We start from the raw sequence: 50255 nt of genomic DNA on the forward strand, positions 1-50255 counted from the left end.
CTCCACAAGCACCCACACGAATTGCTTGATTCAGTTGTTAAAGAGCGGTTGGTTAAGATCTTTCGCCTCAACCGAGGCGCGCATTCTACAGCAGCCTCATTTGCTGTCAAGTGATTATTTTCAGAAGTTTTCGAAGATTTCTTCAACAACTTCAACCACTTGCGCTTCCGATCACTCGTTAGCGGGAGGCGAATTCTACAGCGTTACACGCTGCTGTCAACACCTCTTTTTCAACTTCCTGCGAGCTTCGATGAACTGAAGCAACTGACTGCCGAAACCTACATAACTCATTGTTTACCAAGGAGTTTTCCGTTTCGACTGCGCCGGAAGTGGGGCGAATTATAGACAGATATAATTCGCCGTCAACACCTAATTTCAGACTTATTCGGATTTGAGCGTAATACGCGCAAATGCCTTCTTCCCTGCCTGACAAACATGGGTGGCGCCCAGCTTGTATATAAAGGTGCGATCGACAACCTCACCATCAATACGCACACCTCCCGACCCCAGCAGGTCACGAGCAACCGCCGAGTTCTTAACCAGGCCCGCCTTATTAAGAACGGCGGCAATCGGCATAGCCTCTGAAGCAGCCAGCTCAATTTCCGGCAAGTCATCCGGCAGCTCGCCGTCTTTCATACGATTGCCCGCCGCACGGTGAGCGTTGGCTGCAGCCTCCTCACCATGGAAGCGCGCCACAATCTCTTCCGCCAGCTTGATCTTCACGTCACGCGGATTCGCACCCGCCTCAACGTCGGCACGCAGCGCATTGATCTCATCCATCGAACGGAAACTCAACAGCTCGAAGTAGCGCCACATCAATGCATCAGGAATAGAAACCAGCTTGCCGTACATCACGCCAGGCGCTTCTTGGATCCCTACGTAGTTACCCAAGGACTTGGACATCTTCTTGACGCCATCCAGCCCTTCCAGCAAAGGCATGGTCAGAATGCACTGGGCCTCTTGCCCGTACGCACGCTGCAACTCACGCCCCATCAGCAGGTTGAACTTCTGGTCCGTGCCACCCAACTCAACATCCGCACGCAGCGCTACCGAGTCATACCCCTGAACCAGCGGATAGAGGAACTCGTGAATTGCGATTGGCTGATTGGTGGAGTAGCGCTTGTCGAAGTCATCGCGCTCGAGCATACGGGCCACGGTGTACTGGGAGGTCAGACGAATGAAATCCGCTGGCCCCATCTGATCCATCCAAGTGGAGTTGAACGCCACTTCGGTCTTCGCCGGATCGAGAATCTTGAACACCTGAGTCTTATAGGTCTCGGCATTATCCAGAACCTGCTCACGAGTCAACGGCGGGCGCGTTGCACTCTTGCCGCTCGGATCACCGATCATCCCGGTGAAGTCACCTATAAGGAAGATGACCTGATGCCCCAGCTCCTGGAACTGGCGCAGCTTATTAATAAGCACGGTGTGACCCAGATGCAGATCCGGCGCCGTCGGGTCAAAGCCGGCTTTAATACGCAGGGGTTGGCCACGCTTGAGCTTTTCGATCAGCTCAGCCTCGACCAACAGTTCTTCCGCACCACGTTTTATCAGCGCTAGCTGCTCTTCAACCGACTTCATAACAGACCCGCAAGGCTCAGATTCAAAAGGGAACCAACCATACAAGATCAGGGACTAATTACAAGTTTTGCCCTGCGCACGGACACCGTTCAGCAAGCCCGGCGTTCGCGAGCTTGCGCCACAGATGATTTGGTTATATTTTATACAGTTATTTCATCTTCATCATGTCATTCATCTTTTCCATTTCATCTTCAAAGTCAAAATTACTTATGACCACAGAACCGTCTAAAGCGCCGCCGCTTTACCCGAAGACCCACTTGCTCGCCGCAAGTGGTATCGCCGCTCTTCTCAGCCTGGCACTCCTGGTATTCCCTTCCAGTGACGTAGAAGCCAAACGAACATCCCTAAGCCTTGACCTGGAAAGCCCGGTTGAGCAACTGACACAAGATCAAGACGCTTCCGACGCACAACAAGCCACAAATGCTCCAACCGAATCACCGTTCGCCCAAATAGACAACAGCCCCGAAGACACTCAACAAGCCACACAAGATCAAGCTGCGCCTGCTGCCGACACGGCCAAGAACCCCTTGCACCGCGAAGTGATCGTGGCGAAAGGCGATACGCTCTCGACACTGTTTGAAAAGGTCGGCCTGCCCGCCGCCACGGTGAATGAAGTACTGGCGAGCGATAAACAAGCCAAGCAGTTCACCCAGCTCAAACATGGCCAAAAGCTTCAGTTCGAATTCAGCCCCGACGGCTCGCTGAATAATCTGCACAGCAACGTCAGCGATCTCGAAAGCATCACCCTGACCAAGGGCGCCAAAGGCTTTGCTTTCAACCGCATCACCACCAAACCGGTTATGCGCTCCGCCTACGTACACGGCGTTATCAACAGTTCCTTGTCGCAGTCCGCCGCCCGCGCAGGCTTGTCCCACAGCATGACGATGGACATGGCCAGCGTGTTCGGCTACGACATCGACTTCGCTCAGGACATCCGCCAAGGCGACGAATTCGATGTGATCTACGAACAGAAAGTCGCCAACGGCAAAGTAGTCGGCACGGGCAATATCCTTTCCGCGCGCTTCACCAACCGCGGCAAGACCTACACCGCCGTGCGCTACACCAACAAACAAGGCAACAGCAGCTACTACACCGCCGACGGCAACAGCATGCGCAAAGCCTTTATCCGTACGCCGGTAGACTTCGCTCGTATTAGCTCGCGCTTCTCTATGGGTCGCAAGCATCCAATTCTGAACAAAATCCGCGCCCACAAAGGCGTCGACTACGCAGCTCCGCGTGGCACACCTATCAAAGCAGCCGGGGATGGCAAAGTACTGTTGGCCGGGCGTCGCGGTGGTTATGGCAACACCGTGATCATCCAACACGGCAACACCTACCGTACGCTGTATGGCCACATGCAAGGTTTCGCAAAAGGCGTGCAAACCGGCGGCACAGTGAAACAAGGCCAAGTGATTGGTTATATCGGCACTACCGGCCTGTCCACTGGCCCGCACTTGCACTATGAGTTCCAGGTCAACGGCGTCCATGTCGATCCGTTGGGCCAGAAGCTGCCGATGGCCGATCCAATTGCCAAGGCCGAACGCGCTCGCTTCATGCAGCAGAGCCAGCCGCTGATGGCACGCATGGATCAGGAACGCTCTACCTTGCTCGCGTCGGCGAAGCGCTAACAGATGCCGCGCTATATTGGTGTGATGTCCGGGACCAGCCTCGACGGCCTGGACATTGCCCTGATCGAGCAAGACTCGGCGATCACGCTGATCGCCACTCACTACATTCCCATGCCAGACTCACTGCGTGCGGAGCTGCTCAGCTTGTGCGCCAGTGGCCCGGATGAGATCGCCCGATCGGCCATTGCCCAGCAGTACTGGGTGACTCTCGCCGCGCAAGGCATTCACGCCCTGCTCGACCAGCAAAACCTCAAGCCCCAGGATATTCGCGCGATTGGCAGTCATGGCCAAACCATTCGCCATGAACCTGCCCGCGGCTTTACCGTCCAGATTGGCAACCCGGCACTTCTCACTGAGCTCACAGGCATTACAGTGGTCAGCGACTTCCGTAGCCGCGATGTAGCGGCCGGTGGCCAAGGCGCGCCCTTGGTCCCGGCCTTTCATGAAGCGCTGTTCGGCGAAAGCACTGGGAATCGTGCGGTATTGAATGTGGGCGGTTTCAGCAACCTCAGCCTGATCGAAACCGGAAAACCTGTTTCCGGCTTCGACTGCGGCCCGGGCAACGTTCTACTCGACGCGTGGATTCACCACCAAAAGGGCGAACATTTTGATCGCGATGGGCAGTGGGCAGCCAGTGGCACGCCTGAACCGCAACTGCTCAACGCGCTGCTCAGCGACCCGTTCTTTGTCACAACCGGCCCTAAAAGCACCGGCCGCGAAGTGTTCAACCTGGGCTGGTTACAGCAACACCTTGACCGCTTACCCACATTCGAACGCCAGAACGTTCAGGCCACCTTGCTTGAACTGACCGCGCTGACCATCGTTGAGTCCCTGCACAACGCGCAACCTCACACCGAAACCCTGCTGGTCTGCGGCGGCGGCGCCCACAACAGCGCGTTGATGAATCGCCTGGCCGCGTTGCTGCCAGCCACCCAGGTTGGCAGTACCGCCACTTACGGCGTAGACCCCGACTGGGTCGAAGCCATGGCCTTCGCCTGGCTAGCCCATTGCTGCCTCGAAGGCATCGCCGCCAATCGCCCTAGCGTCACTGGCGCACGTGGGCTTCGCGTACTGGGCGCGATCTATCCCGCTTGAACCCCAGATAGCAAAACGCCGCTTGAGCCATGAAAGCCCAGCGGCGTTTTTTATTCGCTGCGATCTTGTTATCGATCAGATCGAGAACGAAGACCCACAACCACAGGTGGTCGTAGCATTAGGGTTCTTGATCACGAAGCGCGAACCTTCCAAACCTTCCTGGTAATCCACCTCGGCACCCGCCAGGTATTGGAAGCTCATCGGGTCCACGACCAGGCTCACGCCCTCGCGCTCGACGATGGTGTCATCGTCGGCCACGTCTTCATCGAAGGTAAAACCGTACTGAAACCCTGAACAACCGCCGCCCGTAACGAATACGCGCAGCTTCAAGCGATCATTACCCTCTTCATCGACCAGGCTCTTCACCTTGTGCGCAGCACCGTGGGTGAATTGCAAAGCCGTGGGGGTGAAGGATTCAACGCTCATGCTGATAATCTCCCGGCGTACCGCCGCCATATGCGTAATGGCGGGCATTATCCGCTTCTCCTAGAAAAGCGGTCAACTATTGTTACGGTATATCAATCTGCGCTGCTGCCATTAAAAACACAAAAGGCCCGATCAACGGGCCTTTTGCTGAGCGACCAAGCCGCGTTAAGGCAGCATGCCTGCGTGGGACAAGCCCAGCTTCTCATCCAGTCCAAACAAGATGTTCATGTTCTGTACAGCCTGGCCCGACGCGCCCTTGACCAGGTTATCGATTACCGACAACACCACCACCAAATCGCCATCCTGCGGACGGTGCACAGCAATACGGCACACGTTGGCACCACGGACACTGCGGGTTTCCGGGTGGCTGCCAGCAGGCATCACATCGACGAACGGTTCGTTGGCGTAGCGCTTCTCGAACAGCGCCTGCAGGTCGACCGAGCGGTCCACCACGGTTGCGTACAAGGTGGAGTGAATGCCACGGATCATCGGCGTCAAGTGCGGTACGAAGGTCAGGCCCACATCTTTACCGGCAGCGCGACGCAGGCCTTGGCGGATTTCCGGCAAGTGACGATGCCCCTTTACCGCATAGGCCTTCATGCTTTCCGACGTCTCGGAGTACAGCGAACCTACCGCCGCGCCACGACCAGCGCCGCTGACTCCCGACTTGCAGTCCGCGATCAAACGCGATGCATCCGCCAGCCCCGCCTCGAGCAGTGGCAGGAAACCCAGCTGCGTTGCGGTTGGGTAGCAGCCCGGCACAGCAATCAGGCGCGCTTGTTTGATTTGTTCACGATTGACTTCGGGCAGGCCGTACACCGCCTCTTCCAACAATTGCGGCGCACCATGAGGCTGGCCATACCACTTGGCCCACTCATCGGCGTCTTGCAGACGGAAGTCCGCCGACAGGTCGATGACCTTGGTACCAGCAGCCAGCAGTTCACCGGCGAGCGCATGTGCCACACCGTGCGGCGTGGCAAAGAACACCACGTCACAGGCGCCCAGGGTCTTGATATCCGGAACGCTGAACGCCAGGCCATCGTAGTGGCCGCGCAGGTTCGGGTACATATCGGCCACGGCTAGCCCGGCCTCGGATCGGGAAGTGATGACCACCACTTCTGCTTGCGGATGCTGTGCCAACAGACGCAGCAATTCGACACCGGTGTAACCCGTGCCGCCGACGATACCGACCTTGACCATAAACCTGCCCTCAACGAACCCACTGGAAAGCCGTCGATAATAGGGGCCGTATCGTCCTGCGACAACCGTCAACGTGACGTACGGGCGCATGAGCCACTACTATCTTCGCTACCGTGAACCTGGGAATAACTAAAAATGCTTTATCTATGGGTCAAAGCCTTCCACATCATCAGCATCGTCTGCTGGTTTGCCGGGCTGTTCTACCTTCCGCGCCTGTTCGTCTACCACGCTCAAAGCGAAGACACCGTCAGCAAGGAACGCTTCAGCATCATGGAACGCAAGCTGTACCGCGGCATCATGGGGCCGGCGATGATTGCCGCACTGATTTTCGGCGGCTGGCTGATCTACTTGAACCCGAGCATCTTTCAATCCGGCGGCTGGATCCACGCCAAACTCACCCTCGTTGTCCTGCTGATCGGCTACCACCACATGTGCGGCGCACAGGTAAAACGTTTTGCCCGTGGCGAAAACACCCGCAGCCATGTCTTTTATCGCTGGTTCAATGAAGTACCGGTTCTGTTATTGCTGGCTATCGTAATTTTGGTCGTGGTCAAACCGTTCTAACTTCAATCACACGGGGTACCTCCAATGTCGCTGCCCGTTTTGCTTGAACAACGTCTGCGCCTGCCTGTAGTGGCTGCGCCGATGTTCCTGATTTCCAACCCGCAACTGGTCCTGGCGTGCTGTCGCAATGGGGTGGTCGGGAGTTTCCCGGCGCTCAACCAGCGCGAAAGCAGTGGCTTCAAGGCCTGGCTGGAAGAAATCGAGGCGGGCCTGGCGCAACTGGACAACCCCGCGCCTTACGCCGTCAACCTGATCGTGCATAACAGCAACCCAAGGCTGGAGGCCGATCTGGCGATTTGCGTCGAGCACAAAGTGCCCATCGTCATCACCAGCCTGGGCGCGGTGAAAGAACTGGTCGATGCGGTGCACAGTTACGGCGGCCTGGTGTTTCATGACGTCACCACTCGGCGCCATGCCGAAAAAGCGGCCGAAGCCGGTGTAGATGGTTTGATCGCCGTGGCCGCTGGCGCAGGGGGCCACGCGGGTACCTGGAGCCCCTTCGCACTGATTGCAGAAATTCGCCAGTTCTTCGACAAAACCTTGCTGCTGGCCGGCTGCCTCAATCACGGGCACGAGATTCTCGCTGCCCAATTGCTGGGAGCAGACCTGGCCTACTTCGGCACGCGCTTCATCGGCACGACCGAAAGCCACGCCCCGGATGCCTATAAAGAGATGCTACTCACATCGCGCGCTGCCGATATCGTGCACACTTCGGCTGTCTCCGGTGTGCCCGCCAGCTTTATGCGCCAGAGCCTGGAAAATGCCGGCTTCGACCTCGCAGCTCTGCAAGGCAAAGGCGAAGTCAACTTCGGCTCCAAACTCAAACCACTAAGCGACGAAGCCAAGGCCTGGAAGACCGTATGGTCCGCCGGCCAAGGCGTTGGTGAGATCAATGATTTACTCAGCGTCGATGAACTCGTTGCCCGCCTGGATGCCGAATACCGCAAGGCACGCGAACAGGCGGTACAATTGCGCTGGCCACGCTGACCCTAACGCAAGGCCTGCCGATTGAGCAGGCCTGCCCCCTCCCTGATTCAGTGACAAGGATGCCCGCATGAGCGACAGCCGTTTCAAGATTGTGTTTGATGGAGCCTTGCTTCCGGGGGTCGAAAGCACCACTGCCAAGCTGAACCTCGCCGAGCTGTTCAAGAGTGACGTCGAAGCAATCGAGAAGCTCTTTACCGGCCGTCCAGTCGCCCTCAAACGCGACCTTTCACGCCCGGATGCCGAAACCTACTTGTCTGCGCTGAAAAACGCCGGGGTCGATGCACGCATCGAGGCGGAGCAACCCGTGGCGTTCAGCCTTGCCGAAACCCACGAGACAAGCTCCAGCGCCAGTGATTTTTCGCACGCGAGCGCCTCGCCCTATGCGCCGCCACGTGCTGCCGTAGGTGATGATCTGCCGGAATACTCGTCGCTCAACGTCTTCACTATCCACGGACGCATTGGGCGCCTGCGCTACCTGGCATGGATGCTCGTGCTGAGTGTCGCAATGCTCGTCGCCTCGGGCATCATCGCCACCGCCAGCTTCGCCGTGGCGACTGCTTCGCCGACCTTGGGGATCATTCTTGGTTCGCTGCTGGGCTTTGCACTGTTTATTGTGCTCACCGTGGTCAGCGTACAAATTGGCGTGCAACGTTTGCATGACCTGGGCTGGTCCGGCTGGCTGTATTTGCTGAACCTGGTCCCGCTCGTAAACAGCATTTTCCCGCTGCTGCTGCTGGTGTTGCCGGGTAACCCCGGAGCTAACCAATACGGTGCGCCACCACCGCGTAACTCCACTGCGGTAAAAGTTCTGGCCTCCCTGTGGCTGGCGTTCATTCCGTTGATGCTCATCCTTGTGCTCAGCCTGGGCATGAACGGCTACCTCGACCAACTCGAAGCCAATGTGGGCAGCAGCTACGAAAGCAGCTCCATCACCTCCGACGACGCTATCGACCAAGACGTGACCGTTGATGAAGACGACGCGCAAAGTGCTGACGAGGCGGCTGAACCTGTAGACTCTCCAGAACAGTGAAGAAACGCCCGCCGCCTGTGATGCCACTGTCACAGGCCCGGCGGCGTTGCGATGGAGAAAGGCATGACCCGTTACGCTCTGATCACCGGTGCCTCCAGCGGCATCGGCCTGGCTTTGGCCGAGGCCTTGGCCCGTCGCGGCCGCAGCTTGATTCTGGTGGCCCGCCAGCGTGATCAGTTGGAAAGCATTGCAATCGAATTGACTCAACGTTTCGGCGTCGAGGTGCTTTTTCGTGCCTGCGACCTGGGCGAGCCGCTGCGCTTGTCCGGGTTCCTGCTGGAGCTTGAAGAAGGCGAGCGGCAGATCGACCTGCTGGTCAACTGCGCCGGCATTGGCACCAGCGGGCCTTTCCTGGCTCAGGACTGGATGACCGAGCAAGACCTGATTGAAGTCAACGTCCTGGCCCTGACCCGCATGTGCCACGCCCTTGGCAATGCCATGGCGCTCTACGGCGGCGGACAAATCCTGAATGTCGCCTCGGTTGCCGCCTTCCAGCCCGGCCCATGGATGAGCAGCTACTACGCCAGCAAGGCTTACGTATTGCACTTCTCCGAAGGGTTGCGCGAAGAATTGAAGAGCTGTGGCATCAAAGTCTCGGTCCTCTGCCCCGGCCCGACACGCACCGCGTTCTTCGGCACGGCGCAAATGGACACCGCCAAACTGGATCGCAGTGACAAACTGATGAGCCCGGAAGAAGTGGCGCTCTACACCGTACGTGCCCTGGAAAAGAACAAAGCCATTATCATCCCCGGCCGGCGCAACCGCTGGATTGCTTTCAGCCCACGCTTCAGCCCACGCTGGCTGACCCGCAAGATCGCTGGCGCAATCAACAAGGCCTATTGCCCGCGCTGATCGGCTGGGTACACTCACCCTGCACTTTCACAATGGAGAAACAGCTGTGGATACTCTGTTCACCAAGATCATCAACAGAGAAATACCCGCGGATATCATCTACGAAGACGACCAGATCCTGGCCTTCAAGGATATCTACCCAGCGGCCCCTGTGCATTTCCTGGTCATCCCGAAGAAACATATCCCGACCCTCAATGACCTGACCGAAGAAGATAAAGCCTTGGCCGGTCATATCCTGTTCACTGCCCAGCGCCTGGCACTGGAGCAGGGTTGCGAAGAGGGTTTTCGCCTAGTGATGAACTGCAACCCGAAAGGCGGGCAGACCGTTTACCACATCCACATGCACGTGCTGGGTCAGCGCCAGATGAACTGGCCGCCGGGCTGAGGCTTATCCGGGGGAGCTTGTGACGACCTCGAACGGGATCAAGCTCCCTCGCCACAAGGGCAAATTGACTCAGCGCAAACGCATTACCTTCTCTTGCGGTAAACTGGCCGCCGAGATTCTTTCCGGAGGTCAGCATGACTACCCAACGTCACTACTCGCCGATTGACCGTCTGTTACTGCAAGCCGATATGGCCATGCGCACGTTGCTACCGTTCAGCGGCCAGCCGTATCGCCCCTCGCCCGCCATCGTGCAACCCGACGCACAGATGAGCGAGACCGATACCCGCCACGTGGCCGGGCTAATGCGCATCAACCATACCGGTGAAGTCTGTGCCCAGGCGCTGTACCAAGGCCAGGCGCTGACCGCCAAGCTGCCGCAGGTTCGTGCGGCCATGGAGCATGCGGCCGAGGAAGAGATCGACCACCTAGCCTGGTGCGAACAACGCATCCGCCAGCTGGGTAGCCACCCCAGCGTGCTGAACCCACTGTTTTATGGCCTGTCGTTTGGCATCGGCGCTGCGGCCGGCCTGATCAGCGACAAGGTCAGCCTCGGTTTCGTCGCTGCGACCGAACATCAAGTGTGCAAGCACTTGGATGAGCACCTGGAGCAATTGCCGGCCGAAGACGAAAAGTCCCGGGCAATTCTTGAACAAATGCGCATAGACGAAGAACACCACGCCGAAAGCGCGTTGGATGCTGGCGGCTTCCGCTTCCCCGCACCGGTAAGGTTTGGCATGAGCCTCTTGGCCAAGGTCATGACCAAAAGCACGTACCGCATCTGAACCAAAAAAAGGGCGCTTTCTAAGCGCCCTTTTTTTGGCCGGCAATTTACCGATCAGCCCAACTCGATAATTTCGTAATCATGGGTGATGGCCACACCGGCCGCACCCAGCATGATCGACGCCGAGCAGTACTTCTCAGCCGACAGTTCGATGGCACGCTTGACCTGGGCTTCTTTCAGCGCTCGGCCCTTCACCACGAAATGCATGTGGATCTTGGTGAACACCTTGGGATCTTCAGTGGCGCGCTCCGCCTCCAGGAACGCTTCGCAGCTTTCCACGGCCTGGCGGGATTTTTTCAGGATGCTGACCACGTCGAAATTACTGCAACCGCCTACACCAAGCAGCAGCATTTCCATCGGACGTACGCCCAGGTTGCGGCCACCGGCTTCCGGCGGGCCGTCCATGACCACAACATGGCCACTGCCCGACTCACCGAGGAACATGGCTTCGCCCGCCCATTGGATGCGTGCCTTCATCGCCCAGACTCCACTGCTAAAAAAGGGTCGCCAGCTTAGCACAGGGCCAGATAACGACAGTGCTTCGTACTAAAGCAGATCAACGACCGGTTTAACCGACAAATTGGCTAATCGAGTCAGAATGTGTCTGGTAAGCTGGCGCCAAATCGATGGCGTATTGCTAGCATTTATACATCGTGTATCAATGCCGATACCGACACATATAACAACTCCGCTCCCTTGCGCTGCCTTTTCGGGATACAACCATGGTTGCTCTTACTCCCATACCCAAGATCAAGAATCTCGACAAGCTGCTGATGCACTGCCAGCGCCGGCGCTACCCGGCCAAGCACAACATCATCTGCGCCGGCGAGCGTTCTGAAACGCTGTTCTTCATTATCAAAGGTTCGGTCACCATCTTGATCGAGGATGAAGACGGCCGCGAAATGATCATCGCCTACCTGAACACCGGAGATTTCTTTGGGGAACTGGGGCTGTTTGAACAACCGGGCAAGGAGCAGGAACGTAGCGCCTGGGTACGTGCCAAGGTCGAATGCGAAGTCGCCGAGATCAGCTACACCAAATTTCGCGAACTGGCCCAGCACGACCCGGACATCCTCTACGCCCTCAGCGGTCAGATCGCCCAACGCCTGCGGGACACCACACGCAAAGTCGGCGACCTTGCCTTTTTTGATGTGACCGGCCGTGTTGCGCGTTGCCTGCTGGAGTTGTGCAAGCAACCCGACGCCATGACCCACCCCGACGGCATGCAGATCAAAGTCACACGCCAGGAAATCGGACGCATTGTTGGCTGCTCGCGAGAAATGGTCGGCCGTGTGCTCAAGGACCTGGAAGAACGCAACCTGGTCCATGTCAAAGGCAAGACGATGGTGGTGTTCGGCACCCGTTAAGCGGGCAGGAAAGTTGCCAGCATCTGACGGTAGAGAGTATCCAGCCGATTGATGGCGTCGGGCGCGGGAAAGGCTTCATGCAGGGCGATATGGCTGTCGACACGCACCCGCTGATCGAGGCCGCAGGCCTGGTTGAAGCGGTTGACGGATGCGATCAGCTCTTCACGGTCGCCGTCCAGCAACAGTGCACCATGCACCAAACCCACCGGGCGCCCACCGCTCTGGCGCCAGCGCTGGGCAGTGCCAACCATCTTGCGGCCGTTGAGGTTGACGTTGTAGCGCCCATCGCAGAATGCGCCGTCGATTTCGCCCACAGACGCATCGCCGCCCAACTCGGTCAGCAAATCGCATATCGGCTGGCACAGGCGCAAGTAACCGGTTTCGATACGACTTTGATCGCCCTCGCTGCGCGGGGGCGCGTAGACCAGCGCGATGTTTACCGTGGCACTTGATTGCGGCACCGGTTCGCCACCGGTTTCGCGCAGCAACACCGGCCAACCGGCATCGGCTGAGATTTGACTGGCGGCTTCAAAAGCGGGTAGGCGACTTAACCGGCGCGGCATGACCAAGGCTTGATCGTTGGGTTGCCAGAACAGCAGGCCGTAATCCTGTTCGCCGGCGCAGACAGCGGCCAACAGGTCTTGCTCGGCAGCAAGCCCAGCTTCAACAGTCATCGCTACCGGCTTAACCATCAAACACCTACCTTTCTGAACAAACACAAAACCCAATGTGGGAGCTGGCTTGCCTGCGATAACGGTAGACCAGTTGCATATCTGCCAACTGATACACCGCTATCGCAGGCAAGCCAGCTCCCACACCGACCGCGTTCCAACTCAGTCTAATGTCGAACCACTGACCGCCACGCCACGCTCCGGGAAGAACAGGCGTTGCAACTCGGCCCCAGGGTTCTCCGCACGCATAAATGTCTCGCCCACCAGGAACGAATACACCCCGCTGATTTCCATCAACTCCACATCGGCACGGTTGACGATGCCACTCTCGGTAATCACCAAGCGGTCGCGCGGAATACGCGGCAGCAGGTCGAGGGTGTTTTCCAGGCTGACTTCGAAGGTGTGCAGGTTGCGGTTGTTGACCCCCACCAGCGGTGTGTCGAGGGTTTTCAGCGCACGTTCCAGCTCATCGCCGTCGTGGACCTCCACCAACACGTCCAGGCCGACACTTTTGGCCACGGCGGCCAGCTCGGCCATCTTCACGTCATCCAGTGCGGAGACGATCAGCAGCACGCAGTCCGCGCCCAAGGCGCGGGCTTCGACGATCTGGTACGGGTCGACCATGAAGTCCTTGCGGATTACCGGCAGCTTGCATGCGGCGCGCGCTTGCTGCAGGAACAGGTCGGAGCCCTGGAAGTAGTCGATGTCAGTCAGTACGGATAGGCACGTCGCCCCGCCCTTCTCATAACTGACGGCAATTTCCGACGGTACAAAGTTTTCGCGGATCACGCCTTTGCTCGGCGAAGCTTTCTTCACCTCGGCAATCACGGCCGGCTGCTTGAGCTTGGCCTGGGCGATCAAGGCATTGGCGAAGCCACGCGGCGCATCAGCGATTTTCGCCTGGCTTTCCAGCTCGGCCAGGCTGACGCGGGCGCGACGCTCAGCGACTTCTTCAGCTTTGCGAGCCAGGATCTTTTCCAGAACGGTCGGCACACTCATCCTTCATTCTCCATCTTGAATACGGCGGTGAATGCTCCCAGCTCTTCGAGCTTTTCGCGAGCCAGACCGGTGTGCAGCGCATCGTGGGCCAAAGCGACACCTTCCTTAAGACTATAGGCGTGATCAGCTGCGTAAAGTGCCGCGCCAGCATTCAGAACAATCATCTCGGCAGCTTTTTGACCGTTCTCGGTCTTGCGACGCCCCAGGGCATCACGGATCAATTCCAGCGAAGCTGCCGGGCTTTCTACGGCCAGGCCGTGCAGGCTCTGGCTCTTCATGCCCAGGTCTTCCGGCTCGACCCAATACTCAGTGACCTGGTCATTCTTCAGCTCCGCCACGAAGGTCGGCGCTGCCAGGCTGAATTCGTCCAGGCCGTCTTTGGAATGCACCACCAGCACATGCTTGCTGCCCAGACGCTGCAGCACTTCGGCCAATGGTCGGCACAGTGCCTGGCTGAACACGCCCACTACCTGATGTTTCACACCGGCCGGATTCGTAAGCGGGCCGAGCATGTTGAACAAGGTACGCAGGCCCAGGTCTTTACGCGGGCCGGCGGCGTGCTTCATCGCACCGTGGTGAGACTGGGCAAACATAAAGCCGATGCCGACGCTGTCGATGCAACGCGCCACCTGCACCGGCGTAAGGTTCAGGTAGATGCCGGCCGCTTCCAGCAAGTCGGCACTGCCGCTCTTGCCGGACACAGCACGGTTACCATGCTTGGCCACGGTGCAACCCGCCGCCGCAACCACAAAAGAAGACGCCGTCGACACGTTGAAGATGTTCGCACCGTCACCGCCGGTGCCCACCACATCGACCACGCCGTCGAGGGTCTTGAGCTCGACCTTGTCCGCCAGCTCACGCATCACGGAGACGGCGCCGACGATCTCGTCGATGCTCTCGCTCTTCATGCGCATCGCCATCATGAACGCGCCGATCTGCGCGTCGGTGCATTGGCCGGTCATGATCTCGCGCATCACATCGCTCATTTCAGCGGTGCTCAGGTCCAGGTGGCCGACGATACGGCTCAGGGCAGTCTTGATATCCATGGAAAGTCCTTAGCGCGTGCCGCCGCTCTGCTTGAGAAAGTTAGCGAACAGCTCGTAGCCCTGCTCGGTCAGGATCGATTCAGGGTGAAATTGCACCCCTTCGATATTCAGTGTCTTGTGTCGCAGGCCCATGATCTCGTCGACCGAGCCGTCTTCCAGCTGGGTCCAGGCGGTCAGTTCCAGGCACTCCGGCAAGGTTTCACGCTTGACCACCAGCGAGTGGTAGCGGGTCACCGTCACCGGGTTGTTCAGGGCCTGGAAAACGCCCAGGTCTTTATGGAACACCGGGCTGGTCTTGCCGTGCATCACCTGGCGCGCGCGCACTACGTCACCGCCAAAGGCCTGACCGATGGACTGGTGGCCCAGGCAGACGCCGAGAATAGGCAGCTTGCCAGCAAAAAACTTGATCGCTTCCAGCGAGATACCCGCCTCGGTCGGCGTGCACGGCCCTGGCGAAACCACGATGCGCTCCGGGTTCAGGGCAGCGATTTCGGCCACGGTCATTTCGTCGTTGCGCACCACCTTGACCTCGGCGCCCAGCTCGCCCAGGTACTGCACAACGTTGTAGGTAAAGGAATCGTAGTTATCAATCATCAGCAACATGGGGAAACCTCAGGAATTGGGGGTCTGTTCAGCCAGCGCAACGGCGCGGAACATCGCGCGGCGCTTGTTCAGGGTTTCTTCCCATTCGAGGGCCGGTACCGAGTCGGCGACGATCCCGCCACCGGCCTGCACGTGCAGCTCCCCGTCCTTGATCACGGCGGTGCGGATTGCAATTGCGGTGTCCATGTTGCCGTTCCAGGCGAAATATCCCACGGCGCCGCCGTAGACACCCCGCTTGACCGGCTCCAGTTCGTCGATGATTTCCATCGCACGGATCTTCGGCGCGCCCGACAAAGTGCCGGCGGGCAAGATCGCGCGCAGTGCGTCCATCGCAGTCAAGCCGGCCTTCAGCTCGCCGGTGACGTTGGACACAATGTGCATCACGTTGGAATAACGCTCGATGACCATCTTTTCGGTGAGCTTCACCGAACCGATTTCCGAGACACGCCCGGTGTCATTACGACCCAGGTCGATCAGCATCAAGTGCTCGGCAATTTCCTTGTCGTCACTCAGCAGGTCTTCTTCCAGCGCCAGATCCGCTTCCTCGGTCGCGCCACGTGGGCGAGTGCCGGCAATCGGGCGCACGGTGATCAGGTTGTCCTCAACGCGCACCAGCACTTCCGGCGAACTGCCCACCACGTGGAAGTCGCCAAAATTGAAGAAGTACATGTACGGCGTCGGGTTGAAGCAACGCAGGGCGCGGTACAGGTCGATCGGCGCGGCCTTGAAGTCGATGGACATGCGCTGCGATGGCACTACCTGCATGCAGTCACCGGCGAGGATGTATTCCTTGATGGTGTCGACGGCGCGCTCGTAGTCATCCTGGGTAAAGCTGGAGCGGAACACCGGGTCGGCCGCTGGTGGACGGCTGAGGTCCAAACCGCGACGCGGGGTGATCGGCTGGCGCAGTTTTTCCAGCAGCGCTTCAAGGCTGGCGAGGCCGCTCTCGAAAGCATCGGCCTGAGACGGGTCGGCGAGGACAATCGCGTGCATCTTGCCGGCGAGGTTGTCGAAGACGACAACCGCATCGGAGACCATCAGCAGAATGTCCGGCACGCCCAGCGGATCAGGGTTCGGGCATTTGCCCAGGCGTTTTTCCACGTAACGCACGCAGTCATAGCCGAAATAACCCACCAGGCCACCGTTGAAGCGCGGCAGGCCGGGAATGGTCGGTACGTTGTAACGCGCCTTGAAGGTTTCGACGAACGCCAGAGGGTCTTCCACGTCGTGGCTTTCGATCTCGACGCCATCATGGGTAATGCTCACATGGTGGTCGTGAACGCGCATGACGGTGCGGCACGGCAGGCCGATGATCGAGTAACGGCCCCATTTTTCGCCGCCCTGTACCGATTCCAACAGGTAGGAATTGGGCTCGTCGGCCAGCTTCAGGTAGATCGACAGCGGGGTGTCGAAGTCGGCCAGGGTTTCGCAGGCCAGGGGAATACGGTTATAGCCGGCAGCGGCCAAACGCAGGAATTCTTCGCGGATCATGTGTGCCTCGTGGCTTGAGGGTCTAACAGTCAGGTATGCAAACGTGCCGCAGCGCGGCCAGGATCAGTCAGGCGCGCCAACGCCAGCGGGCCAGGGCCTTGATGACTTTCATCCAGAGTTTGCGAGTGACCACCACGATGGAATTTCCAGAAGGGGACGGATCGGTGTCGGGCAACGTTATCTCAGCGCCCGCTCCCAAGCAACCGGGGATTAACAGTCGCAGGTCATCAATGACCAGCGACGGCGACTCTTCGGCGATCGGTCGGCCATGGTTATAACCATAACTGAGCGCTACGCACTGCACGCCAGCGGCTTTTGCCGCCAGCACATCACTGCGCGAATCGCCGACAAACAGCGACTGCGAAGCCGGGATATTGGCCATTTTCATCACAAAAAACAGCGCCGCCGGATCGGGTTTCTTCTGCGGCAGGGTATCGCCGCCGATGATCCAGCGGAAATACCGGCCAATTTTCATCTGGTCCAACAACGGCGCAACAAAGCGTTCCGGCTTGTTGGTGATCAGGGCCATTTCCACGCCCTGCTTGCTCAGCCATTTGAGGGTGTCGCGCACGCCGGGGTAAACCACGGTCAGATCGTGGCCGTCTTCATAGGCGGCGTTGAACAGTTCCAGGGCGTGCTCGGCCTCGACCTCATCGACACCCTCGGCATCGATGTTGTCCGCCAAGGCCCGGCGCACCAGCATCTGCACGCCGTTCCCCACCCACATGCGCACCGACTCGATCCCCGCAGGCTTGCGCCCCAGCTTGAGCAGCATCTCGTCCACCGCCGCCGCCAGGTCTGGCACCGAGTCGATCAAGGTACCGTCCAGATCGAACATCACCAGCCGTGGCAATTTGCCGGGGAACAGCTGCTCAAAGCCACTCATGGACGTGCCAGCGCCAGCTCGGCGCGCATCTTGTCGATGACGTCCTGGTAGTTCGGCGCGTTGAAGATGGCGGAGCCTGCCACAAAGGTGTCGGCGCCAGCGGCGGCGATTTCACGGATGTTGTTGACGTTGACCCCACCGTCGATCTCCAGGCGGATATCACGGCCAGAGGCATCGATCAACGCACGGGCTTCGCGCAGCTTGTCGAGGGTACCGGGGATGAACTTCTGCCCGCCGAAGCCTGGGTTGACGCTCATCAGCAGCACCATGTCGACCTTGTCCATCACGTACTTGAGCACGTCCAGCGGGGTCGCCGGGTTGAACACCAGGCCCGCCTTGCAACCGCCCTCGCGGATCAGTTGCAGGGTGCGGTCCACGTGCAGCGTGGCTTCCGGGTGGAAGGTGATGTAGGTCGCGCCGGCTTCGATGAAGTCGCCGATAATGCGGTCCACCGGGCTGACCATCAGGTGCGCGTCGATCGGCGCCGTGATGCCGTACTTGCGCAATGCCGCGCACACCATCGGGCCGATGGTCAGGTTGGGCACGTAGTGGTTGTCCATGACATCGAAGTGCACGAAGTCGGCACCGGCGGCCAACACCTTGTCCACTTCTTCACCCAGGCGGGCGAAGTCGGCGGAGAGAATCGATGGAGCAATGACGAAGGGCTGCATGACGCACCTTTTTTGAGCTAAATCACGATGGCGCGCATTGTATACCGCATGCTTTGCCGCGCGCACCGTGACCTGGCTCAATGGCTAGTACGCGGCCCGGTAGATTTTCTCGATGTCGACCGCACTGAGCTTGCGCGGGTTGTTGCGCATCAGGCGCTCAATGCCCGCGGCTTCCGTGGCCATTGCCGGGATCGCGTCCTCGGGAACCCCGAAGCTGCGCAGGCCTGCCGGGATCTCCACTGCGGCACACAGTCGCGTCATCGCCTCCACGGCCCGGTCGGCGGCATCAACAGCACTTAATCCCGCTGTATTGACCCCCATGGCCTGGGCAATCTCCTGCATGCGCTCGACACAGGCCAGTTTGTTCCAATGCATCACATAGGGCAGCAGCAACGCATTGCTTACCCCATGGGCAATATTGAAGCGCCCGCCCAACGGGTACGCCAACGCATGCACTGCCCCTACCCCGGCATTACCAAAGGCCATGCCGGCCATCAGGCTCGCCGTGGCCATATCGTCACGAGCTTGCAGGTTGGTCGGGTTGGCGTAGGCCTTGGGCAGCGCATTGGCGATCAGCTTGATCGCACCAATGGCCAAGGCGTCAGTGATCGGCGAGGCATTCAGCGACAGGTAGGACTCAATGGCATGCACCAGCGCATCCACGCCACTGGCGGCGGTGACACTGCGCGGACACGTCAGGGTCATCTGCGGGCTGATCAGCGCCACATCCGGCAGCAGGTAATCGCTGACGATGCCCTTTTTCAGCTGCGCAACCTTGTCAGAGAGAATCGCCACATTGGTCACTTCCGAGCCCGTGCCCGCCGTGGTGGGGATGGCGATCAGCGGCGGGCCCTTGCGTGGCACCTGGTCCACACCGAATAAATCCGCCAGCGCGCCGTGGTAACCCGCATAGGCCGCCACGCTTTTGGCGATGTCGATGGCACTGCCACCGCCCACGCCGATCAGTCCGTCGTGCCCGCCCTCGCGGTAGACACGCATGCAATCTTCGACGATGGCGATTTCCGGGTCGGGCAATACGCGGTCAAAGATCTCGTAAGTGCGCTCGCCCAAGTGCTCAAGCGCGAGTGCCACGGTGCCGGACTTGACCAGCGCGGCATCGGTGACGATCAGCGGGTTATCCACATCCAGGCGGGTGAGCTCGGCGGCGAGCTGTTCGATGGCCCCGGGGCCGGTGAGCAATTTGTGGGCGATCTTGAATGAGGAAGTACTCATGTGCGCGGCCTCTTATTCGGAAATGGGCTGGCACTAGAGTAGCTGGGGATTTTGGGTTGCCTAGCATTCAGGTTCTGAATGGACGCGATTCATGTGGGAGCTGGCTTGCCTGCGATAGCGGTGTGTCAGTGCCAGATGAGCAAGCTGGCCCACCGCTATCGCAGGCAAGCCAGCTCCCACAGTTGATCCGGTTTCGGCCAGTTAGACCTGGGCGGTACGCAGTTTTTCGCTGCGGCCGCGCAGCCATTCCAATGTCAGCAACAGCAGTACCGAGAAGGCAATCAGCAAGGTCGCGGCGGCAGCAATGGTCGGGCTAAGGTTTTCGCGGATACCGCTGAACATCTGGCGCGGCAACGTCGCTTGCTCAGGACCGGCCAGGAACAGCGTCACCACCACTTCATCAAACGACGTGGCAAACGCAAACAGCGCTCCGGAAATCACCCCCGGCGCAATCAACGGCAAGGTCACCCGGCGAAACGCCGTCAGTGGCGATGCGCCCAGGCTGGCCGCCGCCCGCACCAGGTTGTGATTGAAGCCCTGCAAGGTGGCCGACACGGTGATGATCACGAACGGTACACCCAGCACCGCATGCACCACGATCAGCGAGAAGAAGCTGTTACCCAGGCCCAGCGGCGCAAAAAACAGGTAACTGGCCACGCCGATAATCACCACCGGCACCACCATCGGCGATATCACCAGCGCCATCACCAGCGCCTTGCCGGGGAAATTGCCACGGGTCAGGCCAATGGCTGCCAAGGTACCGAACACCATCGCCAGCACCGTGGCTGCCGGGGCGACGATGATGCTGTTCTTCAGGGCGCGCATCCATTCGGCCGAGCCGAAGAAATCCTGGTACCAGTGCAGCGAAAAACCTTGCAACGGGTACACCAGGAAACTGCCGCTGTTGAACGACAGCGGGATGATCACCAGCACCGGCAGAATCAGGAACAGCAGGATCAAGCCGCAGAGGATCCGCAAGCTGTAGAACCACACCCGCTCAACGGGTGACATATAAGGGCTCAGCATCGCAACGGTCTCCTTAGCTCAGGCGCAGGCGGCTGGCGCCCACCAGCCGGTTGTAGATCAGGTACAGCACCACAGTTGCCAGCAGCAGCAAGCCGCCCAGCGCCGTGGCCATGCCCCAGTTGATGCTGGTGTTGGTGTAGAAGGCAACGAAGTAGCTGACCATCTGGTCGTTCGGGCTGCCCAGCAGAGCCGGGGTGATGTAGTAACCAATCGCCAGGATGAACACCAACAGGCAACCGGCGCCGACACCGGCGTAGGTCTGCGGGAAGTACACACGCCAGAAGCTGCTGAACGGGTGGCAGCCCAAGGAGATCGCCGCACGCATGTAGGTAGGCGAGATGCCTTTCATCACGCTGTAGATCGGCAGGATCATGAACGGCAGCAGGATGTGCACCATGGAGATGTAGACCCCGGTGCGGTTGAACACCAACTCCAGCGGCTTATCGATCAAGCCCATGCCCATCAGTGCGCTGTTGATCAGCCCACCGGATTGCAGCAACACGATCCACGCCGCCACCCGCACCAGGATCGAAGTCCAGAACGGCAGCAACACCAAAATCATCAGCAAGTTGCTCTTGCGCGCCGGCAGGTTGGCCAACAGATACGCCAACGGATAAGCCAACAGCAGGCAGACAAACGTGATCACCAGGCCCATCCAAAAGGTACGGGCGAAGATGTCCAGGTAGATCGCCTGGTCCGGCGTGGCCGGGGCCACTTCGCCGAGGTCGTCGATACGATGATCGACGGCGGCCAGCAGATAGAACGGCGTCAGGCTGCTGGTATTGCGCCGGATCGCCTGCCAGTACGCGGGGTCACCCCAGCGTTCGTCGAGGTTCTCCAACGCTTCTTTATAAGAGGCAGGCGCTTCGGTAAACGGCAGCGCCCGCGCGGTTTTGGTCAGCAGGCTGCGATAGCCGGCCAACTCCATGTTCAAGCGTTTGGACAGATCGCCCAGCGTCTGGTTTTTGCGGGCTTCACCCAAGTCCTCGCTGAGGGCCTGGTACACCGGCTCGCCCGGCAAGCCGCGCCCATCCCAGGCCGTCACCGCCACCACGGTACGTGGCAAACCGCCCACGACCTCCGGGTTGCCGACGCTTTTGAACAGCAGCGCAACGATGGGCACCAGGAACACCAGCAGCAAAAACAGCACCAGCGGCGCAATCAAGGCCTGGGCCTTCCAGCGGTTGACCCGCTCGGCACGCGCCAGGCGCTGCTTGAGGGTGGGGCTGTTGACCTCGTTCGAGGGAACGGCGATGGCCATGGCTGACTCCGGAAAATCTAAGGTGGTTTCACTGGGGTCCGGGCTTTCTGTGGGAGCCGGGCTTGCCCGCGATGGCATCGACTCGGTACATCAGATGCACCGAGGTGTCTGCATCGCAGGCAAGCCAGCTCCCACATAGGCCTGTTCCCACAGGGGGTTATGCGGGGTTACTTGGCAGCCCACGAGTTGAAGCGTTGCTCCAACTGCTCGCCGTTATCCGCCCAGAAGCTCACGTCGATCTGCACCTGGTTGGCGATGTTTTCCGGGGTGGTCGGCATGTCCTTGAGGATGTCCTTGGCCAGCAACGGAACGGCTTGGGTATTGGCCGGGCCGTAGGCAATGTTTTCCGAGTAGGTCTTCTGCTGTTGCGGCTGTACCGAGAAGGCGATGAATTTCTTCGCGGCCTCGGCACGGTCCTTGGCCAGGCCTTTAGGGATGGCCCATGCGTCAAAGTCGTAGATGCCGCCGTTCCACACCACTTTCAGGTTGCTTTCTTTCTGCACGGCGGCGATACGGCCGTTGTACGCAGAGCTCATCACCACGTCACCCGAGGCGAGGTACTGCGGCGGTTGTGCGCCGGCTTCCCACCATTGGATCGACGGTTTGAGTTCGTCGAGCTTCTTGAACGCGCGGTCCTGGCCATCTTTGCCGGCCAGCACTTTGTAGACGTCCTTCGGCGCGACGCCGTCGGCCATCAGTGCAAATTCCAGGGTGTACTTGGCGCCTTTACGCAGGCCGCGCTTGCCCGGGAATTTCTTGGTGTCCCAGAAATCCGCCCAGCTGGTTGGCGCGCTGGTCAGCTTGTCGGCGTTGTAGGCCAACACGGTGGACCACACGAAGAAACCCACGCCGCATGGCTGAATGGCGCCCTTCACGTAGTCGGCGGTGTTGCCGAACAGTTTCGGGTCCAGGGGTTCGAACATGTCTTCGTCGCAGCCACGGGACAGCTCCGGCGATTCCACTTCTACCAGGTCCCAGGACACGCTTTTGGTGTCGACCATGGCTTTGACCTTGGCCATTTCACCGTTGTACTCGCCAGCGACAATCTTGCCGTTGCCCGCGCTTTCCCACGGGGCATAGAAGGCCTTGACCTGTGCCGCCTTGTTCGCGCCACCAAAGGACACGACCGTCAGGTCCGGGCCGGCCATGGCCTGGGTTGCGCCGATCAGGCCCAGGGCCAGGGCGGAAAATTTCAGGGATCTCAACATTGTTGTTCTCTCCACGTGCAGGGTTGGTGAAGCCATGGGGCGATCAATTCGCCTCTAGAAGTGGGTCGAGTGCGCGAACGTGCTCGACTTGCCAGCCAATCGGTACCACGTCGCCAACCGCCAGCGCTGGGTCCAGCTCGGCAATCGGTTGTTTCACAAAAAAATCGGTCTTGCCGCAGACTTCCAGGCGCACCCGCACGTGGTCGCCCAGGTAGATGAATTCCGCCACCCGCCCGGAGAAACGGTTGACGCAACTTTCGCTGGAGCCGTTGAGGCTGACGCGCTCCGGGCGCACCGACAGGGTCACCGGGCCACCGACCTGGCCGACGTTCACCGCCAGCGCCTCGACCTTCTCGCCCCGCGCCAGCTCCACCACGCAACGGTCGCCGGTGTGGCTGTGCAGGCGGCCATTGAGGCGGTTGTTCTCGCCAATGAAATTGGCTACGAAAGTGTTCTTAGGTTCTTCGTACAAGGTGCGCGGTGCGGCGATCTGCTGGATCTCGCCCTGATGGAACACCGCCACACGGTCAGACATGGTCAGCGCTTCGCCCTGGTCGTGGGTCACGTACACCACCGTCACGCCGAGACGCTGATGCAGGTGCTTGATCTCCATCTGCATGTGTTCGCGCAGCTGCTTGTCGAGGGCGCCGAGGGGTTCGTCCATCAGCACCAGCTGTGGTTCGAACACCAGCGCGCGGGCCAAGGCCACACGCTGTTGCTGGCCGCCGGACAGTTGCGCCGGGTAGCGCTGGGCGAAGGCATCAAGCTGCACCATGTTCAGCACGCGTTTGACCCGCTCGCTGATGTCGGTCTTGCTTAGGCCGCGCACCGACAGCGGGAACGCCAGGTTCTCGGCCACTGTCATGTGCGGGAACAATGCGTAGTTCTGGAACACCATGCCGATATCGCGCTTGTGCGGCGGCACGTTGTTGATAGAGCGTCCGGCCAGCTGGATTTCGCCGGCAGTCGGCGTTTCAAAGCCTGCGAGCATCATCAGGCTGGTGGTCTTGCCCGAACCGGAAGGCCCGAGCAGGGTCAGGAACTCGCCCTTGCGAATCTCCAGGTTGAGGTCTTTGACGATCAGGTTCTCGCCGTCGTAGCTCTTCTGCACGCCACGAAAGCTGACCAGTACATCATTTGAATCCACCTCGCTCATACCCGCACCTTTGTATTTTGGACTGCTGTGGCACAAGCGTAGTCCAGGCGCGAGCCCCCGGAAATCGGGGGCCGGGAGAGAATTGCATCAGCCGGATGGAAGGTTTGGGGTAGGGATCGCCCTACACGGATGGCGGGGATGGGACAGTGCCTCGGCGCCCTGCGCCGGGAATCGGTTCAGCACCGCTCGCAAGGTGTCGCAAACAGGTATGTCGTCACAGCAACTTGTGTTCCATGGCGTACTTCACCAGGTCCGCCAGGGAGGTGATGTTGAGCTTTTGCATCAAGCGCGCCTTGTGGGTGCTGATGGTTTTGCTGCTCAGGGCCAGTTGCTGGGCAATGTCATTGACGTTGGCGCCTTGGGCCAGACGCTCGAACACCGAAAACTCACGCTCCGACAGTAATGAGTGCAACGGTCGCGCATCGGTGAGGCCCACTTCGAAGACCATACGGTCGGCCAGGTCCGGGTCGATATAACGCCCGCCCGCCGCGACCTTGCGAATTGCCGTGAGCAGCAGTGCCGGGTCGCTGTCCTTGGTGGCGTAACCGGCGGCACCGACCTTTAAGGCGCGGGCGGCCATTTGCGCCTCGTCGTGCATCGACAGCACGAGGATCGCCGGCGGATTGCTCAGCGCGCGAATCCGCGCGATGGCTTCCAGGCCGTTGACGCCAGGCATCGAGATATCCAGCAGCACCACCTCGCAGGGCACATGGCGCAACGTCTCTAGCAGTTGCTCGCCGTTGCTCGCTTCCCCGACCACTTGCAGGTCCTTGGCCAGGCCGATCAGTTGCTTGATGCCTTCGCGAACGATGGTGTGGTCTTCGGCTACCAGTACACGGATCACAGGGACTTCCTCTTGGTGTTATGCATCCAACGGCACCGTGACGCTCAGGGTGGTGCCCTCCCCCAGTTCGCTTTGCAGGCTTAGCTTCCCGCCCATGATCAGCACCCGCTCGCGCATGCCCACCAGGCCGAACGACACGGCGCGGCCTTGGGCCTGGACGAAACCGACGCCATCGTCGCTGATGCTCAGCCGCAAATTCGTGCCTTCCACTGCCAGGGTCAGCTCGACAGTATGCGCCTGGGCATGGCGCATTACGTTGGTCAGCGCTTCCTGCAAGATACGAAACAAGCCGATGGCCTTGGCGTCGCTCAGGGCCGGCAGGTTATCCGGAACCTGCACCAGGCAGGGAATTTGCGTACGCGCTTCAAAGCGCCGCGCTTGCCACTCGATGGCGGAAGCGATACCGGCATCGAGAATCGGCGGGCGCAGCGCGGTGGCCACGTCGCGCACCAGTTGGAACAGCTGGGCGATCAGGCGCTTCATGCTGTTCAAGCGTTCATTGAGCCCAGGGTCCAGCTGTGAATACGCCAGTTCGCACATGGAGGTTTCCAGCTTGAGCACGGTGAGCATCTGCCCGAGTTCGTCGTGCACTTCGCGGGCGATACGAGCCTTTTCTTCTTCGCGCACGGTTTCGAGATGGGCGGACAACTCGCGCAGTTGCGCCTCACTTTGCAGCAGTGCAGCGACATAACGGCGCCGCTCGGTGACGTCCGTGAGGTAGACCACCAGGTATTCGCCGTCGGCAAAGCGCAGGAAGCTCAGGGACACATCGGCAGGCAGGACACTGCCGTCGGCGCGCAGGCAATCGGTGGCAAAGTTCTGCGGACCGTCTTCACTGGCGCGGGCGCGCTTCCACAGGTTGAGCCAGCGGTCCATGTCCAGGGTCGGGTCAAGGTCGATCAATGGCCGCTCGATCAGCGCGTCGGGGCCATAGCCCAGCATGGTTTCGGCAGCGCGGTTGGCGTAGCGCACATGGCTGTCCCAATTGACCCACAGGATGCCGACGGTGCTTTGATCGATGGAAAACTGCGTCAGCCGCAGCGCTTCGGCACCGGCGGCACGGGCCGCGCTTTCTTCACGGGCGGCGAGCAGGCCATGCTCCAGTGCCCGTTGCTGGCGGCGCTGCCAGAACACCACGGCCAAACTGGCAAGCAGGAACAGGCTCAGCAGGACACAGAGGTTTTGCCACAGGCCCGGCGATTCGGTCAGCCGAGGGTATTTGGGTTGCAGCCAGCGGTTGTGCAACTGGTCCAGGTCACGTGCGGGAATCGCGCGCAGGGCGCTTTCCATGATGCCGGCCAGCTCCGGCCAATCCCGGCGCGTTGCCACCCGCAGCAATTGCGGCAAGCCGATATCCCCCACCACTGCCAGCCCGGCGAATTCCGCCTCGCTAGACAAGCGGCTCAACTGCGCCTCATCCACCACGGCATACCGCGCCTGCTGGCTCACCAATAATTGCAGGGCCTGGCGCTCCATGGGCACGCCTTGCAGGTTGAGGCTCGGGTAGGTGCCGCGCAGGTAGTCGGCGACGGCGCTGGGCATGCGCACGGCAACGCGGGATTGGTCGTCGAGTTTTTCCAACTCCACCGCACCACCGCCGTCACGGATGCCGACGATGTGCTGGGGCACGCGCATATATGGGTCGGTGAATAACCACAAGCGCAAGCCGGCCGGGGTTTGTTGCAGGCCGGGGGCCATGTCTATCTCGCCGTCGCGCAGGGCGGCGTCCAGCTGCTCCTGAGTGGGGAAGTTGCGCCAGGTCAGCTCGATGTTCAACGCCTTGGCCAGCCACTGCATCAGCTCCACATTGGCCCCGGACAGGCGCTGCAAACGCCGGTCGTATTGCGCAAAAGGTGCCTGCAATACCAGGCCCACCCGCAACTCCGGGTGCTGTGCCAGCCATTCGCGTTGCTGCGGGTTCAGCTGTGCTTGAGGCACGGCAGGCACCGTCGCGGCATTCGCGATCAAGGCAAACCATAAACAGCCGATAACCAGCAGACAGCGAAAACCCATGATCCACGTCTCACATCACTGACAAATACAGACCAACCCATTAGGCTGCTGGAACCTTTTCTGGCCGGGAATTAACGATGCCCTTTATTCACCGCTCGGCACTGCCAGCATTGTGCCTGTCGCTGCTATTTACCAGCGCCTTTTCTGTGCAGGCCGCAGACGCCCCGGCGCCGGCTGCCGAAAAACCCGTCGAACGCCAGCCCCTGCCTGAGCGCAGCCAGCAAGAAGCCAGTGCCCTGGAACGCAAGATCCCGCAGCAGGAACAGCAGCAACTGCAGGCCGGCAGCGATTCATTCCTCGCCCTGTGGAAACCGGCCAACAGTGCCGAGCCAGAAGGCGTGGTGATTATCGTACCGGGCAGCGGCGAGAATGCTGACTGGCCGCAAGCAATCGGTCCGTTGCGCCGCAAATTACCGGACGCCCATTGGGGCACTCTTAGCCTGTCGCTGCCGGATGTGAGCGTGGACACCCTGCCACCGCGCGTGATGGAAGCGCCCAAGGCCACCGTCGACACCAGCAGCAAGGACGCGAGCACTGCCGACAAACCGATCGAACAAGCCGCCAGCGCCGAGGCTGAAGGCACCGACCCGGCCGTAGTGCCGGGCGCGGACGAGCAGGACAAGACCGACGCCTCACGCATTTTCGCGCGCATCGATGCCGCCGTGGCATTCGCCCAGACCCAGAGCGCGCGCAGCGTGGTGCTGGTGGGGCATGGCACGGGGGCTTGGTGGGCGGCGCGGTATTTGAGCGAGAAACAGCCGTCCCAAGTGCAGAAGCTGGTCATTGTCGCTGCGCAAACACCTGCCGGGCGCCAACCGGACATCCAGCAACTGGCACCTGGCTTGAAGTTGCCGACCGCCGATGTCTTCTATCAAGACAACGCCCAGGCACGCAAAAACGCCCAGGCCCGTGCCGAAGCAGCTAAGCGGTTGAAGAATGATGGGTATAAGCAGGTGTCGCTGAAAACCGTACCGGGCAACGGTGCTGCCGAGCAGGAGCAGTTGTATCGGCGGATTCGTGGGTGGTTGAGTCCGCAAGCCAGCGCGGACTGATCACATTCTTCAAGAGCACCGAAAATCCCCTGTGGGAGCGGGCTTGCTCGCGAATGCGGTGGGTCAGTATCAGATGTGCTGACTGACATACCGCATTCGCGAGCAACCCCGCTCCCACATTGGATTGGATTGGCACATCAGATTAGTCAGCGAAAATCCCGGCGCTCACGAATCAGCGCATACGCACTGTGCAGCTCGCGCGTACGCTCGGTGGCCTCACGCACTTGCGCAGGGCTGGCACCACTGCCGGCAACCTTGTCTGGATGGTGACGGCTGAGCAGACGGCGATAGGCCCGCTTGATCACTGACGGTTCGGTGGTGGCTGTCACGCCGAGCAAACGCAACGCCTCTTGATAGCTAGCCCCTCGATTGATCAGCGGCTTGCGCTCAGGCGTGAAGTCAGCGGCCAGCGCCTGCAGTTGCTGCGGCGTCCAACCCAACCACTTGCCCCACTGCTCGATCAGGTCGCGCTCGGCGTCGCTCGCCTTGCCGTCGGCCCAGACCATCCGCCAGCACGCACGCAACACACCCTCTGCCGCATGGGGTTGGGCCTTGAGCACACGCAAATAACTGCGCACCCGGTCAGAGCCGGACTTACCACGGTTGAAGGCGGCAATCGCACGGCGCTGGGCGGACTCGGTCATGTCCAACGAACGCATTTCCTGCCGCGCCTGCTGGATATGCCCGTCCGCCACCCGGCCATTGCTCTTGGCCAGACGTCCCAGCAGTACGAACAACAACTCGTCATTGCGCAACGCCGGGCGCCCACCCAGGCGCTCGCGCAACTGCGCCCAATTGTGCAATTGCAGGCGACGGTCCAGCGCCTGCCCCAATAGCGCGCCCAGCATGGCCCCCGGAATACTGGCAATGGCAAAGCCAGCCCCGGCGCCGATCAGCGTCCCTGGCCACAGCATGCTACCGCCCCGCAGTCAGCAGGGTTTCGACTTGCGCCAAGCGCTCCAGCGTGCCGACATCAATCCAGCGTCCCGCCATGTGTTCCCCCGTTACCAAACCCTTGGCCATCGCCGCCCGCAACAGCGGCGCCAGCTTGAAGGCACCCGCGCTGCACCCCTCGAATAGTTTGGGGTCGAGCACGGAAATGCCACTGAAGGTCAGGTTATCGGCACCGGCCGCTGCATCATGAAGCAAACCCTGATCAAGGTAGAAATCACCGCCAGAAGGGTGATGCGCCGGGTTATCGACCATCACCAGGTGAGCCAGGCCTTGCAGCGGCTGCTTGAGCTGAGTGAAGTCGTAGTCGGTCCAGATATCGCCATTGACCACCAGGAACGGCGCGTCCCCCAGCAGCGGCAATGCCTGGAAAATCCCACCGCCGGTTTCCAGCGGCTCACCTTCCGGGGAGTAACGAATACGCAGACCGAACTGCGAACCGTCCCCCAGGTAGCTTTCGATCTGCTGACCGAGCCAGGCGTGGTTGATCACGATATCAGTGAAGCCCGCCTTGGCCAGCGCCTCCAGGTGGTACTCGATCAGGCGCTTGCCGCCGGCCTGCACCAAAGGCTTGGGGGTGTGCAAGGTGAGCGGACGCATCCGCTCGCCTTTGCCGGCGGCCAGGATCATGGCCTTCATAGCGTCGCCTCGGAAGGTTGGCGCAGACTGCCGAGCAACTCGGCCAGTTCACTCAACTCCGGGCGCTCGGCCAGTACCGCCTCTATATAAGCAAAGAAGCGCGGCACGTCGGCCAGGTAACGGGGCTTGCCGTCACGGTGACAGATGCGCGCGAAGATGCCGATAACCTTGAGGTGACGCTGCACACCCATCAGGTCGCTGGCCTGCAGGAAGTCGTCAAAATCTGCCTGCACCGGAATGCCAGCCTGGCCCGCACGCTCCCAATAGCCTCGTTGCCATTCACGCACGCGAGCCTGGGGCCAACTGAGAAAGGCGTCCTTGAACAGGCAGGTAATGTCATAGGTCACCGGGCCGTAGACCGCGTCCTGGAAATCCAGCACGCCGGGGTTCGGCTCACTGATCATCAAGTTGCGCGGCATGTAGTCGCGGTGCACCAAGACTTTTGGCTGCGCCAGGGCGCTGTCGATCAGCAGGTCGCTGGCTCGCTGCCAGAGCGCTTGCTGGCGAGTATCAAACTCGATACCCAAATGCCGGCGCACGTACCACTCTGGAAACAGTTCCAGCTCACGGCGCAGCAAGGCAACGTCGTAACTGGGCAGTGGCGCATCCATCGGTAACTGCTGGAAAGCCAGCAAGGCGTCGATGGCATCGGCAAACAATTGATCGGCGTTTTCACCGTCAATCACGTCCAAATAGGTTTTTCTGCCCAGGTCATTGAGCAAAAGAAAGCCGCGCGGCAAATCTTCTGCATAAATTTTTGGAACATTTATGCCCGACTTCGCCAGCAAATGAGCGATATCGACGAAAGGTTTGCAGTTTTCCTGGGGGGGTGGAGCGTCCATTACCACGAAAGTGCGGCCCCCTCCTTCCCAGCGGAAATAGCGCCTGAAACTCGCGTCGCTGCTGGCCGCGGTCAATGTGGCCGGGGGTACGGCACCCCAGCCTTGAGCGTTGAAAAGAATCGGCAACTGCTCATCCAGCCAGACATTCAGCTGTTGTAAACGTAGATCTTGCTCGGGCATTACAAGGGTCTCCGACGGCGCTAGCCGTCAAGCGGGTCATGCTTTATTATCACGCATCTTTTTCAGACCATCGAGAGGCGTGCGGCCCACACCGCGGGCAGATGGCACGCAGGAAGCCCGGACTAATAAGATGGCATTGAAATCCCCCGCGTTTCGTAGAAAATTTCCGTTGCTGGTAACCGGCAGTCTGCTGGCCATGCAACCTTTCGCCACCTCATTCGTGGTCGCCGCGGAACAGTATGACTGCTCAGTCTCTGCTTCGGGTGCCTGGGATTGCGCGCCAAAAACCGCCGCAGCCCCGTTGCCACCGCGTCCTGTGCATGACGGCGCCGCCGTAAGCTCAGGCAACAGCACGGCGCAAACCGATGCTGACGGCAAAGCCGACGCCGGACCGAAGACCGCATTGGTCACCGAGACCAAGGGCCGTGGCATGCGTTCGCGCAGTGCCGACTATAGCCACTTGGACTGGGTCCCCCGCGACAAGCTGACCGCCGCCCAACTGGCAGAAACCGGTCCTTACTGCGGCGGCGCGTACATCGAGCCAACGCGTCCTGGCATGAACGACAAGACGAACAAGAGCGATGCGCCGACCTTCATCGGTGCCAAGGCCTCTCGTTACGAGCAAGAATCACAAGTTGCAACCCTGGCCGGTGACGTTGTCATGCGCCAAGGCAGCATGCAGCTTGAAGCCCAGGAAGCCAGCCTGTACCAGGCCGAAAGCCGCGGCGAACTGGACGGCAATGTGCGCCTGCGCGACAACGGCGCCCTGATCGTCGGCGACCACGCCCAGGTCCAACTGGACACCGGCGCGGCGCAGATCGACAACGCCGAGTACGTGCTGCACAAATCGCGCATCCGCGGTAACGCGCTGTACGCCAAGCGTGCCGAAAACGCGATCATCCGTCTCAAGGACGGTACGTACACCACCTGCGAGCCGGACAGCAACGCCTGGCAGCTCAAGGGCAACAACATCACGTTGAACCCGGCCACCGGTTTCGGTACGGCCACCAACGCGACGTTGCGGATCAAGAACATTCCGATCCTGTACACCCCCTACATCTATTTCCCGATCGACGACCGTCGTCAATCCGGCTTCCTGCCACCGAGCTTCAGCTCCGGCAGCGAGACCGGCTTTACCCTGGTTACGCCGTACTACTTCAACCTGGCGCCAAACTACGACGCCACGTTGTACCCGCAATACATGACCAAGCGCGGCATGATGATGGAGGGCGAATTCCGCTACCTCACCAAGTCCAGCGAAGGCCAGTTCGGCGGCGCGTACCTGAACGACGACAACGACGAACGCAAGCAGCAGACCGACTACGAAAAAACCCGCTACATGCTCAACTGGCAGCACAAGGGCGGGTTGGATTCGCGTGTACTGACCCAGGTCGACTACACCACGATCAGCGATCCGTATTACTTCCAGGACCTCAAGTCCTACCAGGAAGGCGTCGAGAGCCGTGACTACGTGAACCAACAGGGTTCCGTGACGTATCGCGGCGACAGCTTCCAGGCTCGTTTGAACCTGCAGGCCTACCAGCTGGCGACGATCTCGCAGATCACCCCGTATGACCGCCTGCCGCAGATCACCTTCAACGGTACCCTGCCTTACCATCCGGGCGGCTTGAACTTCAGCTACGAAACCGAAGCTGTGCGCTTTGAGCGGAACCTGGAGAACGGCACCTTTACCGACGAGAACGGCCTGGTGTCGCCTCGCCTGGACACCTACGTAACTGGCCTGACCCGTGCAAACGGCACACGCTTGAACGTAGCGCCGGCTGTCGAATACCCGATGAACTGGACCTACGGCTTTGTGACGCCGAAGCTCAAGTACGTCTACACCAAGTACGACCTTGACCTCGACAGCATTGGCAAGAACGACATTATTGCTGCGCAGGCAGCATCGACCGCTGCTGGCACCCAGTACGCTGGCGGCACGTTCAAAAGCTCCCAAGACCGTGCAGTCCCGGTTGCCAGCATCGATAGCGGCCTGTACTTCGACCGCGACACCAACTGGTTCGGCAAGGACTATCGTCAGACCCTCGAACCACGTGCGTTCTACCTGTACGTGCCGAACAAGGACCAGAGCGACATTCCGGTGTTCGACACCAGCGAGTACTCGTTCAGCTACGCGTCGCTGTTCCGCGACAACCGCTTCAGCGGCTCCGACCGTATCGGCGACGAGAACAAGCTGTCCCTTGGCTTGACCAGCCGCTGGATCGAAGAAAACGGTTTCGAGCGTCAACGCGTTTCTGTTGGCCAGGCCGTGTACTTCAAGGATCGTGAAGTCCAACTGCCGGGTATCCTGGCGTCCGACCGTGCAGATGCGCAGTCCGATGTGTCGCCTGTCGCCCTGGACTACGAGTTCCGCTTCAACCGCGACTGGCGCGCCACTGCCGACTACAACTGGGACACCGAGGAACACAGCCCTCGTTCCGGCAGCGCGATGCTCCACTACCAGCCGGAAGACAACCCGAACAAGATCATCAACGTCGGCTATCGCTATCGTAACGACCAGGTCGTGTACAACCAGCTGACCGGCAAATGGCAATTCGGCGGTGACTACGGCACGCCAGGCCAAGAGAACTACGTGAAGGATTACTACAAAATCCAGCAACACGACTTCTCGATGATGTGGCCGATCGTTCCACAGTGGAACCTGATCACCCGCTGGCAGTACGACTATGCCCGCAACCGTACCCTGGAAGCCTTCGGTGGTTTCGAGTACGACAACTGCTGCTGGAAACTGCGCGTCATCAACCGTTACTGGGTTTCCAACGACGAATACAGCCAGATCGCCCCGCTTAACGAAAAGGGTGACCACGGGCTCTTTCTCCAGATCGTCCTCAAGGGACTGGGCGGCCTGACCGGCGCCAAGGTAGAGAGCTTCCTCGACAAAGGCATTGAAGGTTATCGTGAACGTGAAGACAAAGCTTTCTGAGTGTCTGCGCCCGCTAGTGCTGGGCGCACTGTTCCTGGGTACCGCATCGGCGCACGCTGCGGTTCAAGAACTGGATAAGGTAGTGGCCATCGTCGATAACGACGTGATCATGCAGAGCCAACTGGACCAACGCGTCAAGGAAGTTCAGCAAACCATCGCCAAGCGTGGCGGTGGCGTGCCACCTACCAGCGTCCTGGACCAGCAGGTGCTGGAGCGCCTGATCGTCGAAAACCTGCAACTGCAGATTGGCGATCGTTCCGGCATCCGCATTTCGGACGAAGAACTGAACCAGGCCGTGGGCACCATTGCCCAGCGCAACAACATGACCATTGACCAGTTCCGTGCAGCCCTGGCCCACGACGGTTTGTCCTATGAGGACGCCCGTGACCAGATCCGCCGTGAAATGATCATCAGCCGTGTACGTCAGCGCCGTGTAGCCGAGCGCGTTCAAGTGTCGGAGCAGGAAGTGAAGAACTTCCTGGCCTCGGACCTGGGCAAGATGCAGCTTTCCGAAGAGCTGCACCTGGCCAATATCCTGATCGCAACACCCGACAGCGCCACTTCCGAGCAGCTCAATGCAGCCGCAGCGAAAACCCAGGCTGTCTATGATCGTCTCAAGGCCGGTGCTGACTTTGCCCAAACGGCGATCGCCGTGTCCGGCAGCGACAACGCCCTTGAAGGCGGCGACATGGGCTGGCGTAAAGCCGCTCAATTGCCACCTCCGTTCGACCGTGAACTGAGCGCCATGGAAGTGGGTGGCATCACCCAGCCAGCACGTACGCCGGGCGGCTTCATTATCCTCAAGCTGTTGGAAAAACGCGGTGGCGAGACTTCGCTGAAAGACGAGGTTCATGTTCGTCATATCCTCGTCAAACCAAGCGAAATCCGCACCGAAGCCCAAACCAAGGAACTGGCCCAGAAGATCTATGACCGCATCGAAAGCGGTGAAGACTTCGCCACCCTGGCCAAGAGCTTTTCGGAAGACCCGGGTTCTGCTCTCAACGGCGGCGACCTGAACTGGATCGACCCGAAAGCGTTGGTGCCGGAGTTCCAGGACGTCATGGCCAAGACCCCGCAAGGCGTTCTGTCCAAGCCGTTCAAGACTCAATACGGCTGGCATGTACTGGAAGTCCTTGGCCGTCGCGCCACCGACAACACTGCACAGGCCCGCGAGCAACAAGCACTCAACGTACTGCGTAACCGCAAATACGATGAAGAACTGCAAACCTGGCTGCGTCAGATCCGCGACGAAGCCTATGTAGAGAACAAACTGCCAGGCGCCGAGCAAACAGGCACCAACCAGGCAGCCCAGTGAAACCCCAGCGTTTCGCGGTAACACCCGGCGAGCCTGCCGGCATAGGTCCAGACCTGTGCCTGCTGCTCGCCTCGCAACCTCAGCCACACCCCCTGATTGCCATTACCAGCCGCGACCTGCTCCTCGAGCGGGCCGCGCAGCTGGGCGTGGCTGTCAATGTGCTGGAGGTATCGCCGGGCAATTGGCCAGACCTTCCGGCACCTGCTGACAGCCTGTATGTGTGGGATACGCCACTGAACGCCAAAGTCGTTGCCGGGAAACTGGACAAGGCCAATGCGGCGTTCGTCCTGGAAACGCTGACCCGCGCAGGGCAAGGCTGCATCGACGGCGACTTCGCCGGCATGATCACCGCGCCAGTGCACAAGGGCGTAATCAACGAGTCCGGCATTGCCTTTTCCGGGCACACCGAATTCCTCGCCGAACTGACCCATACCGAACAAGTCGTGATGATGTTGGCCACACGCGGCCTGCGCGTCGCCCTGGTGACGACGCACCTGCCGTTGCGTGACATTGCCGACGCCATTACCGTCGAGCGCCTGGAGCGCGTAACGCGCATCCTGCACGCCGACCTGCAACAAAAATTCGGCATCGCCCAACCGCGCATCCTGGTCTGCGGGCTCAACCCCCACGCAGGTGAAGGCGGCCACCTGGGCCATGAAGAAATCGACATCATCGAACCAACCCTGGAGCGTCTGCGCCAAGAAGGCATGGACCTGCGTGGCCCACTGCCTGCGGACACTCTGTTTACCCCCAAATATCTGGAGCACTGCGACGCAGTGCTGGCGATGTACCACGACCAGGGGCTGCCGGTGCTTAAATACAAAGGCTTCGGCGCCGCAGTCAACGTGACACTGGGCCTGCCGATCATCCGCACTTCCGTCGACCATGGCACCGCCCTGGACCTGGCGGGCAGCGGCAAGATCGATACCGGCAGCCTGCACGTGGCCCTGGAAACCGCCTATCAGATGGCCGAGACCCGTATATGACCGAGCATTACCAACACCGGGCGCGCAAGCGTTTCGGGCAAAACTTCCTGCACGACGCTGGCGTGATCGACCGCATCCTGCGCTCCATCCATGCCAAGCCGGAAGACCGCCTGCTGGAAATCGGCCCAGGCCAGGGCGCACTGACCCAAGGCTTGCTGGCCAGCGGTGGCCAACTGGACGTGGTGGAGTTGGACAAGGACCTGATCCCGATCCTCAACCAGCAGTTCGCCGGCAAGTCCAACTTCAACCTGCATCAGGGCGACGCACTGAAGTTCGATTTCAACACCCTCAACGCCGCGCCTAACAGTCTGCGCGTAGTGGGCAACCTGCCATACAACATCTCCACGCCGCTGATCTTCCACCTGCTGAACAACGCCGGGATCATCCGCGACATGCACTTCATGCTGCAAAAAGAAGTGGTGGAGCGCCTGGCCGCAGGGCCTGGTGGCGGTGATTGGGGTCGCCTGTCGATCATGGTCCAGTACCACTGCCGCGTAGAGCACCTGTTCAACGTGGGTCCTGGCGCGTTCAACCCGCCGCCGAAGGTCGACTCGGCCATCGTGCGCCTGGTGCCTCACGCCGTGTTGCCGCACCCGGCCAAGGATCACAAGTTGCTGGAGCGGGTCGTGCGCGAAGCCTTCAACCAGCGCCGCAAAACCCTGCGCAACACGCTCAAGGCCCTGCTGAGCAATGCCGAAATCGAAGCCGCTGGCGTCGACGGCAGCCTGCGCCCCGAGCAACTGGACCTTGCCGCGTTCGTACGCCTGGCCGACCAACTGGCTATCCAGCCCGCGCCAACCGCCGACTGACACCCAAGCCTGGCCAGACACATGTCTGGCCTAGTGCCCTCCTCATGGCCTAGACTGACCCGCATCTGCTGTCCTCCGCTTTTAAGGCCTCTTGCATGTCCGATCCTCGCTACCAGATCGACGTCAGCGTCGTCACCCGCTTCCTGGCGGACCAATCACAACCCGAGCAAAATCGCTTCGCCTTTGCCTACACCATCACGGTGAAAAACAACGGGCTGGTGCCGGCCAAGCTGCTGTCCCGCCATTGGGTGATCACTGATGGCGACGGCCAGGTCGAGGAAGTACGCGGTGCGGGTGTGGTTGGCCAACAGCCGCTGATCGACAGCGGTGCAAGCCACACCTACAGCAGCGGCACGGTGATGACCTCCAAAGTCGGTACCATGCAAGGCTCGTATCAGATGAAAGCCACCGACGGCCAGTTGTTCGACGCGATCATCGCGCCCTTCCGCCTAGCCGTGCCCGGAGCCCTGCACTGATGGCGACCTATGCGGTCGGTGACCTGCAAGGCTGCCTGGAACCCCTCAAGTGCCTGCTTGAACGAGTAGCCTTTGACCCGGCGAACGATCGCTTGTGGTTAGTCGGTGACTTGGTCAACCGCGGCCCTGAGTCGCTGGCGACCCTGCGCTACTTATATAGCCTGCGTGATTCCCTGGTGTGCGTACTGGGCAACCACGACCTGCACCTGCTGGCTGCCGCCAATAACGTCGAGCGTCTGAAAAAAGGCGATACCCTGCGCGAGATCCTCGAAGCCCCGGACCGTGCACAATTGCTCGACTGGCTGCGCCGACAAAAGATCATGCATTACGACGAAAGCCGCGACATGGCCTTGGTCCATGCCGGCATCCCGCCCCAGTGGACACTGAAAAAAGCCCTCAAGTGCGCTGCCGAAGTCGAAAACGTATTGGCCGACGACAGCCTGTACACCACTTACCTCGACGGCATGTACGGCAACGAACCGGTGAAGTGGGACAACGACCTCAGTGGCGTGACGCGCCTGCGCGTGATCACCAACTACTTCACGCGCATGCGCTTCTGCACCGCCGAGGGCAAGCTGGACCTCAAGAGCAAAGAGGGCGTCGACACTGCCCTGCCCGGCTACAAGCCGTGGTTCGCTCACAAGGACCGCAAGACCCGTGATACGAAGATTATCTTCGGTCACTGGGCAGCCCTTGAAGGCAAGTGCGACGAGCCCGGCGTGTTCGCCCTCGACACCGGTTGCGTGTGGGGCGGCGCCATGACCTTGATGAACATCGACACCGGCGAGCGCCATAGCTGCCAGTGCGAATCCCCCCTTTCCGTTACGCTGCCGGCCGCCAAGCCCTAGGAGCCCCCATGAGCGAATTCAAACGTATCCCTCCCGAACAAGCCCAAGCCCTGCGTGAACAAGGCGCCGTGGTAGTCGACATCCGTGATCAACCCACTTATGCAGCCGCCCATATCCGTGGCGCCCAGCATTTGGACAACCACAACATCGCCGACTTCATCCGTGCCGCCGACCTCGACGCGCCGGTAATTGTCGCGTGCTATCACGGCAACTCCAGCCAGAGCGCGGCGGCCTACCTGATCAGCCAAGGTTTTTCTGACGTCTATAGCCTGGACGGTGGCTTTGAGCTGTGGCGTACGACCTATCCTGCAGAAATTGCCTCCGGCGATTCGCAATAATTTTTTTCACACCCCGCTACCCCGCGTGACGCTTGGGCTCGCGCCGTTTCTGACGAACGGCGCAGTCAAACTAATTACGCATCGCACCTTGACCTCCCGGATTCCGAACTATCCTTAAGCGCAGGCCATCCGAATCAGGGGAGAGCCGGTACACCGGCGTGCGGGTCATCGGTAGCGTTTCAGGGTGTTCTGGGGGGAAAACGGCCATTGGCGATCGCCATGGCTGCCAGCATCGACTGATTGATCCGGCGTCGGCTCCACGTATCGAGCGAGGTGACGACGTCATGAGTATTTTTAGCCACTTCCAACAACGCTTCGAGTCCACACAGCAGGAAGAACTCACGCTGCAGGAGTATCTTGAGCTGTGCAAAAAGGACCGCAGTACCTACGCGTCTGCCGCCGAACGTTTGCTACTGGCAATCGGCGAGCCGGAACTGGTAGACACCTCGAACAATTCGCGCCTGTCGCGAATATTTTCCAACAAGGTGATCCGCCGTTACCCGGCCTTTGAAGACTTCCACGGAATGGAAGAATGCATCGACCAGATCGTCTCCTACTTCCGCCATGCCGCCCAAGGCCTGGAAGAGAAGAAACAAATCCTCTACCTGCTCGGCCCTGTCGGCGGCGGTAAATCGTCCCTGGCCGAAAAACTCAAACAACTGATCGAGAAAGTGCCCTTCTACGCGATCAAGGGCTCACCGGTCTTCGAGTCGCCCTTGGGCTTGTTCAACGCCACCGAAGATGGCGCGATCCTCGAAGAAGACTTCGGCATCCCGCGCCGCTACCTCAACACCATCATGTCGCCCTGGGCCACCAAGCGCCTGGCCGAGTTCGGTGGTGATATCAGCCAGTTCCGCGTGGTGAAACTCTACCCGTCGATCCTCAACCAGATCGGCGTGGCCAAGACCGAACCGGGGGATGAGAACAACCAGGACATCTCTGCGCTGGTGGGCAAGGTCGATATCCGCAAGCTGGAAGAATTCCCACAAAACGACGCCGACGCCTACAGCTACTCGGGCGCGCTGTGCCGGGCCAACCAAGGCCTGATGGAGTTCGTGGAGATGTTCAAGGCACCGATCAAGGTGCTGCACCCACTGCTGACTGCGACCCAGGAAGGTAACTACAACAGTACCGAAGGCCTGGGCGCGATTCCGTTCACCGGGATCCTGCTGGCCCACTCCAACGAATCGGAATGGCACACCTTCCGCAACAACAAGAACAACGAAGCCTTCATCGACCGGATCTACATCGTCAAGGTGCCGTACTGCCTGCGGGTCAGCGATGAAATCAAGATCTACGACAAGCTGCTGTTCAACAGCTCCCTGGCCAAGGCCCATTGCGCACCCGACACCCTGAAGATGCTCGCCCAGTTCACCGTACTGTCGCGCCTCAAGGAGCCGGAAAACTCGAACATCTACTCCAAGATGCGCGTGTACGACGGCGAAAACCTCAAGGACACCGATCCCAAGGCCAAATCGATCCAGGAATACCGCGACAGCGCAGGCGTTGACGAAGGCATGAACGGGCTGTCGACGCGCTTCGCGTTCAAGATCCTGTCCAAAGTCTTCAACTTTGACCCTCACGAAATCGCTGCCAACCCCGTACACCTGCTCTATGTGCTGGAACAGCAGATCGAACAGGAACAATTCCAGGCCGAAACCCGCGAGCGCTACCTGCGTTTCCTCAAGGAATACCTGGCGCCGCGCTACATCGAGTTTATCGGCAAGGAAATCCAGACCGCGTACTTGGAGTCCTACAGCGAGTACGGCCAGAACATCTTCGATCGCTACGTGCTGTACGCCGATTTCTGGATCCAGGACCAGGAATACCGCGACCCGGAAACCGGCGAGATCCTCAACCGCGTTGCCCTCAACGAGGAACTGGAGAAAATCGAGAAACCGGCCGGCATCAGCAATCCGAAGGATTTCCGCAACGAAATCGTCAACTTCGTGCTGCGCGCCCGCGCCAACAACAACGGCAAGAACCCTACCTGGCTCAGCTACGAGAAGCTGCGGGTGGTTATCGAGAAGAAAATGTTCTCCAACACCGAGGATCTACTGCCGGTCATCAGCTTCAATGCCAAGGCCAGCAAGGAGGATCAACAAAAACACAACGACTTCGTCACACGAATGGTCGAGCGTGGCTACACCGACAAACAGGTACGCCTGCTCTCCGAGTGGTACCTGCGGGTTCGCAAATCGCAGTAAGGCAGCGACGCGCGTGCAGTGCCAGGCCTAGGGCCTGGCAACTGACCGCCTGTCTTTAAGCTTCCAGCTCACAGTTTGAAGCTTGTAACGTGAAGCTGCCCGGAGGGCTCCCCTATGAGCTATGTGATCGACCGACGCCTCAATGGCAAGAACAAGAGCACGGTAAACCGTCAGCGTTTTCTGCGGCGTTACCGCGACCACATCAAAAAGGCTGTAGAAGAGGCCGTGAGCCGCCGTTCCATTACAGACATGGAGCACGGCGAGCAAATCAGCATTCCCGGACGGGATATCGACGAACCCGTGCTGCACCACGGTCGGGGCGGCAAACAGACGGTCGTGCACCCCGGCAACAAAGAATTCACCACCGGCGAACATATCCAGCGCCCCCAAGGCGGTGGCGGCGGCAAAGGCCCGGGCAAGGCGGGTAATTCCGGCGAGGGCATGGACGAGTTCGTGTTCCAGATCACTCAGGAAGAGTTCCTCGAATTCATGTTCGAAGACCTGGAACTGCCCAACCTGGTCAAGCGTAACCTCACCGGCACCGACACCTTCAAGACCGTACGTGCGGGGATCAGCAACGAGGGTAACCCGTCTCGCATCAATATCATCCGCACCCTGCGTTCAGCCCATGCGCGGCGGATCGCCCTGTCGGGTAGCAGCCGCGCCAAATTGAAGGTAGCCAAGGAAGAGTTGGCGCGCTTGAAGCGCGAAGAGCCCGATAACTTCGGCGATATCCAGGAAATCGAAGCAGAAATCGAGAAACTCAGCGCACGTATTCACCGTGTGCCGTTCCTCGACACCTTCGACCTGAAATACAACCTGCTGGTCAAACAACCCAACCCCAGTTCCAAGGCCGTGATGTTCTGCTTGATGGACGTGTCAGGCTCCATGACCCAAGCCACCAAGGACATCGCCAAGCGCTTCTTTATCCTGCTGTACCTGTTCCTGAAGCGGAACTACGACAAGATTGACGTCGTATTCATCCGCCACCACACCAGCGCCCGGGAAGTCGACGAAGAAGAATTCTTCTATTCGCGGGAAACCGGCGGCACCATCGTGTCCAGCGCCTTGAAGCTGATGCAGGAGATCATGGCAGAGCGCTACCCTGCCAACGAGTGGAACATCTACGCCGCCCAAGCCTCGGACGGTGACAACTGGAATGACGACTCGCCCATCTGCCGCGACATCCTTATCAACCAGATCATGCCGTTCGTGCAGTACTACACTTACGTTGAGATCACCCCCCGTGAGCATCAGGCCCTGTGGTTCGAATACGAGCGCATCGGCGAAGCCTTTGCCGACACATTCGCCCAGCAGCAACTGGTCTCGGCCGGCGATATCTATCCGGTCTTCCGTGAACTCTTCCAGCGCAGGTTAGTGACATGACCGCCAAAAAAGAGCAAAAACGCCAACCCATTTCCACGGGGTCCGAGTGGACCTTTGAACTGATCCAGGCCTATGACCGGGAAATCAGCCGCATCGCGGCGGGTTATGCGCTGGACACCTACCCCAACCAGATCGAAGTCATTACCGCCGAACAGATGATGGACGCCTACGCTTCCGTGGGCATGCCCCTGGGCTATCACCATTGGTCCTACGGCAAGCACTTCCTCAGCACCGAGAAATCCTACAGCCGGGGCCAAATGGGTCTGGCCTACGAGATCGTGATCAACTCGGACCCCTGCATTGCCTACCTGATGGAAGAAAACACCATCTGCATGCAGGCCCTGGTGGTGGCCCATGCCTGCTATGGGCATAACAGCTTCTTCAAAGGCAACTACCTGTTCCGCACTTGGACCGACGCCAGCTCAATCATCGATTACCTGGTGTTCGCCAAGCAGTACATCATGCAGTGCGAGGAGCGCCACGGCATCGATGCGGTGGAAGACCTGCTCGATTCCTGCCATGCCCTGATGAACTACGGCGTAGACCGCTACAAACGCCCCTACCCGATTTCTGCCGAGGAAGAGCGTCTGCGCCAGAAGGAGCGCGAGGAGCATCTGCAGAAGCAGATCAACGACCTGTGGCGCACCATTCCTAAAAAGACCGGCAAAAACAGCGACAAGGACAATGCACGCTTCCCCGCCGAACCTCAGGAAAACATCCTGTACTTCCTGGAAAAACACGCGCCGTTGCTAGAGCCTTGGCAACGGGAAATCGTGCGCATCGTGCGCAAGATCGCTCAGTATTTTTACCCACAGCGCCAGACCCAGGTGATGAACGAAGGCTGGGCAACGTTCTGGCACTACACCCTGATGAACGACCTGTACGACGAGGGCCTGGTCACTGACGGCTTCATGATGGAGTTCCTGACTTCCCACACCAGCGTGGTGTACCAGCCGGGCTTCGACAGCCCGTATTACAGCGGCATTAACCCCTACGCACTGGGCTTTGCCATGTACCGCGACATCCGGCGCATGTGCGAACACCCCACCGAAGAAGACCGTCGCTGGTTCCCGGAAATCGCCGGCAGCGATTGGCTGTCCACCATCAAGTTCGCCATGAGCAGCTTCAAGGATGAGAGTTTCATCCTTCAGTACCTGTCGCCCCAAGTGATTCGCGACCTCAAGCTGTTCAGCATCCTCGACGATGACCTCAAGGACGACCTGGTGGTACCGGCTATCCACGACGAGCCCGGCTATCGCACCATTCGCGAAACCCTGGCCGCGCAATACAACCTGGGCAATCGCGAGCCCAACGTGCAGATCTACAGCATCGATGTGCGTGGCGATCGTTCGCTGACCCTGCGTCACCAGCAGCACGACCGCAAACCACTGGGCGAGTCCACCGAAGAAGTGCTCAAGCATTTGCATCGGCTGTGGGGGTTCGATATCCACCTGGAGACCCTGCAGGGGGACCAAGTGATGAAAACCCATCACGTGCCACCGCGCAGCGATCACGGCGACAACGATTACGGCCGCCTGGACCTGGCTGTCGTTCATCTCTGAAACAGCAAAGCCTCCATTGGTCAGGCACAGGCGGTATCCTGTGCCGCTAATGGAGGCTTTTTCATGAAAATCTACAAAGTCGGCGGCGCCGTACGTGACCGCTTGCTGGGCATCAAGGTCACCGATATCGACCGCGTTGTCGTTGGTGCGACGGCTGAAGAGATGCTCGCCAGAGGCTACAAGCCGGTCGGCGCTGACTTCCCGGTGTTCCTGGACCCGAAAAACGGCGATGAATACGCACTGGCTCGCACCGAACGCAAAAGTGGCCGGGGTTACGGCGGCTTTGTATTCCACGCCAGCCCAGAAGTGACACTGGAAGAAGACCTGATTCGTCGTGACCTGACCATCAATGCGATGGCGGAAGATGATGACGGCAACCTCACCGATCCGTACCACGGCCAGCAGGATTTGGAAGCGCGCATTTTGCGCCACGTTTCCCCCGCGTTTGCCGAAGATCCCCTGCGAGTGTTGCGCGTTGCTCGCTTTGCTGCGCGCTACGCCCATCTCGGGTTTACGGTCGCGCCGGATACGCTGGAACTGATGCGCCAACTCAGCGAATCCGGCGAACTTGAGGCGCTGACGCCAGAACGCAGTTGGAAAGAAATTTCCCGCGCACTGATGGAAGATCAGCCACAGGTGTTTATCCAGGTGCTACGCGACTGCACAGCCTTGAAAACCCTGATGCCGGAAGTCGATGCACTGTTTGGCGTGCCGCAACCCGAGGCCCATCACCCGGAAATAGACACCGGCGTGCACACCCTCAGCGTGCTGGAACAGACTGCCCTGCATAAACAACCACTGACCGTACGCTGGGCCTGCCTGCTGCATGACCTGGGCAAGGGCCTGACACCTGTGGATAAGTTGCCGCAGCATATTGCTCACGAACATACGGGTTTGAAGCTGGTCAAGGCGGTCAACGAACGCTTCAAGGCTCCCAGGGATTGCCAGGAATTGGCGTTGCTGGTTTGCCAGTATCACACCCACGGCCATCGCGCCCTGGAGTTGAAAGCCTCGACATTGCTGGAGTTGCTGCACAATTTTGACGTGTACCGCCGGCCGCAGCGCTTTGAAGAGTTTGTGATCGCCTGCGAAATGGACGCTCGCGGCCGCAAGGGGTTCGAGCAGCGAAGTTATCCACAGGCGGATTATTTGCGCGGCGCAGCGCGGGTCGCACGTGAAGTCGCGGTGGCACCACTGCTGGAGAAAGGATTCAAGGGCCCGCAGCTGGGCGAAGCACTCAAGCGCGAACGGCTCAATGCACTTAAGGCCTACAAGGAGCAGCACACCCTATAGGAGTGTGCTCGGCGTCAGTTGCTGGCCCTGCCATTCAAACCCGACAGGCGCCAGCACCTGGTCGATCTGCGCATCGCGCCATAGTTCGGCCAGGGTCTTGCCCACTTCGGGATGCAATCGCTGCGGGGCCATCAAAGACAGCGGCCACAATACAAACGCGTTTTTCAGGATTTCTGCGCGCGGCAGGATCAGACCATCGAAGTTACCCACCAACTCGCCGTACAGCAGTACGTCGATATCCAACGGCAGGCCCTTGCGGTCCGGTGCATAACGACCGTTGTCGGCTTCGATAAACTTCAAACGGCGATCAAGCTCCATTAACGGCAGGTCGGTATAGGCCGACACCACCAGGTTGAAAAACGGCCCGCTCTTGATCCCCACCGGCTGGCTTTCGAACACCGCCGAACAGCGAATATCCGTCAAGAAGCTCGCCAGCGCGTCAAGGCCGGCACGCAGGTGTGACTCGCGCTCGATATTGCTACCGAGGCCAAGGTAAACCTGAGTTAGCGACATCCGCGCTCGATCTCCACGCCCACGCCCTTGGCAGCCGGAACGGCGCCTGGTTTGGTCAACTTGAGGTGCAGCCAAGGGATCTGGAACTCGGCCATCAACACTTCGGCCAGGCGTTCGGCAAAGGTTTCCACCAACTGGTACTGGGATTGCTCGGCAAAGGCCTGGATACGTGCAGACACGCTGGCGTAATCCAACGCCAGGGTCAGGTCGTCACCGGCGGCGGCCGGGCGGTTATCCCAGGCGAAACTCAGGTCCAGGCGCAGGCACTGGCGGATTCCGCGCTCCCAGTCGTAGGCCCCGATCACGGTGTCGACTTCCAGGCCTTCGATAAACACTCTGTCCAAGCACTCTTCTCCGCAGCACGACAAGGGCGCGATGCCCCGTTAGAATCAGGGCGTCCTCGCCCGGAATAGTTAGCATGTTTTGGTCACTGGCGATTCTCGCCTACCTGCTCGGCTCGCTGTCCTTCGCCATCTTGCTCAGCCGCCTGACGGGAAATCCCGACCCGCGAATGAGTGGCTCAGGCAATGCCGGCGCCACCAATATGTTGCGCCTGGCCGGCAAGAAGCTTGCCGTGCTGACGTTACTGGGCGACGTGTGCAAGGGCCTGTTGCCCGTGCTGATCGCCAGCCTCGCCGGCCTCACCCTGCAACAACAGGCCTGGGTCGGCGTGTGTGCCGTCCTCGGCCATTTGTTCCCGCTGTACTTCCGCTTTCGCGGTGGCAAGGGTGTCGCCACGGCAGCCGGCATGCTGCTGGGGATTTACCCACCGGCTGCGCTGCTGGCCGTGCTCGCCTGGTTGCTGACGTTCTACCTGACCCGCACCAGCTCGCTCGCCGCGTTGATCGCCACTCCGCTTACCCTGCCGCTACTGGCCTGGCAGGAACCGGCGGCGCTGTTGCCGATGAGCGTGTTGACGCTGCTGATCGTCTGGCGCCACCGCGGCAATTTACGCGACCTGTTTGCCGGGCGCGAACGGCATTTTTAAATACGCTCGATGAACCCGGTTCACGCTGCGTCCCTACAACGGCGACAACTGCTCCATCGGCCAGCGGGCCTGCACGCTGATCGCCAGGCTTTCGTGCTGCCCGGCCTGCAGGCGTTGGCAGCCGGCGTAGGCGATCATCGCGCCGTTATCGGTGCAAAACTCTGGGCGCGCGTAGAACACATCGCCTTTCATGTCGCCGAGCATTTTTTCCAGTGAAGCTCGCAAGGCCTTGTTGGCGCTGACGCCACCAGCGATCACCAGGCGCTTCATGCCGGCCTGTTTCAGGGCACGCTTGCACTTGATGGTCAAAGTCTCCACCACGGCCTGCTGGAACGCCAGTGCGATGTCGCAACGGGCTTGCTCACTGTCGTCCCCGGCGCTGACGCTCTGCTGCCAGGTGTTTAACGCGGAGGTTTTAAGGCCGCTGAAGCTGAACATCAGGCCCGGGCGATCGCACATCGGGCGCGGGAAGGTATAGCGACCGGCAACACCTTTCTCGGCCAGGCGCGCGATTTCCGGACCACCTGGATAATTGAGGCCCATCATCTTCGCGGTCTTGTCGAAGGCTTCGCCGGCAGCATCATCCAGGGACTCGCCCAACAGCGTGTATTGACCGATGCCATCCACCTGAACCAACTGCGTATGGCCGCCGGAAACCAACAAAGCGACGAACGGGAACTGTGGCGGTGTTTTTTCCAACATGGGCGCCAACAAATGACCTTCCATGTGGTGCACACCGAGCGCCGGAATTCCCCATGCAAAAGCCAGCGCCTGCGCGCAAGAGGCCCCAACCAGCAGGGCTCCGACCAATCCGGGACCAGCGGTATAGGCAATCGCATCGATCTCGGTCGGCACGCAGCCGGCCTCATCCAACACCTGGCGAATCAGGGGCAACATGCGTTTGACGTGATCACGGCTGGCCAGCTCCGGCACCACGCCACCATAGGCGCGGTGCAGGTCGATCTGACTGAACAGCGCGTCGGCCAAGAGCCCGCGTTCACTGTCGTAAAGTGCGACACCGGTTTCGTCGCAGGAGGTTTCAAGTCCCAGTACTAGCATGGGTTTGCGCCTTGTAGAGGCTAAATTCGAAGGCGCGCATAATAGTCGCCACTCCCCCTCCCGACTAGCGGTTTTCGATCAGAGGCTTTGCATTCCGGTCAATGAGGGGTTAACATCCGCAACCCTTAAAAACCGACGACCTCAGCCGCGAATTGTTTGCGACGAGAACGTTGATCCCGGTAATGAAAGAAGGTAGCTCTGGATGCCAGCCGTCAAAGTTAAAGAGAACGAACCCTTCGACGTAGCTCTGCGTCGTTTCAAGCGCTCCTGCGAAAAAGCCGGTGTACTGGCTGAAGTTCGTAGCCGCGAATTTTACGAGAAGCCAACTTCTGAGCGTAAGCGTAAAGCAGCAGCCGCTGTTAAGCGTCACGCCAAGAAAGTTCAGCGCGAACAGCGCCGCGCCGTTCGTCTGTACTAATACACAGACGTTCGTAGCAAGCTTCTGCCAAGCCCGGCCCTCAGCCGGGCTAATGGCATTTGCGGATATCGCTTGATGCTTCACTGTTGACGCCGCACACGCGACCGAGACACTGCTTCACACGTCAGGACTGGCTTTTCTGCCAGCGGTGCACGTCTCTTCTGACGAGCCTAACAAGGCTACTGACGAGCACACTTATTCTTCACCCAGGCGATCGAACCGGTCGACTGTGCCCATCTAGAGCATCCGAGGCCAACCTTTGGCCAAGACCGGACGCCAGGGCAACATTTCTTCGCCGAAGACTGATAGAAACTAACGTCAGCGCATGTTCGGCAGATACACTTCCTGGCAGCCCAAGCAGACGATTGATGGTCAAACCACTCGATACGTGCGCTTGAGCACTTCACGGGCCCTCATTTACACGCAGTGATGACGAGAACGCCATGGCCGGGCTGATTCCCCAAAGTTTTATTGACGACCTTCTGAACCGCACCGACATCGTCGATGTTGTCAGCTCACGCGTGCAACTGAAAAAAGCCGGCAAGAACTACACGGCCTGCTGCCCGTTCCACAAAGAGAAAACCCCGTCGTTCAGCGTCAGCCCCGACAAGCAATTCTACTACTGCTTCGGCTGCGGCGCGGGCGGCAACGCCCTCGGCTTCCTGATGGACCACGACAACCTGGACTTCCCCCAGGCTGTCGAGGACCTGGCGAAAGCCGCCGGCATGGAAATCCCCCGCGAAGACAGTGGCCGGCCGCACAAACCGCGACAGCCCACCGATTCGCCGCTGTACCCGCTACTGACGGCCGCTGCCGACTTTTACCGTCAGGCGCTTAAAAGCCATCCGCAACGCAAAGCCGCCGTCGACTACCTTAAGGGCCGCGGCCTCACCGGCGAAATCGCCCGTGATTTCGGCCTCGGTTTCGCGCCGCCCGGCTGGGACAACCTGTACAAGCACTTGAGCAGCGACACCCTCCAGCAAAAGGCCATGATCGATGCCGGCCTGCTGGTGGAAAACGCCGAGACCGGCAAGCGCTACGACCGCTTCCGCGACCGCGTGATGTTCCCGATCCGCGACAGCCGTGGCCGCATCATCGCCTTCGGTGGCCGAGTACTGGGGGATGACAAGCCCAAGTACCTGAACTCCCCGGAAACCCCTGTGTTCCACAAAGGCCAGGAGCTCTACGGGCTGTTTGAGGCGCGCAAGAACAACCGCAACCTCGATGAGATCATCGTGGTTGAAGGGTATATGGACGTGATCGCCTTGGCCCAGCAAGGCCTGCGTAACGCCGTGGCCACTTTGGGCACCGCTACCAGCGAAGAACACTTGAAGCGCCTGTTTCGCGTAGTGCCCAGCGTGCTGTTCTGTTTCGACGGCGACCAGGCCGGCCGCAACGCCGCCTGGCGCGCACTTGAAGCCACGCTGTCGAGCCTGCAGGACGGGCGCCGCGCGCGCTTCCTGTTCCTGCCTGAAGGCGAAGACCCGGACACCCTTGTGCGCTCCGAAGGCACAGACGCCTTCCGCGCACGCATCAACCAACACGCGCAGCCGCTGGCGGACTATTTCTTCCAGCAACTGACCGAAGAAGCTGACCCGCGCTCCCTCGAAGGCAAGGCCCACATGGCCACCCTCGCAGCGCCGCTGATCGACAAAGTACCGGGCGCCAACCTGCGCACCTTGATGCGTCAGCGGCTGCTGGAAATCACCGGCCTGAGCGGCGAAGCCGTCAGCCAGCTGGTGCACAGCGCACCACAGGATGCACCACCACCGGCCTACGACCCAGGCATGGACTACGACGCGATGCCGGACTATTCCGACTTCCACCAACCGCAGGAGGCCTACGCGCCCCAGCAGGAGTGGACGCCGAAAAAACCCGGCGCCGGCGGCAAGAAATGGGACAAGAAACCCTGGAGCAAGAACGGCAAGCGCGGTGACCGCGACGAAAACTATGCTCCCCGTACTCCTGTCGCTGTTGAAGCTCCGACACTTATTGCGTTACGCACCTTGATCCACCATCCGCAATTGGCGAGCAGGGTAGAAAGTGCCGATCATTTTGCCAACGAGAGCAACACCTATGCCCAGGTGCTGATCGCACTGATCGAAGCCGTGCAGAAAAATCCTAAGCTAAACTCTATTCAGTTGATGGCTCGTTGGCATGGCACCGAACAAGGCCGACTGTTGAGAGCGCTCGCGGAAAAGGAGTGGCTAATTGACGGCGATAACCTTGAACAACAGTTTTTAGACACCATTACTAGGTTATCCGCGGGTCAGCACACGCAGACCCTCGATGAACTCATCAAGAGAGCAAGGCAGCCGGGATTATCGGCTGAAGAGCAAATTCAGATAGCAAAACAGATGCGCGACCTCTTAAAACAGAATGTTTCCGCATCAAACCCGACCTCAGCTGGCGTGTGAGGTCATAGCTCGGGTATAATCCTCGGCT

At 59.9% G+C, this 50255-nt stretch carries 48 protein-coding genes; 24 read left to right on the plus strand and 24 right to left on the minus strand.

What is annotated here, in order from left to right:
• Positions 1-381: 381 nt before the first annotated feature.
• The gene (gene tyrS / locus CFE47_RS27890; protein WP_286841965.1) at positions 382-1581 is read right to left on the minus strand and encodes a tyrosine--tRNA ligase; all 1200 of its coding nucleotides are present in this window, start codon (positions 1579-1581) and stop codon (positions 382-384) included.
• A gap of 209 nt (positions 1582-1790) precedes the next feature.
• On the opposite strand from tyrS, the gene CFE47_RS27895 reads away from it, so the two are divergent.
• Together CFE47_RS27895 and CFE47_RS27900 are read left to right on the plus strand one after the other, a co-directional pair.
• Positions 1791-3209, plus strand: a complete 1419-nt coding sequence (locus tag CFE47_RS27895) for a peptidoglycan DD-metalloendopeptidase family protein (RefSeq protein ID WP_286841966.1) — start codon at positions 1791-1793, stop codon at positions 3207-3209.
• Between the two features lie 3 nt (positions 3210-3212).
• Positions 3213-4304: an anhydro-N-acetylmuramic acid kinase gene (locus CFE47_RS27900; protein ID WP_286841968.1), complete on the plus strand. Its 1092-nt coding sequence runs from the start codon at positions 3213-3215 to the stop codon at positions 4302-4304.
• Positions 4305-4379: 75 nt separating this feature from the next.
• On the opposite strand, the gene erpA is transcribed toward CFE47_RS27900, so the two are convergent.
• Both erpA and argC read right to left on the minus strand, forming a co-directional pair.
• Complete coding sequence (erpA, locus tag CFE47_RS27905) at positions 4380-4730, minus strand: iron-sulfur cluster insertion protein ErpA (protein WP_003176443.1); 351 nt, start codon at positions 4728-4730, stop codon at positions 4380-4382.
• Positions 4731-4895: 165 nt separating this feature from the next.
• Positions 4896-5930, minus strand: a complete 1035-nt coding sequence (argC, locus tag CFE47_RS27910; protein ID WP_003210935.1) for an N-acetyl-gamma-glutamyl-phosphate reductase — start codon at positions 5928-5930, stop codon at positions 4896-4898.
• Positions 5931-6065: 135 nt separating this feature from the next.
• Here argC and hemJ point away from each other — a divergent pair, with 135 nt between their 5' ends.
• The 6 genes from hemJ to coq7 all read left to right on the plus strand — a co-directional run bounded on the left by hemJ (position 6066) and on the right by coq7 (position 10530).
• Positions 6066-6494, plus strand: a complete 429-nt coding sequence (gene hemJ, locus CFE47_RS27915) for a protoporphyrinogen oxidase HemJ (protein ID WP_286841971.1) — start codon at positions 6066-6068, stop codon at positions 6492-6494.
• Positions 6495-6518: 24 nt separating this feature from the next.
• Positions 6519-7481: an NAD(P)H-dependent flavin oxidoreductase gene (locus CFE47_RS27920; RefSeq protein WP_286841973.1), complete on the plus strand. Its 963-nt coding sequence runs from the start codon at positions 6519-6521 to the stop codon at positions 7479-7481.
• Between the two features lie 67 nt (positions 7482-7548).
• Positions 7549-8511, plus strand: coding sequence for a DUF805 domain-containing protein (locus CFE47_RS27925; protein ID WP_286841975.1), 963 nt, complete (start codon positions 7549-7551; stop codon positions 8509-8511).
• A gap of 63 nt (positions 8512-8574) precedes the next feature.
• A complete protein-coding gene (locus CFE47_RS27930; RefSeq protein WP_185709297.1) occupies positions 8575-9363 on the plus strand; it encodes an SDR family NAD(P)-dependent oxidoreductase in 789 nt (262 codons plus the stop codon).
• A gap of 46 nt (positions 9364-9409) precedes the next feature.
• Entirely contained in the window at positions 9410-9748 is a 339-nt protein-coding gene (locus CFE47_RS27935; protein WP_135289088.1) for a histidine triad nucleotide-binding protein, read from the plus strand.
• A 134-nt stretch (positions 9749-9882) separates the two neighbouring features.
• The gene (gene coq7, locus CFE47_RS27940) at positions 9883-10530 is read left to right on the plus strand and encodes a 2-polyprenyl-3-methyl-6-methoxy-1,4-benzoquinone monooxygenase (RefSeq protein WP_017739622.1); all 648 of its coding nucleotides are present in this window, start codon (positions 9883-9885) and stop codon (positions 10528-10530) included.
• Between the two features lie 53 nt (positions 10531-10583).
• Here the strand turns inward: coq7 and CFE47_RS27945 are convergent, their stop codons facing one another.
• Positions 10584-11006: an OsmC family protein gene (locus tag CFE47_RS27945; protein WP_005792019.1), complete on the minus strand. Its 423-nt coding sequence runs from the start codon at positions 11004-11006 to the stop codon at positions 10584-10586.
• A 245-nt stretch (positions 11007-11251) separates the two neighbouring features.
• On the opposite strand from CFE47_RS27945, the gene crp reads away from it, so the two are divergent.
• Positions 11252-11896, plus strand: coding sequence for a cAMP-activated global transcriptional regulator CRP (gene crp / locus CFE47_RS27950; protein ID WP_185709296.1), 645 nt, complete (start codon positions 11252-11254; stop codon positions 11894-11896).
• Here crp and CFE47_RS27955 read toward each other — a convergent pair.
• From CFE47_RS27955 to CFE47_RS28020, 14 genes are all read right to left on the minus strand, one after another.
• Positions 11893-12588, minus strand: coding sequence for a lipoate--protein ligase family protein (locus CFE47_RS27955; protein ID WP_286841981.1), 696 nt, complete (start codon positions 12586-12588; stop codon positions 11893-11895). The two genes, crp and CFE47_RS27955, sit on opposite strands and share 4 nt — an antisense overlap.
• A 141-nt stretch (positions 12589-12729) precedes the next feature.
• Positions 12730-13566: an indole-3-glycerol phosphate synthase TrpC gene (trpC, locus tag CFE47_RS27960; RefSeq protein ID WP_286841983.1), complete on the minus strand. Its 837-nt coding sequence runs from the start codon at positions 13564-13566 to the stop codon at positions 12730-12732.
• On the minus strand, positions 13563-14612 hold the full coding sequence (gene trpD, locus CFE47_RS27965) for an anthranilate phosphoribosyltransferase (protein ID WP_010206948.1): 1050 nt from the start codon (positions 14610-14612) through the stop codon (positions 13563-13565). Before trpD ends, trpC begins: the two co-directional genes overlap by 4 nt.
• Positions 14613-14621: 9 nt before the next feature.
• Complete coding sequence (locus CFE47_RS27970; RefSeq protein ID WP_286841986.1) at positions 14622-15215, minus strand: aminodeoxychorismate/anthranilate synthase component II; 594 nt, start codon at positions 15213-15215, stop codon at positions 14622-14624.
• Between the two features lie 9 nt (positions 15216-15224).
• Entirely contained in the window at positions 15225-16706 is a 1482-nt protein-coding gene (gene trpE / locus CFE47_RS27975) for an anthranilate synthase component I (protein ID WP_286841988.1), read from the minus strand.
• A 67-nt stretch (positions 16707-16773) separates the two neighbouring features.
• Positions 16774-17592 (minus strand): phosphoglycolate phosphatase, encoded by an 819-nt coding sequence (locus tag CFE47_RS27980; protein WP_185709291.1) that lies wholly within the window; start codon positions 17590-17592, stop codon positions 16774-16776.
• Positions 17589-18263, minus strand: a complete 675-nt coding sequence (gene rpe / locus CFE47_RS27985; protein ID WP_122487302.1) for a ribulose-phosphate 3-epimerase — start codon at positions 18261-18263, stop codon at positions 17589-17591. The genes CFE47_RS27980 and rpe overlap by 4 nt, the downstream gene beginning before the upstream one ends.
• A gap of 84 nt (positions 18264-18347) precedes the next feature.
• Entirely contained in the window at positions 18348-19496 is a 1149-nt protein-coding gene (locus tag CFE47_RS27990; protein ID WP_286841992.1) for an iron-containing alcohol dehydrogenase, read from the minus strand.
• 201 nt (positions 19497-19697) lie between these two features.
• Positions 19698-20522 (minus strand): ABC transporter permease, encoded by an 825-nt coding sequence (locus tag CFE47_RS27995; RefSeq protein ID WP_192299791.1) that lies wholly within the window; start codon positions 20520-20522, stop codon positions 19698-19700.
• 13 nt (positions 20523-20535) lie between these two features.
• Positions 20536-21783, minus strand: coding sequence for an ABC transporter permease (locus CFE47_RS28000; protein ID WP_286841996.1), 1248 nt, complete (start codon positions 21781-21783; stop codon positions 20536-20538).
• A gap of 167 nt (positions 21784-21950) precedes the next feature.
• A complete protein-coding gene (locus CFE47_RS28005) occupies positions 21951-22991 on the minus strand; it encodes an ABC transporter substrate-binding protein (RefSeq protein WP_185709288.1) in 1041 nt (346 codons plus the stop codon).
• Between the two features lie 43 nt (positions 22992-23034).
• Positions 23035-24147 carry an ABC transporter ATP-binding protein gene (locus CFE47_RS28010; protein WP_135289077.1) on the minus strand — a complete coding sequence of 371 codons (1113 nt, stop codon included), beginning with the start codon at positions 24145-24147 and terminating at the stop codon, positions 23035-23037.
• A 214-nt stretch (positions 24148-24361) separates the two neighbouring features.
• On the minus strand, positions 24362-24991 hold the full coding sequence (locus CFE47_RS28015) for a response regulator (protein ID WP_185709287.1): 630 nt from the start codon (positions 24989-24991) through the stop codon (positions 24362-24364).
• A gap of 18 nt (positions 24992-25009) precedes the next feature.
• A complete protein-coding gene (locus tag CFE47_RS28020) occupies positions 25010-27004 on the minus strand; it encodes a PAS domain-containing sensor histidine kinase (protein ID WP_286842000.1) in 1995 nt (664 codons plus the stop codon).
• Between the two features lie 77 nt (positions 27005-27081).
• On the opposite strand from CFE47_RS28020, the gene CFE47_RS28025 reads away from it, so the two are divergent.
• Entirely contained in the window at positions 27082-28056 is a 975-nt protein-coding gene (locus CFE47_RS28025; protein WP_286842002.1) for an alpha/beta hydrolase family protein, read from the plus strand.
• 146 nt (positions 28057-28202) lie between these two features.
• On the opposite strand, the gene CFE47_RS28030 is transcribed toward CFE47_RS28025, so the two are convergent.
• Genes CFE47_RS28030 through CFE47_RS28040 form a run of 3 tightly spaced genes read right to left on the minus strand, consistent with a single transcriptional unit; the run spans position 28203 to position 30668 of the window.
• Positions 28203-28970 (minus strand): TerB family tellurite resistance protein, encoded by a 768-nt coding sequence (locus tag CFE47_RS28030; RefSeq protein WP_286842004.1) that lies wholly within the window; start codon positions 28968-28970, stop codon positions 28203-28205.
• A 1-nt stretch (position 28971) separates the two neighbouring features.
• Positions 28972-29646, minus strand: coding sequence for an N-acetylmuramate alpha-1-phosphate uridylyltransferase MurU (gene murU, locus CFE47_RS28035; protein WP_286842006.1), 675 nt, complete (start codon positions 29644-29646; stop codon positions 28972-28974).
• On the minus strand, positions 29643-30668 hold the full coding sequence (locus CFE47_RS28040; RefSeq protein ID WP_286842008.1) for an aminoglycoside phosphotransferase family protein: 1026 nt from the start codon (positions 30666-30668) through the stop codon (positions 29643-29645). Before CFE47_RS28040 ends, murU begins: the two co-directional genes overlap by 4 nt.
• A gap of 130 nt (positions 30669-30798) precedes the next feature.
• Between CFE47_RS28040 and CFE47_RS28045 the strand changes: the two genes are divergently transcribed.
• From CFE47_RS28045 to CFE47_RS28095, 11 genes are all read left to right on the plus strand, one after another.
• Positions 30799-33612 (plus strand): LPS-assembly protein LptD, encoded by a 2814-nt coding sequence (locus CFE47_RS28045; protein WP_286842010.1) that lies wholly within the window; start codon positions 30799-30801, stop codon positions 33610-33612.
• Complete coding sequence (locus CFE47_RS28050; RefSeq protein ID WP_286842030.1) at positions 33593-34927, plus strand: peptidylprolyl isomerase; 1335 nt, start codon at positions 33593-33595, stop codon at positions 34925-34927. Before CFE47_RS28045 ends, CFE47_RS28050 begins: the two co-directional genes overlap by 20 nt.
• Positions 34924-35913, plus strand: coding sequence for a 4-hydroxythreonine-4-phosphate dehydrogenase PdxA (gene pdxA, locus CFE47_RS28055; RefSeq protein ID WP_185709280.1), 990 nt, complete (start codon positions 34924-34926; stop codon positions 35911-35913). Before CFE47_RS28050 ends, pdxA begins: the two co-directional genes overlap by 4 nt.
• A complete protein-coding gene (gene rsmA / locus CFE47_RS28060; protein WP_286842013.1) occupies positions 35910-36722 on the plus strand; it encodes a 16S rRNA (adenine(1518)-N(6)/adenine(1519)-N(6))-dimethyltransferase RsmA in 813 nt (270 codons plus the stop codon). The genes pdxA and rsmA overlap by 4 nt, the downstream gene beginning before the upstream one ends.
• A gap of 95 nt (positions 36723-36817) precedes the next feature.
• Positions 36818-37198: a Co2+/Mg2+ efflux facilitator ApaG/CorD gene (apaG, locus tag CFE47_RS28065; protein ID WP_010206973.1), complete on the plus strand. Its 381-nt coding sequence runs from the start codon at positions 36818-36820 to the stop codon at positions 37196-37198.
• Complete coding sequence (locus tag CFE47_RS28070) at positions 37198-38046, plus strand: symmetrical bis(5'-nucleosyl)-tetraphosphatase (protein WP_286842015.1); 849 nt, start codon at positions 37198-37200, stop codon at positions 38044-38046. Before apaG ends, CFE47_RS28070 begins: the two co-directional genes overlap by 1 nt.
• 8 nt (positions 38047-38054) lie before the next feature.
• Positions 38055-38384 (plus strand): thiosulfate sulfurtransferase GlpE, encoded by a 330-nt coding sequence (gene glpE / locus CFE47_RS28075; RefSeq protein WP_185709277.1) that lies wholly within the window; start codon positions 38055-38057, stop codon positions 38382-38384.
• 284 nt (positions 38385-38668) lie between these two features.
• Positions 38669-40591, plus strand: a complete 1923-nt coding sequence (locus CFE47_RS28080) for a PrkA family serine protein kinase (RefSeq protein WP_105698153.1) — start codon at positions 38669-38671, stop codon at positions 40589-40591.
• A 114-nt stretch (positions 40592-40705) separates the two neighbouring features.
• A complete protein-coding gene (locus CFE47_RS28085) occupies positions 40706-41977 on the plus strand; it encodes a YeaH/YhbH family protein (protein WP_105698154.1) in 1272 nt (423 codons plus the stop codon).
• Positions 41974-43539, plus strand: a complete 1566-nt coding sequence (locus CFE47_RS28090; protein ID WP_185709276.1) for a SpoVR family protein — start codon at positions 41974-41976, stop codon at positions 43537-43539. Before CFE47_RS28085 ends, CFE47_RS28090 begins: the two co-directional genes overlap by 4 nt.
• A 63-nt stretch (positions 43540-43602) precedes the next feature.
• Entirely contained in the window at positions 43603-44832 is a 1230-nt protein-coding gene (locus CFE47_RS28095) for a multifunctional CCA addition/repair protein (protein WP_286842020.1), read from the plus strand.
• Here CFE47_RS28095 and folK read toward each other — a convergent pair.
• Together folK and folB are read right to left on the minus strand one after the other, a co-directional pair.
• Positions 44827-45345, minus strand: a complete 519-nt coding sequence (folK, locus tag CFE47_RS28100; protein WP_286842022.1) for a 2-amino-4-hydroxy-6-hydroxymethyldihydropteridine diphosphokinase — start codon at positions 45343-45345, stop codon at positions 44827-44829. The genes CFE47_RS28095 and folK overlap by 6 nt on opposite strands.
• On the minus strand, positions 45336-45689 hold the full coding sequence (folB, locus tag CFE47_RS28105) for a dihydroneopterin aldolase (RefSeq protein WP_286842024.1): 354 nt from the start codon (positions 45687-45689) through the stop codon (positions 45336-45338). The genes folK and folB overlap by 10 nt, the downstream gene beginning before the upstream one ends.
• Positions 45690-45763: 74 nt before the next feature.
• Between folB and plsY the strand changes: the two genes are divergently transcribed.
• On the plus strand, positions 45764-46333 hold the full coding sequence (gene plsY, locus CFE47_RS28110; RefSeq protein ID WP_065925396.1) for a glycerol-3-phosphate 1-O-acyltransferase PlsY: 570 nt from the start codon (positions 45764-45766) through the stop codon (positions 46331-46333).
• 33 nt (positions 46334-46366) lie between these two features.
• Here the strand turns inward: plsY and tsaD are convergent, their stop codons facing one another.
• Positions 46367-47392 (minus strand): tRNA (adenosine(37)-N6)-threonylcarbamoyltransferase complex transferase subunit TsaD, encoded by a 1026-nt coding sequence (gene tsaD, locus CFE47_RS28115; protein ID WP_185709272.1) that lies wholly within the window; start codon positions 47390-47392, stop codon positions 46367-46369.
• A 202-nt stretch (positions 47393-47594) separates the two neighbouring features.
• On the opposite strand from tsaD, the gene rpsU reads away from it, so the two are divergent.
• Both rpsU and dnaG read left to right on the plus strand, forming a co-directional pair.
• Complete coding sequence (rpsU, locus tag CFE47_RS28120) at positions 47595-47810, plus strand: 30S ribosomal protein S21 (RefSeq protein WP_002551877.1); 216 nt, start codon at positions 47595-47597, stop codon at positions 47808-47810.
• Positions 47811-48253: 443 nt separating this feature from the next.
• A complete protein-coding gene (gene dnaG / locus CFE47_RS28125; protein WP_286842028.1) occupies positions 48254-50227 on the plus strand; it encodes a DNA primase in 1974 nt (657 codons plus the stop codon).
• Positions 50228-50255: the final 28 nt, after the last annotated feature.

Origin of the sequence: Pseudomonas sp. PGPPP1 (genome assembly GCF_002255865.1) — a bacterium.
Classification (GTDB): Bacteria; Pseudomonadota; Gammaproteobacteria; order Pseudomonadales; family Pseudomonadaceae; genus Aquipseudomonas; species Aquipseudomonas cremoris.

Excerpts from the sequence above, each read along its gene's own strand:
- tyrS (WP_286841965.1), bottom strand. The coding sequence starts at position 1,581 with ATGAAGTCGGTTGAAGAGCAGCTAGCGCTGATAAAACGTGGTGCGGAA.
- CFE47_RS27895 (WP_286841966.1), top strand. The coding sequence starts at position 1,791 with ATGACCACAGAACCGTCTAAAGCGCCGCCGCTTTACCCGAAGACCCAC.
- CFE47_RS27900 (WP_286841968.1), top strand. The coding sequence starts at position 3,213 with ATGCCGCGCTATATTGGTGTGATGTCCGGGACCAGCCTCGACGGCCTG.
- erpA (WP_003176443.1), bottom strand. The coding sequence starts at position 4,730 with ATGAGCGTTGAATCCTTCACCCCCACGGCTTTGCAATTCACCCACGGT.
- argC (WP_003210935.1), bottom strand. The coding sequence starts at position 5,930 with ATGGTCAAGGTCGGTATCGTCGGCGGCACGGGTTACACCGGTGTCGAA.
- hemJ (WP_286841971.1), top strand. The coding sequence starts at position 6,066 with ATGCTTTATCTATGGGTCAAAGCCTTCCACATCATCAGCATCGTCTGC.
- CFE47_RS27920 (WP_286841973.1), top strand. The coding sequence starts at position 6,519 with ATGTCGCTGCCCGTTTTGCTTGAACAACGTCTGCGCCTGCCTGTAGTG.
- CFE47_RS27925 (WP_286841975.1), top strand. The coding sequence starts at position 7,549 with ATGAGCGACAGCCGTTTCAAGATTGTGTTTGATGGAGCCTTGCTTCCG.
- CFE47_RS27930 (WP_185709297.1), top strand. The coding sequence starts at position 8,575 with ATGACCCGTTACGCTCTGATCACCGGTGCCTCCAGCGGCATCGGCCTG.
- coq7 (WP_017739622.1), top strand. The coding sequence starts at position 9,883 with ATGACTACCCAACGTCACTACTCGCCGATTGACCGTCTGTTACTGCAA.
- CFE47_RS27945 (WP_005792019.1), bottom strand. The coding sequence starts at position 11,006 with ATGAAGGCACGCATCCAATGGGCGGGCGAAGCCATGTTCCTCGGTGAG.
- crp (WP_185709296.1), top strand. The coding sequence starts at position 11,252 with ATGGTTGCTCTTACTCCCATACCCAAGATCAAGAATCTCGACAAGCTG.
- CFE47_RS27955 (WP_286841981.1), bottom strand. The coding sequence starts at position 12,588 with ATGGTTAAGCCGGTAGCGATGACTGTTGAAGCTGGGCTTGCTGCCGAG.
- trpC (WP_286841983.1), bottom strand. The coding sequence starts at position 13,566 with ATGAGTGTGCCGACCGTTCTGGAAAAGATCCTGGCTCGCAAAGCTGAA.
- trpD (WP_010206948.1), bottom strand. The coding sequence starts at position 14,612 with ATGGATATCAAGACTGCCCTGAGCCGTATCGTCGGCCACCTGGACCTG.
- CFE47_RS27970 (WP_286841986.1), bottom strand. The coding sequence starts at position 15,215 with ATGTTGCTGATGATTGATAACTACGATTCCTTTACCTACAACGTTGTG.
- trpE (WP_286841988.1), bottom strand. The coding sequence starts at position 16,706 with ATGATCCGCGAAGAATTCCTGCGTTTGGCCGCTGCCGGCTATAACCGT.
- CFE47_RS27980 (WP_185709291.1), bottom strand. The coding sequence starts at position 17,592 with ATGAGTGGCTTTGAGCAGCTGTTCCCCGGCAAATTGCCACGGCTGGTG.
- rpe (WP_122487302.1), bottom strand. The coding sequence starts at position 18,263 with ATGCAGCCCTTCGTCATTGCTCCATCGATTCTCTCCGCCGACTTCGCC.
- CFE47_RS27990 (WP_286841992.1), bottom strand. The coding sequence starts at position 19,496 with ATGAGTACTTCCTCATTCAAGATCGCCCACAAATTGCTCACCGGCCCC.
- CFE47_RS27995 (WP_192299791.1), bottom strand. The coding sequence starts at position 20,522 with ATGCTGAGCCCTTATATGTCACCCGTTGAGCGGGTGTGGTTCTACAGC.
- CFE47_RS28000 (WP_286841996.1), bottom strand. The coding sequence starts at position 21,783 with ATGGCCATCGCCGTTCCCTCGAACGAGGTCAACAGCCCCACCCTCAAG.
- CFE47_RS28005 (WP_185709288.1), bottom strand. The coding sequence starts at position 22,991 with ATGTTGAGATCCCTGAAATTTTCCGCCCTGGCCCTGGGCCTGATCGGC.
- CFE47_RS28010 (WP_135289077.1), bottom strand. The coding sequence starts at position 24,147 with ATGAGCGAGGTGGATTCAAATGATGTACTGGTCAGCTTTCGTGGCGTG.
- CFE47_RS28020 (WP_286842000.1), bottom strand. The coding sequence starts at position 27,004 with ATGGGTTTTCGCTGTCTGCTGGTTATCGGCTGTTTATGGTTTGCCTTG.
- CFE47_RS28025 (WP_286842002.1), top strand. The coding sequence starts at position 27,082 with ATGCCCTTTATTCACCGCTCGGCACTGCCAGCATTGTGCCTGTCGCTG.
- CFE47_RS28030 (WP_286842004.1), bottom strand. The coding sequence starts at position 28,970 with ATGCTGTGGCCAGGGACGCTGATCGGCGCCGGGGCTGGCTTTGCCATT.
- murU (WP_286842006.1), bottom strand. The coding sequence starts at position 29,646 with ATGAAGGCCATGATCCTGGCCGCCGGCAAAGGCGAGCGGATGCGTCCG.
- CFE47_RS28040 (WP_286842008.1), bottom strand. The coding sequence starts at position 30,668 with ATGCCCGAGCAAGATCTACGTTTACAACAGCTGAATGTCTGGCTGGAT.
- CFE47_RS28045 (WP_286842010.1), top strand. The coding sequence starts at position 30,799 with ATGGCATTGAAATCCCCCGCGTTTCGTAGAAAATTTCCGTTGCTGGTA.
- rsmA (WP_286842013.1), top strand. The coding sequence starts at position 35,910 with ATGACCGAGCATTACCAACACCGGGCGCGCAAGCGTTTCGGGCAAAAC.
- apaG (WP_010206973.1), top strand. The coding sequence starts at position 36,818 with ATGTCCGATCCTCGCTACCAGATCGACGTCAGCGTCGTCACCCGCTTC.
- CFE47_RS28070 (WP_286842015.1), top strand. The coding sequence starts at position 37,198 with ATGGCGACCTATGCGGTCGGTGACCTGCAAGGCTGCCTGGAACCCCTC.
- glpE (WP_185709277.1), top strand. The coding sequence starts at position 38,055 with ATGAGCGAATTCAAACGTATCCCTCCCGAACAAGCCCAAGCCCTGCGT.
- CFE47_RS28080 (WP_105698153.1), top strand. The coding sequence starts at position 38,669 with ATGAGTATTTTTAGCCACTTCCAACAACGCTTCGAGTCCACACAGCAG.
- CFE47_RS28085 (WP_105698154.1), top strand. The coding sequence starts at position 40,706 with ATGAGCTATGTGATCGACCGACGCCTCAATGGCAAGAACAAGAGCACG.
- CFE47_RS28090 (WP_185709276.1), top strand. The coding sequence starts at position 41,974 with ATGACCGCCAAAAAAGAGCAAAAACGCCAACCCATTTCCACGGGGTCC.
- CFE47_RS28095 (WP_286842020.1), top strand. The coding sequence starts at position 43,603 with ATGAAAATCTACAAAGTCGGCGGCGCCGTACGTGACCGCTTGCTGGGC.
- folK (WP_286842022.1), bottom strand. The coding sequence starts at position 45,345 with ATGTCGCTAACTCAGGTTTACCTTGGCCTCGGTAGCAATATCGAGCGC.
- plsY (WP_065925396.1), top strand. The coding sequence starts at position 45,764 with ATGTTTTGGTCACTGGCGATTCTCGCCTACCTGCTCGGCTCGCTGTCC.
- tsaD (WP_185709272.1), bottom strand. The coding sequence starts at position 47,392 with ATGCTAGTACTGGGACTTGAAACCTCCTGCGACGAAACCGGTGTCGCA.
- rpsU (WP_002551877.1), top strand. The coding sequence starts at position 47,595 with ATGCCAGCCGTCAAAGTTAAAGAGAACGAACCCTTCGACGTAGCTCTG.
- dnaG (WP_286842028.1), top strand. The coding sequence starts at position 48,254 with ATGGCCGGGCTGATTCCCCAAAGTTTTATTGACGACCTTCTGAACCGC.